Origin of the sequence: uncultured Sphingomonas sp., assembly GCF_913062585.1 — a bacterium.
Taxonomy (GTDB): Bacteria; Pseudomonadota; Alphaproteobacteria; order Sphingomonadales; family Sphingomonadaceae; genus Sphingomonas.
Genome location: NZ_CAJXWX010000022.1, coordinates 1 through 57,671 on the forward strand (window position 1 = coordinate 1; position 57,671 = coordinate 57,671).

The following is a 57,671-nucleotide window of genomic DNA, read 5'->3' on the forward strand; positions in this document are numbered from 1 at the left end:
CCCTTGCTCCTTCCTCAAACGACCGCTGCCGTGAGACAACAACGCTCAGTTAAGGGGCGAGCCATCCATAAAGGGGGACGAGATCATCGTCACCGGCACCCGTGCGACCGGCATCACCGCCGCCGAGAGCGCCGCGCCGATCAAGGTTCTGGGCGAAGAGACGCTCAGCCATGTCGGCCAGCCCAATCTCAACCAGGTGCTGACCCAGCTCGTGCCCTCCTTCGTCGCCCAGGCATTCGGCGGCGACACCGCCAATCTGACGCTGTCGGCCCGACTTCGCGGCCTGAGCCCCAACCACACGCTGGTGCTGATCAACGGCAAGCGACGGCACGGCACCTCGAACCTCGCGGTCCTGGGCGGGCCGTTCCAGGGCGCGGCGACCGCCGATCTCGACCTGATCAGCCCCTCCTCGATCAAACGGATCGAGGTGCTGGAGGATGGCGCGGCCGCCCAATATGGCTCGGACGCGATCGCGGGCGTCATCAACGTCATCCTGAAGGACGATGCCTCCGGGGGTGACGGCTATATTACCGCGGGCAAGAATTACGATGTCGGCGGCGACACGCTGGCGGGCACTTTGCACTTGGCGACCAAGGTCGGCGAGACGGGCTATTTCAACGTCACCGCCTTCCACCGCTTCCACGATTTCACGCAGGTCGGCGGCCTCGACCGGCGCGTGACCGACAGCAAGGGCAATTTGCTGACCGGGACGACCAATCCCTCGCTCAGCGCCGTCCAGCGACAACTCTTTCCGCTGATGGACAATTTTCCCTACGTCAACCGGATCAACGGCGACGCGCAATCCTGGCTGACGAACCTGCAATATAATACCGCCTTCAACTTCGGCGATGTCGAGGTCTACAGCTTCGGCACCTATTCCAAGCGGATCGCCAGCGCGCGCCAGAATGTCCGCGTACCGACCCGCGTGTCGCGTACGGTCGGGGGCGTGACGACCTATTTCGATCCCGATGGCGACAACCCGGTCAACGGCTTCACCCCGCGTGAAAAGATCCGCGAGGACGACATGGCCTTTACCGGCGGCGTGCGCGGCACCGCGAGCGGATTCGAGTACGACCTGTCGACGACCTTCGGCCAGGACAAGGCCCAGATCTTTACCATCGATTCGGCCAATGCCTCGCTTTATGCCGATACCGGCTTCACCCCGACCAGCTTCTACAACGGCGTTTTCAAGTCGACCGAGTTCACGGTGAACGCGGACGCCCGGCGCGAGATCGAGGCCGGGCTGGCGACGCCGATCAACGTCGCCTTTGGCGCGGAGTATCGCCGCAACGTCTATGAGATCGGATCGGGCGATCCCGGCTCGATCTACAAGGAGGGTGGCCAGGCCTATCCGGGCTTCCGCCCTTCCGACGCAGGCGTCCACACGCGGACCGCAAAGTCGCTCTATCTCGATCTGGCGACCAACCCGGTCGAGGCGCTGAAACTCGACATTGCCGGCCGTTACGAAAGCTATTCCGATTTCGGCGACCGTTTCATCTACAAGGCCACGGGCCGTTACGACTTCTCCGACGCCTTTGCGCTGCGCGGCACCTTCTCGACCGGCTTCCGCGCGCCGACGCTGGCCGAATCCTATTATTCCGCGACCAACGTCTCGCCGACCGCGGCCTTCGTGCAGCTGCCCGCCAATTCCGCGGCGGCAAAGCTGATCGGCTTCCAGAACCTGAAGCCCGAAAAGTCGACCAACTATTCGCTCGGCACCGTCATCCGGCCGCTGCCCGCCCTGACGATCACGCTCGACGCCTATCAGGTGAAGATCCGTGACCGCATCCTGGGCACGGGTTCGATCTTCGGCAGCGGCGGCGCGATCAATTTCGCCATCGTGCGCCAGGCGATCATCGCCAACGGCAACATACTCGATCCGACGGTCAGCCAGACCGGCATCAACATCTTCACCAACGGCGCGGACACCCGCACGCGCGGCGTCGACCTGGTGGTCAGCTACACCTCCGACTTCGGCGATGCGGGCAAGGCATTCTGGACGATCGCAGGCAATTACAACGAGACCAAGCTGCAACGCCTGATCCCCGCACCCGCCACGCTGACCAACCCCGCCAATGGACAGATCATTCCGCTGTTCAACCTGGGCGCGCAATCCAATATCGAAACCGCATCACCCCGGGTGAAGGTGATCAGCTCGGTCCGCTACAGCATCGACAAATTCTCGGCGACGCTGCGCGGCACCGTCTATGGCAAGAGTTCGGCCCAGCTGAGCCCGGATGGCGGCACCTTCTACAAGCAGGAGATCGGCACGACGTTCATCGGCGATGTCGAGCTGAACTACGACATCACACCGTCGCTCGGCCTCGCGCTGGGTGCCAACAACATATTCAACAAGAAGCCGCCGACGGTCCCGCTGGTGCCCGGCACCACCAACCAGACGCTGGTCAATGGCGGCAACGTCCTCGATGCCCCGCTGACCTTCAGCCCCTATGGCATCAATGGCGGCTATTATTACGCGCGGATCAACGTCAGCTTCTGATATGTTCCGGCGGGCGCCAACCCGGCGCCCGCCAGCCTTGCTTACCGGAGAACCATCCATGTCGTTCCGTCTGCTCGCTGCCCCCCTCGTCGCGCTGGCCCTGTGTGGCACGACCGCCGCCTTCGCGCAGGGCGCCACCGTCACCCGCCACGCCAACACGCCCCCAGGGCTGATCCTTCAGGGGGTGACGGTGAAGCCGGGCGCGACGATGCTCTATCTCTCGGGCCAGCTCGCCTCGCCGATCGACCCGGCCGCCAAGACGCCGCCCGCCCAGCTGACCATCGCCGATTTCGGCGACACCAAGACGCAGACGGTCAGCACCCTCAACAAGATCAAGGCGATCCTCGCCGCGCGCGGCTTCGCCATGTCGGACATCATCAAGATGACGGTGTTCGTCGCGGGCGACCCGAAACTCGGCGGCAAGATGGACTTTGCCGGCATGAACGAGGGGTTCAAGCAGTTCTTCGGCACGGCGGAGAACCCGAACACCGTCGCCCGCTCGACCGTGCAGGTGGCGGCGCTCGCCGGCCCCGCCTTTCTGGTCGAGATCGAGGTGACGGCGGCGAAATAAGCGCCGGGCGCGCCGGTCCCCTGCACGGGGATCGGCACCCCCCGCGACTTACCCCGCCGGTAGCGCGCGCATGATGTCGTCGATCAGTTGCTCGACGCCCTCGCCCCGCGCCAGGGCCTGGTAATTGACGATCATGCGGTGGCGTAGCGCCGGGCGCACGATCGCGGCGATGTCGTCGCAGCTGACCGCGAAACGTTCGTCCAGCAGGCAGCGCACCTTCGCGGCCAGGATCAGGCTCTGGATGCCGCGTGGCGATGCGCCCAGCGCCACGCCCCGATTGACCGAGGCGGGGGCATAGGGGCTGCCCGGCTGGGTCGCCATGACCAGCCGGATGGCATAGCTCTTGGCGATCTCGGGCACCGGCACCTGACGCACCACGTCGCGCAGGCGGCACAGCGTCGCCGCGTCCGTCACCGCGTCGATCGTGACGGGCGCGCCGCCCGTCGTCCGGTCGATGATCGCATGATATTCCGCCTCGGTCGGATAACCGACGAGCAGCTTGAAGAGAAAGCGGTCGAGCTGCGCCTCGGGCAGCGGATAGGTACCCTCCTGATCGACCGGATTCTGGGTCGCCATGACGCAGAAAGGCTCGGGCATCTTCAGCGTCCGGCGACCGACCGTCACCTGCCGCTCCTGCATCACCTCCAGCAAGGCCGACTGGGTCTTGGGCGTGGCGCGGTTGATTTCGTCGGCCAGGACCAGATTGGCGACGATCGGCCCCTGCTGGAAGGTCAGTTCATGGCCGCCCCCTTCCGCCTCGGTCAGCATGGTGGTGCCGACGATATCGGCGGGCATCATGTCGGGCGTGAACTGAATGCGCGAAAAGGGCAGGTCGACGGCGCGGCTGATCGCGTTGATCAGCATGGTCTTGCCGAGCCCAGGCACGCCTTCGAGCAGGACGTGCCCGCCCGCCATCAGCGCGGTCAGGACGCCGTCGATCACCTCCCCCTGCCCCACCATCATCCGGCCGACCTGCTCGCGGATCGCATGGAAGGTCGCCCGGAACGCCCCGGCCTGTTCGCGCGCGACCTGGGCCTGATCAATCATCTGCATGGATAAGGGGCTCGAAAGAAGGGATTGTCGGACAGGAATGGCACGCCCGGCTTGCACCAGCCTTGCATGTCAGTCGCCCTCGACCAGTTGATAGCCGACGCCGCGCACCGACAGGATCTTCACCGCATCGGTCCGGGTGGCCAGCGCCTTGCGCAGCCGCGAGATGATCGACTCGAGCGAGTTGGTATTGACGAACTTGTCATAGCCATACACCCGCGCCTCCAGCGTCTCCCGCCGGACGAGCGCGCCGTCGCGCATCATCAGCGCGGCCAGCACCAGCGCCTCCGACCGGCGCAGCGACATGGGCGCATCGTTGACGAAAAAGCCCCCGCCCTCGACATCGTGCAGGATCGGGCCGAAGCGGCGCATCTCGCGGGTCTTGTCGAGATTGTGGCGCATCGCGACGCGGATGCGCGCGACCAGCTCGCGCGGCTCGAACGGCTTGGCGATATAGTCGTGCGCACCAAGCTCCAGTCCCGTCACCTTGTCGTCGATGCCGGCCAGCGCCGACAACAGCAGGAAGCGCTGCGGCCGTTTCTGCGCCTGGGCGTAACCGATCAGGGACACGCCATCGCCATCGGGCAATAATCGGTCGAGCAGCACCAGATCGAACTCGTTGTCGAGCAGCGCATCCTGCGCCATCGCCAGCGTATCGGCCCGATCGACGACGAAACCCTGCCGCTCCAGATACACGGTCAGGGTCTCGGCCACGTCGCCGTCATCTTCCACGAGCAACAGTCTCATCGCGCCCAACCTATACGACGGCGCCGTGCGAGGCGAGGTCGGCGGCCGAACCATTCTGTCGCCGCCGACCGTTTGTCATCAGAAGGTCAGGCGCGCGGTCATCACGACCGAGCGACCCTCGATATTGTAGCGCGCCGTGTCGTAGGGCAGGTTATCGACCACCGTGAACGGCGCCGCCGCCTTGAAGATGTTGCGTCCGACCAGTTGCAGGTTCAGCCGGTTGTTCACCACCCACGACACGGACGCATCGACCGTGGTGAGCGGCGCGACCGGCGTAATGAGCTTGGGCGCCTGCTGGATCCCGGCCGCATAATAGCCCGCATAATCGTTTATATAGCTGGGCGTGTGATAGACGAAGATATTGGTGCTGACCGTGCTGTAATTCCACTGCAGCGATCCGACGATCTTATACCGGTCGACGCCCAGGATACGGCCGCGCTGGTCTATTTTCTGCGCATCGGTCAGCCCGGTCGTCTCGGCGGTCATGTTGTCGACATAGACGATCTTGGGCTGGAAGGTGCCGATGCCCGTGCTGAAGAGGTAGCTCGCCTCATAGGTCATGGATTCGTAGTTCGAACCAATGATGTTGTACCGCATGTTGTTGACCTGCGTGATCTTGCCCGCTGCATTGCGTTGATAGAATTGGGGCAGCTGCAGGATTTGGGCAGAAGGCAGATAATAGCCCAGATCGGAAATGGTCGCGAACTGGTTGCGGATACGATTGCGGTTATAGGTCGCCGCCAGGTTCAGACCCGAAAGGAAGCCATTGGGCTGCCAGGTGATGCTATAGACCTGCTGCCGGGAGGTTTCCGGGCGCAGATTGGGATTGGGGGCGTTGTAGGCCGTCGCAGTATACACCCCCGGCCTGCCCCGCACACAGTCCGTCGTACACGTATATAACGGGTCGTTCGAAATGGTCGTGAGGTAGGTTTGGGTCCCGGTCAGCGCATAGAGTTGCGTCGCCGGGGGCGCCTTGAAACCGCGCGTGAACCTTGCCCGCACGTTGATCGTCGGCGTGGGCGACCATAATACGCCCCAGGCGGGCGTGGTGCGTCCGAATTCGTTCTTGCCATAGATGATCTGGCCGCCCTGATCGACCGGCACCTTGCCGACCGTGCCGATGGGGCCGGTGCTGCTGGTGATATCGCGGCGCAATGCGATGTTGAACAGCAGTTGCTTGACGAGCGGCAGGTCATAGCCGCGACCCAGGATCGGCAGGTTGATCTCGCCGAAGAACGCCTTCCGGTCGGTGGTCGGATCATTGCCCGCGATATTGGCGATATAGGTGCTGTTGACGCTGTTGCGCGCATATTCCGCACCGACCGCATAGCTGACCGACCCGGCCGGCAACCGCAGGATTTCGCCGTTCAGCCGTGCCTCGATATTGTCGAGCGAACTGCCCAGGTCCTCGGCGACATAGGGGTAGAGGAACTGGGCGACGCTGGCCCCGCCGCCATTGGTCGTGCTCTTCCACGGATTGAAGGCGACATTGGGGTCGCTGCTGGTGAGGGCCAGACACTGCCGATCGAACGCCGCCTTATAGGCCGCCACCTGATTGGCCGGGACACGATTGTTCGCCAGCATGAAATTGTAGCAGGAATAGCCGGTGGGCGAAGCGGGATTTGCCTGGAAGTCCACCAGACTGCCGAGCTGCGTACCCGTGCCGCTCGCCGAACTCTTCGACTTGGTGTACATCAGCTGGAGCTTGGCGGCCTTGCCGAAGTCGTAACTGACGCCACCATTGACGTTCCAGTTGCGCACCGTGTTGCGGATATCGCCCGGCGACAGGGTGCCGTCGCTGATTTCGCTCTGCGGGAAATAATAGACACTGGTTGCGTAGTTGAACTGCCCGAATTCGAATGCCCGAAACGGGTTATAATATTGACCTGGCGCCAAGTTGACCTTCAGGCCGCCAAACGCCGCATTCTGCTGGATATTCTGCGACCATGTGTACAGGCCGGTTGCGAACACGCGCAGACGATCGGTGATCTTCTGATCGAAATTCAGCGTACCGCTGACAGTCCGGGTTCGCGGCCCCGCGAACTCCGGCACATAGTCACGGCTGGAGCTGAGATCCGTGGCGATCAGGTCCGACCGCTTCGGCGCGCCGGTAAAGCCCTTGGGAACCGTCAGGCCGGTCTGGACGAAGGTGTTGGTAGCGGAGTCGTAATAGCCGGGCAGAACGACCGTGCCAGGCTGTGTCCCCGCACTGAACGTCCGCTTGTCATAGGCCGAGTTGCCGCCGAAATAGGGCGCGTAATTGTTGGTAACATAGCCGGTGCGGGCGTTGACGATCGGATTGACCCGACCGAACTCCACGCTGGCGGCCACGTTGCCGCTTCCCCATGCGCGACCGGTATAGAGGCTGATGCGGGTGTCGTCTGCCCCCGAACTCGTCTGCTTGCGCGTCGCCGAGATGGTGGTGCCGACATAATTCTTCTTCAGGATGAAGTTGATGACGCCACCCATCGCATCGGCGCCGTAAATGGCCGACTGTCCGCCGGTGCTGATCTCGACCCGCTCGATCGCGCTCAGCGGAATGCCATTCAGATTGGCGAAGCCGGCCTCGAAGCCCGCGGCCCCCGCGATGCGCCGACCGTTGATGAGGATCAGCGTATTGCCCGCACCGACCCCGCCCAGATTGGCCGCCGACACGCCCAGCGCCCCGACCGGGGAGACGATCTGCTGACCGCCGGCACCCGTATTGGTCGCCAGCGGCCCCTTGCCACGATTGTTCGTGACCGTGCCGATCGTCGCGACATTCTGGGGCAGCGTGCGGATCAGATCCTCGACGCTGGTCACGCCGCGATCCTGGATCTCCTTGGCGTCGATCACGATCAGGCGGCTGGTCTTGTCGCCGTCGCGCAGGCGGCTGCCGGTGACTAGGACGTCGTCGCTGCCCTTGGTCTTGTGGATCACCGGCGTCTGATAGCGGCGGAGTTCCTTTTCGGCGGCGCGCGCCTCGGCATCGCCGGCTTTCGCGGCTGGCGCCTCGGCCTGCTCGGCGTTCTTCCGCGCCTTCTCCTCGTCGGCGGCATCGCTGTTCTGCGGGACCGGGACCACCCCGGTCTGGCTTTCCGCCTGGTTGGGCGTCTGCGTCTGCTGTGCGACGACGGGACCCGTCGCGGCGAAATAGGCAACGAGCGAACATGCCCCCAGAAAGGCTGACTTCTTCATGATCGTACCCCCCCATAGATACTATGATCGTCAGCGCTTCGCTCCCCGGTGCCTTGGTCTATCGCAGGTCATCCGGTTGCGAGGTGCGACGATGTGATGGGGGCAGGATGCGGACGGAGGCTTGCACCAACCTTGCAATAAGGGATCACTAATGTCGATTTATGCCGCAACCGCGAAATACTACGATCGCGCCGGGCATCACCGCGATGGAAAATGGCCTATGCCGCAAAGGTGACGGAGAATTCCGCACCACCGTCCGCGACGTTGCGCGCCGCCCTGGTTCCGCCGTGGAGGCGCACGATGGCCGCCACGATCGCCAGCCCCAGCCCATAGCCGCGCCGGCCCGAGACCGGCCGGGCAAAGGGCTCGAACAGGTCTTCCGGGTCCATATCGCCCAGTCCCGGACCATGATCGCGCACCGTGATCCGGCCGTCCCGCCCGACGGAAAGCCGAACCGTCGTACCGGCCGGCGCAAAGGAAATGGCGTTGTCGACCAGATTGGCGATCGCGGACTCGATCAGCGTGGCATCGCCGGGAATCTCGAAACTTTCGACCTCGCTGACGATCACCAGCGTGACGTCCGACTGCTCGGCCGGGACCGAGCGGTCCTCGATCACTTTGGTCGTGGAGGCGACCAGATCGGTAAATCCCGTCACGTCGCGCCGGTTGCCGATGCTCATCAGGGTCAGCAACTGGTTGACCAGCCGGATCAGGCGCCGGACGTCGCCCACCAGCTTGTCCTTCTGGGGGCCGTCCTCCATCAGTTCCAGTCGGGTGCGGAGTACCGCCAGCGGCGTGCGCATCTCATGCGCCGCCGCCGAAAGGAAGAAGGTCGAACGGCGCTGCTCCGCATTGACCTGCCCGATCAGATGGTTGACCGCGCGGACCAGCGGCAGGATCTCGGTCGCGACGCCCTTTTCGGGCAGGGTCGAGTCCAGTCGTTGCGGGTCGATCGACCGCGCCAGCTTGGCCACACGGCGGATCGACAGCATGTGTGCGACGAAAATCACCGCGAAGATCAGGAACACGCCACCCGCCGCGAGCAGGAAATTGCCGCTGAATGCCCAGAACCATATCTGTCGGACCGTGGGCCCCGCCCCCTGTTCGATCACGACCGGATAGCGAAGATTGCGATACTCGAAATAGCTCAGATGGTCGCACATGCGAAAGGTGGCGAAATCGTCGGTCGGCCCACGCTTGATGATCTTTTCGCTCTGGCTGCAAATCGCCGGGTCGTTGATAGACCGGTGAAGCCGTTCGAACTGATCGAAGCGGAATTGCCGGAACAGGGCCGGCGCACCATTGCCAAAGGCCCGGTCGCCGACCCGGACATAGAAGCGGAAACGGGGATTGCGTTCCTCGATCTGGCGGATGAAATCATCCTGCGCGATATCGGGCGTATCGGTCGGGTCGTCCCGGGCGGCGACCATGAATTGGTAGAGCGTGCTGCGCAGTTCGTCCTCGGTCGCTTGGAGCGGTGGCCGGGTCATGGCGGGCACCGGCAGATCGGCCAGCGGCCGGATGACGAAGGCATAGGCGCCCCAGCCCAGAAAGATCGCGGTCAGGACCAGCATCTGGGCGAACATCGACTTTCGCCAGGCCAGAATCCGCAAGAACAGCCCCACCCCGTATCGCTCCCCGCTAGGGCGTCTGCGCCTCTGCCACGCCCAGCGGCGGCAGAGCGGGCAGATCGCCGCCATTGGCACCCAGCTTCCGCTTTTCCATGATCTGCGCAAGCGCCGTATAGACCCTGTTGCGCTCCGTCGCCGTGGGCCAGAGCGCGACCGTCGCGACGACCCGTTTCATCGCGACCTCCAGATCGTCGACATTGTCGAGCGGCCCGGCCGGATAGAGCATCTGCAGGAAGGACGCGCGCAACAACGCCTCCGCCTGTGGCCAGCTTGCGCTGCGGGCATAGAGCCGGGCGAGCGCGACGCGTCCCGCGCTCGCCGTGACCGGCATGGCCCGCAGACGGGCGTCGAGCGCGCCCAGATCCTCGGGCGACAATGTCGCCCCGATCCGGTCGGCCAGCGCGACCAGCCGATGCACCGCATCGGCATCCCCCCGTCCGGCGCGAAGATCCGCCAGCAGGGCGGCCAATACCGCCGCCCCCTCGCCACGCCGCGCCGGCCCATAAGCGATGACGTCGTACAGCATCTGCTGCCGCGCCTGGTTCTCGGCTGTCATGGCGCCCGGATAGCGTTGCATCTCGGCGGTCATCGCGGGTTCGGCCAGCAGCGCGGCCCCCGTGCCCTGCCCCCTGGTCGCCGCCGACAGGGTATAGACGAGCGCACGGCGTCCACGCTCCGCATCGCCATCGGGTGCGGTCGAAAGGGAATGCCGCCACAGCCCACGAAGGATTTGCGCCGGATGCGCGTCGTCGTGCGGGACGTGCGCCAGGAGCGGGCCGAGCGTGCTGTCGTCCCCTGCGCGGACCGGCCCCGTTCCGCGTCCCTGCCGCGCCTCGACCGCGATGACCGCCGGACGCCTGGCATCATGGGCGAGATAGGCGTCATAGACCTGGCCGAATAGCGCTGCGACACCGCTGCCACGCTGGGCGCGCAACATGCGCGAACGGTTGAGCAGCTGGACCAGCCAGTCGGGATCGTCGGGATCGACCTCCGCCGCCTTCGCCACCGCCATCGCCTGATCGGGCCGATCGAGCAGGCGATCCACCATCGCCAGCATCGTCGCGGCGGCCCGGTCGTCGGGCTGCGCCGTGACATGATCCCGCAGCACGGGTGCGAGCGCGGGCCAGTCGGCCTGTTCGACATGGAGCGCCAGCAATCGTTCGCGATAAAGCGGATTGCCGGGATCCAGTGCGATCATCTTCCTGGTCAGCGCCAGTCGCTGCGCGGGCGTCGCCTGCCCGTCCGGACCGGCAAAACGCTGATACATCAGGGCCGCGACCTTCGGATCCGGGCTGGGATCGGCGAGGAACGCCTCGATCTGCCGCTCGCGCGTATCGGGGAAATAGCGGGCCAAGTCGCGGTCTAGCCACCCCACCTGTTGCCCGGCGGCGCGCATCGCCTCGCCCATCGTCGCCAGCTGAATATAGGCCTGTTGCTTGTCACCCGCATACCAGCGCTCCAGCACCAGGGGCAGTGCCTTGCTGTCGGCATAGCGTGCCGCCACGCTCTGCGTGGCACGCAGTACCACGTCGCGATTGGCGGGCAGCGCATCGAATTGCAGCATCCGGCCGACCAGCGGCGCGCCGCTGCGCGCGCGGGGATCGCGCACCGCAGCGATGTCGCGCTCCAGAACCGCCGACAGCGCCGCCTTCTGGGTCGCGCTCAGCGGACGGCGAAGCGCGGCGCTCAGCGCCAGATCGCTCAGCCCGGAATCGCCCTCGCCGTGCGTCAGCCGGGTGACGAGGCCGTCGTACAATGCGATCAGCTGGTCGGGCGAAAACCGGTCGAGCCAGTCCATGCCGCCGCCCCCACCATGCCCGTGCCGCGACACGCGCAGCATCACCATCAGGGGGCGATTGCCCCGCGTGATGGTCAGCTGGACCAGCGCATCCGCGGACAGAAGCGCCGTGCCCGCGATCTTCTCCAGCGCCAGATAGCGGTCCGGCGCCGCACGGAACAGGTCGAACAAGATCGCATCCCGCGCCTTCGACGCCTGAAGCGGGGTCAGCACCAGATCGCGCAACGCATCGGGCGACAGGCGATCCATCGCATCGGCCAGCATGGGCAGATAGGACGAACCCCGCCCGAAGGCCGGCGCCGCGCCATCTTCATGGGTTGCCGCTTCGCTGGCCAGCGCGGCGGCCAGCACGCCCCGCGCCGCCGCCATGTCGCCGCGCGACAGCGCCAGCACGAAGGACAATTCGGCATTGTCGGTGTCCGCCGCCTGCACCTGCAACGCCGCCAGCGGCCAGTCGGACGAGGATGGCAAGGCAATGTCGCCTCGCCCGGTCAGGTGACGACGCAAGGCCGCCATCCGCCGATACGCCGGATCGCCCTGAAAACGTGTCTCCAGCGCCGCGTCCCATCCCGCCAGGCGCGCATCGCCCCTGCCCGCGTCGACGATCCGATGGCCCAGATCGACGATCAGCGCGAGGCGCGGCTGGTCTTCCAGCTTGCCGCCCGTACCCCGCGCCATTTCGACCGCGAACCGCGCGTTCAGGTCGTTCAGGATCGCCTCCGCTATCGCCTTGTTATCCGGCCAGGTCAGCAGCAACCCTTCGGTCAGGGTCGGATAATAGCGCCGCACATCCAGCCCGCGCTCGTCCCCCGACGAAAGGGGCGTCAACGGTTGCCGGGCCAGCAGGTCGCGCAACCCGCGCCAATACCAGCGCGCGGCCAGCGACTCCTGCCCGGCGCGTTCCTGAAGGATGGAGGTTTTGATCAGCAGGTCGAGATTCGACTGGTCCTGCAACAAGGCGCGGGCATAGTTGGTCAGCGCGCGGTCCGGCCGTCCGGCGGCGGCATAGGCGTCGCCCTTGGCCTCGTCGACATTCACCAGCCCGCCCAGCCCGTTCATCATCGCAAAGGCGCGCTCAGCCCCCGCCTCGTCGCCCTGGGTCAACAGGGTCCGCGCCAGATCGGCATAGAGATCGGGCGGGAAGGACTTGCCCAGCGCCAGCAGGCGGCGGGTATAGACCAGCTTGCGGCGCGGATCGCCGATGATCGCCACCGATCCGCCATCGCTCGCACCGCCGCCGCTGAGCGTCGCCAGTTCGCGCAAGGCATAGCCACGCTGCTCGCCCGCGCCGGGCACCATCGCCTCGGTCGCGCGGATCTGCAGGTCCAGATCGGCATCGGCAGCCGCGACATCGGCCAACAGCGCCAGCAGGCGCGGCGTCGGGCCACCCTGCGCGATACGCTCCAGCACGCGGCGTTTCGCCCAGTCGAGAACGGTGTCCGCATCCGTCGCATCGGAGGCGCCCGCCGCCATGTCGATCAGCGAGTCGATCGCCGACAGCGCCATCGCCGGGCCGTCATGATCGACGGCATATTGCAGCAGGCCGATGGCCTCGTCCCGGCGGTTCTGGCGCTTCAACTCGGTCGCCAGCCGCGACAATGCGTCGGGATCGTCGGGCCGCGCGGCCAGTCCCTCGCGCAGCTGGCGGATCGCCTGGTCGTTCAGGTCCGCCTGCGCATAGACGGTCGCGCGAAAGGCATGGGCTCCGCCCTCGCCCGTGTCGCTCAGCTGCGCCATCAGCCGGTCGAGTTCGGCCTGACGCTGTCCGGCGGGCTCCGACCCGTCATCATGCCGCAGGCGGGTCAGGATCAGTTGCCGGATATTCGCATCGCGGTGGCCGGGGTCGATCGCGATCAGCCGGGCCAGCGTAGCGTCCAGCCGGTCATAATCGTGTACGCGACCATAAAGCCGGGCCAGCTGGTTCAGCACGGCGGCCTCCCCCTGGCCGCTGCGCGCGGCGAAGCGGCGGACCGCGTCGGCCGCCATGTCGGGCTTGTCCTGCGCCAGCCGAAGCGCGACCAGCAGGTCGATCTCGCCCGGGCGGATCGTGCCTGCCTCCAGCCGCGCCGAAATCCCCTGCGCCAGCGGCGCCAGCCGGTTCATCCGCTTGGCCAGCGCGACGATCTGCCGCTCGATGAGGTTGCGCCGCGCCGGTAGGGTCGTCTCCGTCCACAAGGCGCGCCAGCGGGTCAGCGCCTCTTCGTCATGGCCGGTATCGGCGGCAAGCTGCGCGATGCGCACGCGGATGTCATAGCCCGCTGCGCCCTTGGCCTCCAATCGACGCAGCAGCGCCAGCGCCTGGTCGGGCCGCGACAGCCGCTCATAGCCATCGGCGATATCGGCGAGCAGCAGCCCGCCATTGTCGCCCCGCTCGACCGCCTGCAATTCGGCCAGCGCGTGGGCGGTGTCGCCACGGTCCAGATAGGTCTCGAACAGGAACAGATGCGTCGCCGTCGCCACCGCCGGATCGCCCGCGCTGCCCGCCAGCATCGCGACCGCCTGGTCCTGAAGCCCCATGCCGATCATCGCCCGCGCCCCCGCCGTCAGGACATCGGCCCGCCCGCGATTGGCGGCGAACAGCTGGGCATAGGTCGCCACCGCCTTGGCCTCGTCCCCCTGGGTCAGGTAAAGGCCCGCCAACCGGGCATAGAGATCGGCCTGATGCGGATCGGCGGCGATCAGGCGGCGATATTCCGCCTCCGCCGCCGCGCGGTCGCCCGACAGGTCGAGCACGCCGGTCAGGCGACGCCGCAATTCGGGGCTTTTCGATTCCTCGATCAGCGCAATGGCGGCCTGGGGTCGCCCGAGTTCCAGCAGCACGTCGACCTTGGCGCCAGCCACCGCTTCGCCGGGCGGCAGGGCGTCGAGCGCGGTCAGGGCTCCCGCCAGCGCGCCGTCGTTGCGATACGCCTCGACCAGCAGAGCGATCGCGTAACGGCGGTCGTCCGGCGTCACCGCCGCCGTCAGGGCGGCCCTGGCCGCGTCACGCGCGCGCGCATTCTCGCCAGCCGCCAGCGCCCATTGCGCGGTCGTCAGCCGCTCGACCACGCCGCCGCCTGTCTCCGCCAGCGCCAGCGCCGCCTTGGGGCGACCGAGCAACGCCAGAATATCCGCCAGTCGCCGCGCTTCGGCGGGCGGTGCCTGCCGGGCGTAATCCAGCAACGCCTCGGGTCGGCGGACCGCCGCGATGATCGCCAGCCGAAGGCCGATCCGGCGCTTCACCGACGCATCGCGCGCGGCGTCGCGTGCCCTGGTATAAAGCGGGACCGCCTCCCCGACCCGCCCGAGCGCGTCGAGCAGCTCGGCTTTCAGCAGATCATCGCCCGTCGCCGCCGCCAGCGCTCCGGCCCGATCCCCGTTCCGCCACAGCGTGGCTGCGTCGGCTTTGGCGGACAGGATGCCGCCTTGTGCGCTTGCCAGCACCGGACCGGTCAGGCTGCTGGTCAGGGAGAGCGCCAGCACCAGCGATCGAACAGCACGACGGCGGACGGGGAAGCGGATCATCGGGTTCCTGCGATACGGCGCGCGGACGGCCAGCGGCGATAGCCGACCTCGAACAGATAGAGCCCCAGGGCGAACAGGGCGATCCACGGCCAGAGGTCGATCGCCCGCAGCCCGCCGCCGCGCGGAAGGTCGCCCGGCCCGTCGGCGGGATCGTCGCCCAGAACGTCGCCCCGAGCATCCCGGTGCCAGCCGCCCGTCCGGGCCGACAGCGTCGCCATCGGCAGGGCCATGGCGCTGGTCATTTCGGCCTGGACACGAACATCGGACGAGGCCCGATCGGCGGCTCGCGCGACCTGATCGCGATCGCGGACCTCGACCCGCGCCGCCCGGTCTTCCGGCCATGCGAGCCGGGCGACGAACAGGCCGGGTGCACGCTCCTCGACGTCGTCGATCCGGCGGATCGGTCGCCCGTCCGCATCGAGCAGGGCGATGGTCGGCCTCGCACCGCCGGTGCCGATACGCTCGACCGTGATCGTCAGCCGACCGGTATCCCGCGCGATCCGCGCCGTCAGTTCCGGCTGCGACCGGGCCGTCATCGCCAGTACCCGTGCCAGCCAGCGGCCATAATCGGCCCAGCCCCGCCAGTTCGCGGTGCCTGCGCCGAGCGGCTCGGTCATCATCGCGGTCACGCGCCCGCTGCCGACCGGCCAGCTCGACAGGATCGGATCGCCGCCATCGGTGCGCAGCAGCGTCTCCGCCTCATGGCGCGCGCGGGTGGGCACATAGCCCGAGAGCGGCGGCGGGGCGCCGAGGCGAACGCCGTCCCACCCGCCGGACCGGGCCACGCTGCGCACCCCGATCCGGCCGCTGCGATAGCCGGGATCGGGGCGGGTCTGGGGCTGGTTGAAATCGAGTTCGACCAGGTTGAACTCGTCCGGCACCGAATAGAAGCGCCCGCGCCCGACCCTGGCCCAATCGGCCATGCTCTTCTCGTCGTCGACCTGTCCGCCGACCGCGACGGTCGACAGGTTGATCCGATTCTCGGCGATATGACGGATCAGCTGCTGATACCGGTCCTCCGCCACCCCACCGTCCGAGATGACCAGGATATGCTTGTAGCGCGCGTCCAAATCCTTCAGGCCGTAAAAAGCCTCCTGCAGCGCGGGGAAGAGGACGCTCGCGCCCTGGGCCTGCATCCGCCCGATCGCCCGTTCGACATCGGGAATATCGGTCGCATGGTGCATCGGCACCGACCATTGCCGCGCGCCATAGAATTCCACGACGCCGACCCAGTCATTGGGGGTCAGCTTGCGCACCGTCTGCCGCGCGACCTGCTTGGCGAGTTCCAGCCGGTCGCCCTGCATCGAACCCGAACTGTCGATCACGATCGCCAGCGCGATGCTGGGCCGGATCTGCCGGTCCTCTGCCCGCGCGGTGACCGGCAGCGCAGCGCCCAGCGGCGCGTCTGCATAGCCGCCCGCCCCGAACGCCGCCATGCCCCCGGACACGAACAGCCCGGTGCCCTCGCGTGCCACGGCGCGGTTGATCCGCTGTTGCAGGGGCGCGGACAGGCGTGCGGCGGGCAGGTCGTCGACCATCACCAGCGGCCAGCGCGCGGGATCGAGGGTCGCGGAAGGCGAGGCGGTATCGACGACGAAACTGCTCCCCAACAGGCGCTGGAGCATCGCCGCCGCGCCCTGTTGCCGCTCGCCCAGATAGAGCATGTGGCGGGGATCCTGCACCGCCGCCAGCGTCTCGAACCCGCCCTGCCCGTCCAGCGTCACGCGCAGCGGCAGGAAACCCGCCCGCTCGGTCGGCAGGGTCAGCGCGACATGGGCCACGCCATCGACGCGGAACGGCCCACTCGCCGCCAAACGCCGGTCGCCGCTGAAGATCGCCAGTTCGTGGGGACCACCCTGGCCTTCGACGGTCACATCCGCCTGCACGGTCTCGCCCACGCGCGCGGGCGTCAGTTGTACATCGGCGACGAAGGCGGGCCGGGGCGCGGTGGGAATGGCGATGGTGTTGACCTGAATCCCCCGGCCGACCAGCGCCTCGATGCCGTCCTGCCAGTGGTCGTCGGTCGACAGGCCGCTGCCGATGAGCGTCACCGCGCCGCCCGACCCCAGCGGAATGGCGGCCACCGCATCCCGCAAGGCGTGCGACAGCGAACCATCGTTCAGCACAGCGGCCCCATTTATGGCCCCACCGAGCGCGATGATCGTAGCAGGGGCTTCGGCGGGCGCTTTCGCCATGACGCGGTCCAGCATATGCCGGGCCGCCGCCTGCCCCTCCGCGCCCAGCACCGCGCGCTGGTCGAGAATATAGACCTGATGCCCTGCCCCGTCGCGTCGCACCAGACTGGGCTGCATCATCGCGACGATCAGAGCGGCGAAGACGGTGGCTCGGAGCGCCGCCTGCCGCCAGCGCGGGCGCGCCCTCATCGGCCACCACAGCAGCGGGGGCAGCAGCAGGAACAGCCAGGCCGCGACCGGATAGAGAAAGGTGATGCTCACGCCTGCCCGGTCCTCACGCCATGACCCGCCGTTGGACCAGCCACCATTCGACACCGAGCAGGATGCCCGCGAGCAGTAGCAGCAACAGGAACGGCAGGTCCGACGGCCATGCGCCACCCAGCGGTTCGACCGCCGGGCGCGGCGCGCCATCCGCCGCCGCCAGCGTCGTCGCCCGGTCGGTCAAACCGCCTGCCGGGTCGACGGATGTCCAGCTTTCCCGACCGCCCAGCCATTGGAGGCTGCGGCTGATGAAGATCGGCATGACCGGGCTCTGCGTGAAAGGCGATGCCGGGCCGACGATTCCGGCCCATAAGCCGACCGAGCGCCGCCGGGCATCGCGCACGTCCACGCCGATCGGGCGATGAAGCGCATCGGCCAGCGCCCCGGCATCCAGCCGGGCGAGGCCGAGCGCCTCCAGCCGTCCGGACACCTCGCCCCCGTCCGCTTCGCCCTGCCCCGCGAAAGTAAAAGCCTGGGACTGCGATGCGGGGTCGGACAGGATCAGCGCGGGGCGGTCGATGCCGCGCACCGCGCCTGGGCTTCCCACCACGACCTGCGCCTGGGCGCCGGGCACCACCGCCAGCGACGGGTCCGCCGCGACGACCGCCCGGACGGCAGCGGGCGTCCCGTCGAGCAACGCGACCCGTAGCGGTCGCCGGTCGGCCAGCCGCAACCGGGCACTGTCGTCGGCCGCAAACCCATCCCCTCGCGCCAGTGCCACTCCCAGCATCCCGCCCGCCGCGTCCAGATCGCGGGCGACGAACCGCCCGCTCCCCAGCGTCTCGATCCGGGCCGGGGTGACGTCGCGCCCATCCATCGTCCAGCGCAGGTCCGATGCGGTCGGTGCCGGACCATGGGCGGCGGCGACCGTGACGAGGGCATCGGCCTTCCCGACCTGGCCCGACGCGGCCGGGGTCACGCCGAACGCCACGATCCCCCGATTGTCAGCTACGGCGTCGGCCAGATAGCCATAACGGACCGATAGTGTCGGGCTAACGCTTCCGACCGCCTCGCGCGCCGCTCCCCAGCCGCCATAATAGCGGATCGTCGCGGGTCCCCGCCCCGCCTGCCGCAGCCAGGACCCGAAGCGCGAAGGCCGCGCCTCTGCCGCGATCATGTCGAGCCGCCGGGACAGCAGCGAAGCGCTTTCGCCCGGTGCCAGCAGGCGAGTGCCGACCGCATCGCCCAGCACCACCGCGCGCCGGTCCGCCGGTGTCGCACGGACATCGGCCAGCAGCGCGCGCTTGGCCTGTGCCAGATCGCGGCCGGGCGTCATCAACGCCGAATTGTCCAGGTAGAATAGCTGCATCCGCCCGTCCGCCGCGCTCGAAGCCGCTTGCGGATGCGCGGCCGCCAGCCAGAGCAGCAGCACGATAGCCAGGATCAGCAGATAGGCGAGCCAGTAGCGGAACCGTCCTCCCAGAACCCGGGCGGGGCTGTCGCGCATCGCCTGCGCCCACAGCCCCGCCGTGGGCAGCCGCAGCACCCGGCGCTCGGTACGCAGCCGTTGCAGCAGATAGACGATCCCGGCCAGCGCGATCATGCCCGCGACGGTCACGGGCCAACCGAATTGCGTGACACTCATGGCAAGACCCGCCCGGACGCGAGGATCGGCATCAGCTGGTCGAGCACGTCGCGATCGGCGTCCATGCGGATCAGCGTGGCGCCCCGCCGCGCGGCGAAGCGCTCCAGGCCATCGGAAAAGGCGCGGTACGCGACCTGGTAACGCGCGATCAGTTCGGGCGTCACGGTCACGGCCACACCGTCATGCTCGCCATCCTCGATGACCAGATCGCCGTCGAGATCGGCAAGCAAGGCCGGGTCCGCATCCGACGTGCGGGTCATCTGCACCAGCAGCAGCCGGTGCGGCAGCCGCCCCAGCGCATCGAGCACGCCTTCCAGCCCGGCATCGTCGAAAAAGTCCGACACCAGGATCAACAGGCCGCGCCGGAGCGGCATCGCCGCCAGCCGGTCGAGCGCGGCGGCCAGGCCGGTCCGCCCCCCCGCCGCCTGATCGGCCAGCACCTGCGCCACGCGGGCGATACCCCCCTTGCCCGAGACGTTCTTCATGACGGTCGCCATATCGTCGCCGACCGTCATCAGGCTGACCGCATCCTGCTGCGCCAGCGCGACCGCCGCCAGCGCCAGCACGGTGCGCATCGCCGGTCCGATACGCGGCGGCGTCTCGACGAACATGCTGTGCGACACGTCGAGCAGGATATGGACCGGCAGGTCCTGGCGCTCCTCGAACACCCGCACGAACGCCTTGCCCAGCCGGCGATAGATGTTCCAGTCGATCGTGCGCAGATCGTCGCCCGCGACATAGGGTTTGAAATCGGCGAAATCCGATCCCTGGCCGCGCGCCGGGGTACGCTGGTCGGCCAGTCGCCCGCCCTTCTGCGCGGTCCCGATCCGCAGGGTCAGGGCATTCAGCCGCGCCAGGAAGGCGGGATCGAACAGCTCCTCGAAACCGGGTGCGGCGGCGGGGTTCATCGGCCCACCCCCGCACGACGGAAATAGGCCTCGAGCAGGCGGTCCTCCTGCGCGCTGCGCGTGCGCTGGGGCAGTTGCGCGGCCGGGCCCTGCCCCGTCCCGCGCCCGCCCGCCGCGACCACGCCCGAGGCCATGGCACGCGGCGGCGCGGTCCGCGTCGTGCTGCTGACCGCCCCTGCATTGACCGTACCGATCACGCGGTCTTCCATCGGCACCGCCAGCAGGAGCGAGGACGAGCCCCGCGCGCGCTTGGTCCCTTCCTGGCCGTCGCCGCGATTGGAGCCTTGTTGCCCGTTATTGCTGGCGCGCCCCGAACTGCCCGACCCTTGCGACTGGTCGCCCGAAGGCTGGCGATGACGCGCGCCCGACCCTTGCGGATCCTGATTTCCGCCGGGCGTGCCGGGCGGCGGCGATGCGCTGGGCGAGGACAGGGCCGCCGCGCCGCCCTGCGCGCCGCGCGGTGACGTGGCACGGGTTTCGCCAGCGGCGGAGGCGGCATTCGTCGCCTCGCCCTTTTGCAGGCCCCGCTGCCCATCGCTGGCATCGCGCGGCGAAGGCTCGCCCTGGGCGCCACCATCCATGCGACCGCCCGCCGCCATATTCTGCACACCGGCCGCCGAGGACGGCGAGGGTCCGCTGCCGCCGCCTGTCTTGGGGGGGCCGGCCGGGCCGGCGGCGCCCGTCGTCGGACCGGCCATGCCCGGTTCCCCGGCGCGCCCCGCCGACGCTCCGGCCGCCAGCCCCGCACGCGCGCCCGTACCTGCGGCAGCCCCCGCCGTGCCAGCGCCCTGCCGATCGGCAACCGCCTTGCCCCGATCGACGGCATTGCTACCCGATGGTCCCACGCCCAGAGCCGCCGCGACGCTGGCCAGATAGGGTCGCTCGCCCGAGCCCTCGCCGCCCTGCCGCGCAGGCTGGAGGACCACGGCCAGCGCCAGGATCGCCAGGGCGGCCAGCGGCCATGCCCAGCCATGGCGGAAAGCTGCCTTCGCGCCACCGACCGCCGCGACCGGGGTCGAGACCGCCCGATCGAGCCATGGCGCGGCTTCCTGCAACGCAGCCTGCCTGAAGCCATCCGATGCATCGCCGGACAAAAACTCGGCGGCGATGACCGAGCGGTCTTTCAGCGCCAGCGAACGATCGACCAGCGCCAGCGCCTCGCCGCGCGCGACGCGGTGCCGTGCCATCAGTCGCGCGAACACCAGGGCCAGCAAGGCCATCGGAACCAGAATGGCCGACAGGATCGCGAAAAGGAGCGGCACGGGCCGGAACAGCGCCACGACCAGCCACAGGACAGGCACCACGACCGAGGCCCGCGCGGCGACATGGATCGCCCGACGCCAAGCGGCATCGCGCGCCGCTGCGGTCAGTACCGCGCGTCCCCGCTCCTCCAGCCTGTCGAGCCGCTGTTCCAGCAGCCCGTGCGATCCCGCGTTCATCCGTGTCCCCGCCCCGATGCGTTCCGCCTGAGGCCAGCGTCGGGGTCTAGCGCCGCTGGCTTGCACCAACCTTGCTGCACCGGTCGGACGGCTCCGTAAAAAGCATCGCGCGATCCCATCTGCTCCGCGTCGGGCCGCTGCAAGGCTGATGCAAGCAAAACATGGTTCCTGCGCCCCTGTCGGCATAGCGCCGCCATGGAAACGCCCACGTGACATCCGGCAAACGCGCCCTTCTGTCCCTGTTGCTCGCCAGTGCGGTGATCGGCCTGCCCCGCATGGCGCTGGGACGGGAAAGCTCCACCGCCCCTGCCCAGCAGACCGCGTCCGTCCCGTTCGAGCGCTTCAGCCTGCCCAACGGCCTGACCGTGCTGGTCCATACCGACCATAGCAGCCCGTCGATCTTCGTCGGCACCTGGTACCGCACCGGCTCGCGCGACGAACCGCCGGGCAAGACGGGCTTTGCCCATCTGTTCGAGCATCTGATGTTCCAGAGCACGGCGCACCGGCCGCAGGAATATATGGCGGCGCTCAAGGCAATCGGCGGAGTCAACGCCAACGGCATCACGCGGATGGACAACACCGCCTATTTCGAAACGGTGCCGACGAACGCGCTCGATGCGATCCTGTGGATGGAGTCCGATCGCATGGGCTATCTCGACGGCGGCATCACCCAGCAACTGCTCGACGAACAGCGCCGCGTGGTGCTGAACGAAAAGCGACAGGGCGAATTGCGAGCCGAGGAAATGGCGTCGCGGCATTTCCTCGGCGCCTTCTATCCCCCCGACCATCCCTATGCCCATCCCACCATCGGATCGACGCAGGACATCGAAGGCGCGACGCTGGACGATGTGAAGGCGTGGTTCCAGAGCCATTATGGCGCGGGCAATGCCGTTCTGGTCCTGTCGGGCGATATCGACATGGCCACTGCGCGCGCGAAGGTCGCTCGCTATTTCGGTGCGATCCGCACCGGCGCGCCCATCAGCCGCTCGCTGCAATGGGCCCCGTCCTGGACCGAGACGCGCCGCGACGTCCTCTATGGCGGCTTCACCCATGCCAATGTGTCGCGCAACTGGTCCATCCCGAACGGCGCGCCACGCGATACGACCATGTTGCAGCTCGCCGCCCGCGCGATGACCGGTCCCAAGGACGCACCGCTGGTCCACGCCCTCGTCACCGAAGCGAAGGTCGCGACCGGCGTGTCCGCCATGGTCAACGAGAACGAACTGGGCAGCGTGCTGACCGTCGCGATGGACCTGCGCCCCGGTGTCTCGCCCGAAGAGGGGGACCGGGCGCTCGACGCGGCACTGGCGGATTTCGCCGCCAAGGGGCCGCCCGCGGCGCGGTTGCAGAGCATCGTCGCGGCGACCGACGACGCCGTTCTCCGCTCGCTGGACGATCCCGCCACGGTCGGCAACCGATTGGGCGAAGGAGAGGTCGCGCACGGCGACCCGACCTATTTCCTGCGACAGCGCGACTGGATCACCGGCGTCAGCCCCGCCGACGTGCGCGCGGTCGCCGCCCGGTATCTCGGCCGCCCTTATTATGAACTCGTGACTTTACCCACGCCCGCGCGGACACCCGCGCCCGACGACGTCGACCGAAGCCAAATGCCGACGCCCGGCCCGTTCAAGACGCAGATCGCCTTTCCGCCGGTCTCCACGTCCATGCTGCCCAACGGGATGAAGCTGGTGGTGGCACGGCGGCCGGGCACGGCGACGGTCGATATGAGCCTGCAATTCGCCAGCGGTGCGCTGAGCGATCCGCGCGTGTCGCCCCAGACGGCGGCATGGGCGCTGGACCTGTTGAGCGCAGGGACCGGCACGGCGCCGGGCGATGACGTCCAACAACGGCTTTCACGGTTGGGCGTTCGCATGGGGTTGAAGCAAGACCCGTGGAACGAGGCGATACGCTGGAGCGTGGCGAACGCGCGTCTGGACGAATCCTTCGCGGTCATCGCCGACATGGTCCGCCATCCGACCTATCCGCAGGCCGCCTTGGACGAGGCCAAGGCGAATGCCCTGCACGACATCGACGCGGCCGACCGCAATCCCTTTGCGAGCGGGGTCGGCCTGTTGCGGCGGGCGATCTGGGGCGATGGCGAGGCGCGCGGACATATCGCCACGCGTGACGATGTCGAAGCGGTGTCGCGTGCGTCGCTGGCGGCGTTCCATGCCAACCATATGACGCCGGGCCAGGCGACCCTCTACATCGTCGGCGACGTCTCGCCGGAGCGCGCCAAGGCCCTGGCGGACCGCTATTTCGGCGGCTGGGGCGGCCCGGCATCGCCGCCGCCTCCGCTGCCGCCGCTGGGCGCTTCGCAAGCGTCCAGCCCGCGCCTCATTCTGGTCGATGCGCCGGGTGCCCCCCAGAGCAGCATCGTCATGGGCACGGTCCTCTCCCCGTTCGACAAGGACCGCTCCGCGACCGAAAACCTGGTCGTCTCGGCCCTGGCGGATATCGGATCGGGGCGGCTCAATGCCAATCTTCGCCAGGACAAGGGGTGGAGCTATGGCTTTGGCGGCAACATTCAGGATGCGCCCAGGGGCGACCGCCTGTTCGTCGCGCAGGGCACGGTGCAGGCCGATCGCACCGCCGCCAGCCTGGCCGAGCTGCGGCGTGAATTGACCGATTTCGCAACCAGTCGACCGATCACCCAGGCCGAGTTGAACGGCCAGCGCGACAGCCTGCTTCGGGCCACCGCGCTGCGCTACTCCCGGAACGAGGCCTTTCTCGACTGGCTGGAGACCGCCGATCCCTATGCCCTGCCCTATGATCGCCCGTCGACGCTGGGCCAGCGGCTGGACGCGGTCACCCTGGCGGATGCGCAGGCGACCGCCCGCCGCCTTCTCCAGCCCGATGCCATGACCTGGGTCGTGATCGGCGATCTGCGCGTGATCGAACCACAGGTCCGTGCGCTCGGCCTGGCGCCCGTGCAGGTCTGGGACGCGCATGGCCGCCCGCTGCGCTGAGCCCGCCGCTTTGCCCCGAAGGAACACCCGATGATGCTGATCGCCGCCCTCGCCCTGATACAGGCCCAGCCCGCCGCCGCCGCCGCGCCGTCCGTGTCGAAGCAGGCACCCCTGCTTCACGATTCGCGCGGGCGCCCGGTCATGACCGTGGAGATCAACGGCAAGGGGCCTTTTCCCATGGTGATCGACACCGCTGCCCAGACCAGCCTGATGAGCCGGTCGCTGGCCGAGGAGCTGGCCCTCAAGCCGCTGGCGGGCGGCATCGCGGTCGAGGGCGCGACAGGCGCCGGGCAGAGCCGTCTCTACCCGGTCGAGCGCATCGCCAATCCGCTGATCGACGCGCGCCAGGTCGCGCTGGTCGAACTGGCCAATGGCGGCGTGACCGATGCGCGCGGGATCATCGGGATGGAGCATTTCACCGGGCGCAAGCTGGTGATCGACCGCAGCGCGCAGCGGATCGCCGCCGAGCCCTCCGCCGCTGCCGGCCCCGGCTTCATCACGATCGCGGGCCACGCCGATGATAGGGGCTTTGTCGAGATTCCCCTGACGCTGGACGGCGTGCGTATCCCCGCGCTGATCGACACGGGCGCAGGGGTGACGATCGCCAACGCCGCCGCCTTCCGCCTGCTCGGCTGGGCGGAGAACGACCCGCGCCTGTCCGATGGCGGCGAGATCCGGGGCGCCTCCGCCACGGGTCGCAAAATTCGGATCGCACGGATCGGCAAATTGTCGATCGGCCAGATCGCCCTGTCGAACGTCCCGGTCATGATTTCCGGCGACGACGATCCCCGGCCGTCGATCATTCTGGGCGACGACCTGCTGAACCTGTTCCCCGGCTATGGCGTCGATTTTCCCAGGGCCGAACTCCAGATCAAGGTGCCGCAGGGCGCCCGCTGACGCGCATCACGCCTCCAGCGCCCGCAACACGTCGCGCAGCCTGCCGTGCTGCGCGTCGAGCAGCGCATCGGCCTGGGCCAGGGGAAGCCCCCTGGCGACGAGGACGGCGCGGCGGATATCGTTCTGCGCCACCTCCAGCGCATAGATCGCCACCTCGGCCTCCACGCCCGCCAGCTCCTGGACCATGCGGCGGCCGCGTTGCAGGAGTTTCGCGTTGGACACGCGCATCGCCACCATGCGCCCGCGATAGACGAAGCCCAGGCGCAGCATCAGCGCGGTGGACAACAGGTTCAGCACCGCCTTTTGCGCGGTGCCCGCCTTCATCCGGGTCGATCCCGCCAGCACTTCGCTGCCCGTATCGGCCAGCACATGATGCTCGGCCCGTGCGATCAGGGGCGTGCCCGCATTGTTGGCGATCCCGATGGTCAGCGCGCCCAGCGTTCGGGCATGTTCGATCGCCGCCACGGTGTAGGGCGTCGAACCGCTGGCCGCCACGCCGATGACGACATCGCACGGCGCGATCGCGCAGCCCTCGATATCGGCGCGCGCCGCGTCGGGATCGTCCTCCGCGCCCTCAAAGGCCTGGGTCAGCGCCCCGAAGCCGCCCGCCATCAGGAAGACCAGGCGCTTCGTCGGCCAGCCGAAGGTGGGGTTCAGCTCGGTGCCGTCCTGCACGGCCAGCCTGCCCGAGGTGCCCGCGCCGACATAGATCAGGCGCCCGTCCTGGCCCAGCCGCGCCGCGGCCGCCTCCGCCGCCCGGGCGATCGCCGCGGTCTGCGACTGGATCGCGGCGATGGCGGCCATCTGCCCCTCCAGCATCGCCTGGACGGCCGATTCCGTCGGCCATTGGTCGAGGTCCAGATACCGGGCGTCGAGCGTTTCGGTTTTCATCATGGCATGGATTCCGATGGGAGCGTCGATGCGGCGCGGCCTGCACCTCGCGGCGCGGCGCAGACCAGGAACGCCAGGGCGGTTCCCAGGCAAAGCTGGAAGGGAAAGGAAAGCCCGGTCAGCGGCAGCGGCAGGCCGATGGCCCGCGCGATCGCCGGTTGCAGAAGGACGATCGTCAGAAAGCCGCTCAGCAGTGCGGCGATGGCCGAACCGGTCGTGCCGCGCGTGGTGAACAGGGCGGTGAAATACACGCCCAGCAGGCCCGCATAGCTGAACACCATCACTTGCAGCGCGAACTCCAGCAGGCCCATCGTGCTGTGCCGCTGCCAATAGAAGGACAGGACCGCCATCAGGAACATGGCGAACCCGATGATCCCCATGCCCGCCCGCCCGGCCTGCACGAAATGATGCTCCGCGACCGGCCCCCGCCGATCGCGCCAGGGGCGATAGAAATCCTGCACCAGCACCGACGACATGGCGTTGAGCGCGGAATTGGTGGTCGCCACCGCAGCCGCGCAGATGCCGATCGTCACCAGGCCGCGCAGGCCGCCCGGCAACTGGGTCAGGATATAGTGCATGAAGATGCTGATCTTCTGCCCCTCGAACTTGTTGGCCGCGACGGCCCCGGCCCCGCCCATCAGGTCGGGGCGGTCATAAAAGACGTACAGCAACAGGCCGATGACGATGAACATCCCCACGGTCGGCACCGTCGCCAGCACCGAGAGGTACAGGCTGCGCGCGCCCGTCTTCGCGTCCTTGCACGACAACAGGCGCTGGGTGGTGTCCTGGTCCATGCCCGCATTGGCGATGTAGAGCAGCGCAAGGCCGGTGACGATCGCCAGCATCGAAAACGGCCGCGACGGGTCGAGCGAGAAGTCGAACAGCCGCAGCTTGTCGACGCCCTCCGGCGTATGCGCCAGCGCCTGGACGATCCGGGCATTCGAGGCCGGAATCGACAGCCGCAGGAACACCAGCGCCGCGACCGCCGAGCCGATATAGACGATGAACTGGATCAGGTCGTTCCACAGCACCGACTTCAGGCCGCCGACAAAGGTGAACGCCACGCTCGCCACCACCAGCGCGGCGGCGGCGATCATGATGCCTTGCACCCCGACGCCGCCCGTCACGACCATCGCCAGCGCGATGGCGGCGAGATAGACGCGCGCGCCCCCGGCAAAGACCCGCCCGACCAGGAACATGCCCCCCGCCCAGCGCGTCGCCCGCTCGCTGAAGCGCAGGGTCAGCAGTTCGTAGGCGGTGGTGGCGCGGATCGCATAGAAGCGCGGGATCAGCACATGAGCGACGAAGATCGCGCCGATCAGGCCGCCGCCGATATTGCCGCTGAGATAGGTCAGGTCGCCATGATAGCCATAGTCCGGCCCGCCCAGGAACGTCGCCGCCGACTGGGTGGCGGACAGGACCGACAGCGCCGCCAGCCAGGCCGGGACGTTGCCGCCCGCCAGGAAATATTCGCGCGTCGATGCGGTCTGGCGCGGCGTCAACAGCCATCCGCCCGCGACCAGCAGCAGCAGATAGGCCGCGATGACGAGCCAGTCGGCCATGGAAAAGAGCAGCATCATCGGGGCATCAGCCGATGCACGACCCGCCGAACCGCATCACGCCCCGATCCATCTGGTATCATCATTGGTCCTATCCCCAGGTTCGCGAGCATCAGCAGATCGGATCCCAGGAGCAGGTGATCAGACTGGCATCGTCGTGGCGCTTCACGCGGTTGTGACGCCGCAGCGAATCCGGCTGGCGTTCGAGATCCCGCAACTGCGCCAGCCAGGCGGCGCCCTCCTCCGGCGTCGCGATCGTCAGCAGGTCGGCGGGCGTCGCCGTCCCGAACAGTTCGACGAGCCGCAGGAAACCGTCGCTGGCGATGGCGAAGCGCTGGCCGGGACGGAGCGGCACGCTCGCCTGCCAGACATGGTCGGCGGCAGCGGGCTCGGCACCCAGAACCCAATAGCCGCCGTCGCGATTCTTGAGATGGCGATTGGCGCTCAGCCCCGGCAACAGGCGACGCTTGAGCGCCTCGGCGTCGATGTCGGGCTCCTCTTCGCGGATCGCCTTCACCGCGGCCAACGTCCGCGACTCTACGGCGTCGAGCGCGTAGGTTCCGAAAAGCCGCGCGTCCCCGGTCTCGTCCACCGCCGCCACGCGGCAGTCGGCCAGCGCGGTGATCTCGGCGACATCGCCGCGCAGGCGAACCATGGCAAAGGCCGCCGAGGGCAGTTCATGTGCGCCATCGGCGGCGCGGACCTGCGCATCCGCGAGCGCGGCGGCACAGCGCGTCATGACATCGCGCAGCATCTCGATCGTGGACCGTTCCGGATCGTCGGCAAGGGCTTCGGCGATCAGCCGGTTCGCGGTCTGCGCCAGCCATGCCGCGTCGCTGGGCGCGTCCAGCAAGGCGGAGCCGACGCCGGTGGCGCCGTCGATCACCCAGGCCGCGTCGCCGAAATGGCCGACGGCATCCTCATTCACCATGCCCCCGGCATCGGAGAGCGCGACGTCGATCCTCAGCATCCCATGGTCCCTCATGCGATGCGATACGCTATCCCCGTGCCGACGTGCAGGCAAACCAATAGCAGGCCACTTGTACCGTTCGGCATAGTCGTATTTACTCCGGTTATGACGTCCGCCGGTTCGCCATGGTGACGACCGACACCGCAACGCTGCTCGCCCGGCTGCGCGCGACGGTCGGTGGCCGCCACGTCCTGACCACGCCGCGCGCCACGGCACGGTTTCGCAAAGGCTATCGCACCGGCGAGGGACCGGCGATCGCGGTGGTCCGGCCAGGCAGCCTGGTCGAGATGTGGCGTGTCGCACAGGCCTGTGTCGCCGCCGATGTCTCGATCCTGCTACAGGCGTCCAATACCGGCCTGACCGGCGGATCGACGCCCGATGGCGACGATTATCCCGGCGGCCTGGTCATCATCAGCACGACGCGATTGTCGCGGCTGAACGTGATCCGCGGGGGCGAACAGGTGGTGTGCCTGCCCGGCGCGACGCTGTACGCGCTGGAACAGGCACTGCGGCCTTATGGGCGAGAACCGCATTCGGTGATCGGGTCATCCTGTTTCGGTGCGTCGGTCGTCGGCGGCATCTGCAACAATTCGGGCGGTTCGCTCGTCCGGCGCGGGCCAGCCTATACCCAGCTGGCCCTGTTTGCGGCGGTCGCGCCCGATGGCCGCCTGACCCTGGTCAATCACCTGGGCATCGCGCTGGGCGACGCGCCGGAGACGATCCTGTCGCGCCTGGACCGCGGCGATTTCAGCGACGCCGATATCGACGATGCCGCCGACCGATGGGCGCATGACCATCGCTATGCCGAGCATGTCCGGGCGATCGACAGCCATGTCCCCGCCCGCTTCAACGCCGACCCGCGCTGCCTGTTCGAGGCGGCGGGGAGCGCGGGCAAGCTGATCGTCTTCGCCGTGCGCCTCGACACCTTCGCGCGCGAAGAGGGCACCGCCACCTTCTACATCGGCACCAACGCGCCCGAGCGGCTTACCGAATTGCGCCGCACGATGCTGCGCGATTTCGACCGGCTGCCGATCGCGGGCGAATATATGCACCGGACCGCCTTCGACGTGGCGGATATTTACGGACGCGACACCTTCGTCGCGATCGAGCGGCTCGGCACCGACCGCCTGCCGGCCCTCTTTGCCGCCAAGGCCCGTTTCGACGCACTCGCCGATCGCCTGTCCCGAGGGCTGAGCGACCGCCTGCTCCAGGCGGTCGGGCGGGTCCTGCCGGATCCGCTGCCCGGCTGGATGCGCGACTATCGCGACCGCTTTGCGCATCACCTGATGCTGAAAGTCTCGGGCGACCAGATCGACGAGACCCGCGCCCTGCTCGCCCGGCTGTTTCCCGGCGACGCGGCGGGCGACCATCTCGAATGCAGCCCGGCGGACAGCGCCAAGGCATTCCTCCACCGGTTCGTCGCGGCGGGCGCGGCGGTGCGTTACCGGGCGGTCCACGCCGATAAGGTCGCCGATATCGTCGCACTCGACGTCGCGCTGCCCCGCAACGCGGACATATGGACCGAGACGTTGCCGCCGGCACTGGAAGCCCAGGTCATCCACGCGCTCTATTACGGCCATTTCTTCTGCCACGTCTTCCACCAGGATTATATCGTGCGGAAAGGCACCGATCCCGTGGCGTTCGAACATGCGCTATGGGCGCTGCTCGACGCGCGCGGGGCGCAATATCCGGCTGAGCATAATGTCGGCCATCTCTATATCGCGCCGCCCGCACTGGCGGATTTCTACCGCCGGATCGACCCGCGGAACCAGCTCAACCCCGGGATCGGCCACACGCCCCGCGCCCGGCATTGGAGTAGCGCGAACGATTAGGACGGATCGACATTCATGCGGAGCTTGCCAGCTTTGCTGGCTAGCGCAGCTTGGATGAGGGGTCGAGCGAGCCTTCAGGCTCGCGCGCTCGCAGATGCGAGCGCCCACCCCTCACCCAGCTCCGACTAAGCCTTTGCTTCGCAAAGCCTAAGTCTGCGCAACCCTCTCCCCTCAGAGAGGGGCGAGGGGAGGAAAGGCGTAGCGGAATGTAGATCCACTCTGACCTCCGACCGGAAGGCCATGGCCAACCGTTATGGCAATCCGCCATGGTGGAATGGGTGGCCACCGGTCGACATGCTATGGCGGAGCGATGGAGCGCATGAAAATCCGAGCCGTGCGAACCCGCATCGCCCCGTGTCTCGCGTGGCTCGCCATCTGCTCGGGCCCCGTTTCCGCCGCGCCTGCCGCCTGCCCGGTCCTGCGCGCCAGCCCCACACGCGCCGATGACCCGCGCTTCGCCCCGATCGACGCGGCGGTGCGCGGCGGTGTCGGTACGCTCTATCCCGGTGCCGTGCTGCTCGTCACCCATCGCGGGCGGATCGTCCATGAAGCGGCGTTCGGCCATGCCCAGACGCTGACCACGGCAACGGACGGCACGCAGCGCCCGCTCGCCACGCCGCGCGCAATGCGGGTCGACACGCCGTTCGACATGGCCTCGATCACCAAGATCGAGGCGACCACGGCCGCGATTCTCCATCTCGTCGGTACCGGCCGGCTGTCGCTGGACGACCGGCTGGGGACGTTGCTCCGGGCGTTTGCGGGGACCGACAAGGCCGACATCACCATCCGTCAGCTGCTGACCCACCGGGCGGGCCTGTGGGAGTGGCAGCCGACCTGGCTGCATCGCGATCCTTCGGGCCAGCCACTGGCCTATCTGGCGGCGCTGCCGCTCCGCTATCCGGTGGGCGCGCGTTTCGCCTATTCGGACCTGGGCTTCATGCTGCTGGGTGCCGTGGTCGAGCGGGTCACGGGCGTGCCGCTGGACCGCTATGTCCGCGAACAACTCTACCGCCCGATGGGCATGACCGATACCGGTTTCCTACCCTCGCCGATGGTCCGCCCGAAGGCAGCCGCCACGTCGCAGGGCGACGCCTATCAGCGGCGCATGGCGGAGACCGGCAAGCCCTATCCCGCCGCCCCCTTCCCGCCGGCCCAGCCCTTTGCCGGATACCGGACCCAGATGCTGGTCGGCGAGGCGAACGATGCCAATGCGGCGCTCGGCTGGCACGGGGTGGCGGGACATGCCGGGCTGTTCTCCACCGCGACCGACCTGGCCCGCTATGCGCAGGCGCTGCTGGGCGGCGGCTGCTACGGTCGCTGGCGGCTCGCGCCCGCCCGGACGATCGCCGCCTTCGAGCAGACGCCCTTCGATGCCGACCAGGCGCTGGGTTTCCACAAAACGCAGCTCGCCGGGATCGCGGCCCCCTTTTACGGGCATTCGGGGTTCACCGGCACCTGGTTCGCCTTCTCCCCCCAGCTGGACATGACCGTCGTCCTGCTGACCAACCGCGTCCACCGGCCGGACGGCGAAGCCTATCCCGCGCTCGACGCCCTGCGCGAGACGGTGTTGCGGGAGGCGGTGGCGGCGTTGCGCGACGATCGGACAAAGGAAAAGACATGGCGCTGAACCTGGGCGTGATCGAAGGATTTTTCGGCAAGCCCTGGAGCTGGCCGGACCGAACGACCGTGCTGCGGACGCTGGCAGGCGCGGGCTATCGCTTCTATCATTACGGGCCGAAGGCCGATCCGTTCCTGCGCCGCCGCTGGCGCGAGCCGCATCCGCCCGAACAGGTCGCCGCCCTCACCGCCTTCGCCGCCGAGTGCAAGCGGCTGGGCGTCCGCTTCGGCGTGGCGCTCACCCCGGTGGGGAGCACCCATCCCTTCAGCGACGAATCGCGCGCCGCCCTGAAGCAGAAGCTGCGGCAGCTCGACGCGCTAGGCATCGACGACCTCGCCATCCTGTTCGACGACCTGCCCGCCGAACTCCCTGATCTGGCCCGGAGCCAGGCCGAACTGGTCGATTTCTGCGCGCACAACAGCCACGCGACCCAGGTCTTCTTCTGCCCCAGCTTCTATTCGGACGATCCCATTCTCGAGCGCGCCTGGGGCAAGCGGCCGCCCGCCTATCTGAGCGAGCTGGGCCGCTATCTCGACCGTAGCGTGCGCGTCTATTGGACCGGCGAGGAAGTGATCTCACGTGAGATCGGCGTCGCGCATCTGGAACGGGTGCAGCAGGAACTTGGCCGCAAAGTGTGCCTGTGGGACAATTATCCGGTCAATGACGGCGTGCGCATGTCGCAATATCTGCACCTGCGCGCCTTTACCGGCCGCCCCGCCGCGATCCGCGACCATGTCAGCGGCCATGCGATCAACCCGGCGTCGCAACCGCTCCTGTCCTGCATCCCCGCGCTGACGCTGGCCGCCAGCTATCGCGAGGGGGAGCGTTATGCCTATGGCCAGGCATTCCTGGCGGCCGCGACCCAGGTGCTGGGCGCCGACTTCGCGACCATATTGCGCCGCGACATCCTGCCGCTTCAGGATACCGGGCTCGACAATCTCGGCCCCCGTTTCTCCGAGCTGCGCGAGCGCTATGGCGCGATCGACCATCCCGCCGCGCGCGAGATCACCGACTGGCTGGACGGCCGCTTCCGCACCACGCTGGAAGAGGTGCAGACGCAATGACGCAGTTCTTTCTGGGCGTGGATGCGGGCGGCAGCACCAGCCGTTGCCGTCTGGTCGACGGCACGGGCCGGGTGCTGGCCGGTGCCCAGGCCGGTCCCGCCAATGCCGGACTGGGGCTGGACGCGCTCCATGCGACGCTCCGCCAGCTGACGGAGGACACGGTGCACGCGGCCGGGCTGGACGCGGCGCAGTTGGCGAGCGTCCGGGCGGCGATGGGCATTGCGGGCATCTCCCGGCCCGGCGTGCGGGCGGCGCTGGAGGGCTTTGCCTTTCCCTTCGCCTCGACGCTATTCGATACCGATGCCGTCATCGCCAATCTGGGGGCCCATGGCGGCGGCGATGGGGCCGTGCTGATCATCGGCACCGGCAGCATCGCGCAGGTCCGGGTGGGCGGGCAGAGTTTCCGGATCGGCGGCTATGGCTTTCCCATTTCGGACGAGGGCAGCGGCGCGGCGCTGGGCCTGAGCGCGATGCGCCACGCGCTGCGGGCGCTGGACGGTCGGACCCGCGCGACGCCGCTCAGCACCGCCGTCACCGAGCGGTTCGACCATGACACGGCCCGCGCCATCGCCTGGATGGATCAGGCGACCCCGCGCGATTATGGCAGCTTCGCCCCGCTGGTGATGGACTATGCCGAAGCCGACGATACAATCGCCCGCTCGATCGTCGAGGATGCGGCCGGTCATATCGAGCGGTTCATCGAGACGATCTATGAACGCGGCGCACCCCGCTGCGCGCTGCTGGGCGGCCTGTCGGCGAAGATGCGGCCCTGGCTGCGTGCGCGCACCGTCGCCCGGCTTAGCGAACCGCTGGGCGATGCGCTCGACGGCGCGCTTTATCTCGCGGGCCTGCCCGCCCGGACAGCGGAGACCTTGCCATGATCGAGCGACGCCGATTCCTCGCCGCCACGGGACTTGCCGCGCTGAGCCCGGTCGCCGGACCATTGGTCAAGGCGCTCCCGGCTCAGCCGCCCGCTCCGCCCCTGCTCGCCTCCAACTCGCTGGCGCTCCTGCGGGGCTGATCGAAGGAGGGGCGCTCAATTCGCAGCGGCGATGGCGACCAGCGCCGCGTCGATCGCCGGGGTCGCGCTGGCGTCACCCGGCATGTCGTTGGCATAGGCCGCGAAGGTCAGCGTCCGACCGCTCGCTGCGATCATCGTTCCCGCCAGCGCATTGGCGGCGTTGAGCGTACCGGTCTTCGCCGTCAGCCGCCCCGCCAGCGGGGTGCCGACGAACCGTCGCGCCAGCGTGCCGTCGGTGGCAGCCACGGGAAAAGTCGCGCGCCAGCCCGCGCCCCAGGGCTGGGTCTCGGCCCAGCGGAGCAGCGCCACCGTCGTGCGCGGAGTCACCCGGTTATAGTTGGACATGCCCGCGCCATCGGCAAAATCATAGGTCACGCGGGCAATGCCGGCGCGGGCCAGCACCGCATCGACGACGGCATGGCCATCGGCGACCGAGCCGCTCGCCCCCAGTCGCCGCAGCAGCAGCTCTGCGTGGAGATTCTGGCTCGTCTTGTTGGTCTGGTGCAGATCCTCGGCGAGGGGCGGCGGCGTCAGGCTGGCCAGCACCGGCACGGGTGCCGCCGTCGCGACCGGAACGCCGCCACGGCGCACGGGATCGTCCGCCTCGCTGAGCGGCCGGTGACGCACGGTGATCCGCCCCCTCACCGTCACACCCGCCGCCCGCAGCAACTGCGTGAACCGCCAGGCCGCCCTGTGCGCCGGATCGTCGACGCCGAGCTTCAGGACGACCGGCGTCGCCCCGACCGCGAGGCTGCCGGTCAGGCGCAGCAGATCGCTACCCGGCATACGCTCGACCGACAGCGTCTTGGCGCTCCCCGCCTCGCCGGTCGTTGCGGCATTGCCGATCCGGTAATAGCCATCGCCGACCACCCGTGGCGGCGCACCCGGCGTCGCGGGCGTCACGGTCAGCGTCGCGACATTGTCGTCCAGCGTCAGCGCCGAGATGCCGGTGCCATAGGCGCCGTCCATATTGTTCCAGCTCATCCCCTGCGGCCATCGCTCGTCGGGAAAGGCGGTGTCGTCGCCGACCACATCGCCCACGACCCCCGTCCGCCGGGCGACCGCCGCCGCCAGCTCGCCCAGGCAATCGACGCGGCAATCGGGGGCGGAGGACAGGCGGGCATCGCCATGCCCGGCCAGGATCACCGTCGGCGTCCCCTGCCCCTCCAGCCGCACCGTCGCCCCACCCCGCATATCCGGGCTCGCCACGTCCAGCGTCGCGAAGGCGGCGGCGGTGGTGAACAGCTTGGTGTTGGACGCGGGGATGAAGCGCTCGTCGGGGCGCAGCGCGACGATCTCGCGCCCCTCCGGATCGACCACCACCAGCCCGATGCGGGTGCCCGGCGGTGCCTTGGCCAGCGCCTCCGCGACGGCGGGCGGCAGCGGGGCCTCGACCGGCGCGCCCGCCAGCAATAGCGGCAGCAACAGGCTCCCCATCATCGGCGTTCGATCTCTTCGCTCAGCAGGGTCAGGAACTCGGCGGCCAGCATCGAGGGCGGCCGGTCAAGCAGGTGGATGGCATGGACGTCGAAGGTGATCGACGGGCGAAGCGGCCGCATCGCCAGCCCCGGCACCATCGACGCCGCGGCCGTGAAATTGTCGACGATCGCCAGTCCCACGCCTGCACGGACCAGCGCGGCGGCAATGTAGAAGGTGCGCGCCACCACGATCTCGTCAAGCACCAGGTCGTGCCGGTCGATCTCTTCGGACAGCAGCTTGCCGATCGGGCCGCTGCCCTTCAGCGAGATCAGCGGCCGCCCGACCAGTTGCGACAATTCCAGCCGTGGCGGCGCATCGGGCATGTCGCGTTCGCGGTAGAGCACGACCATCTCGCCCTCGCCCAGCCAGTCATGGGTCAGCGCGACGCCGCGCGGCGGCTCGCTGGCGATGGCGATGTCGCTTTCGCGCTCATAGAGTTTGCGCAGCAGATCGTCGTGATGCACCGTCTGCAGGTCGAAGCGGACATCGGGGCGCTTCGCCAGGAACCGCGACACCGCATCGGGCAGCACGCCGAGCGCAAGGCTAGGCAAGGCGGAGATGCGCAACGTCGTGCCTGTGCCCAGCCGCAGGTTGCGCCCCGCCTCGCGCAGCGCGCGCACCCGCTCCTGAATATCGGCGACGTCGGCGAACAGCGCATGGGCGTCCTCGGTCGGCAGCAGCCGGCCGTTCGAGCGCTGGAACAGCTCGAACCCCAACAGGCTCTCGGCATGGCGGAGCGTCTTGGACACCGAAGGCTGCGACACGTTGAGCGCCCGGGCCGCGGCGGAGACCGAACCGTTCACATAGACGGCGTGGAAAATCTCGATATGGCGGAGGTTCATCGATACAGCCTAACGCCCCCGCCCCTATTCCACCACCGCCCCGCGAAAGCGCGCCGCATCCAGCTCGCCCTCGCCGCGCGCGACCAGCGTGGCGACCACAAGATTGGCGGAGGCGGACGGCACGGTACGCGTCATGTCGAGCAACCGGTCGAAGGGCAGGACCAGCCCAACGACCAGCGCGGTCTGCTCAGCCCCCACCCCTACCGCCGACAGCATCGCCGCCAGCATGAACAGCGAGGCCGACGGGACCGGCGCCGTGCCGAAGGCCGCCAGCGCGCCGGTCAGCAGCATCGTGACGAGCATCGTCGCATCGGGCACGATGCCCAGCGCCTGCAACGCGAACTGGCCGAGCAGCCCGACATACATGGCCGTGCCGTCCTTGCCGATCGACGCGCCCAGCGGCAGCACGGTCGATGCGACACCGCGCGACACGCCCAGATTGTCCTGCGCCACCCGGAGCGCGACCGGCAGCGTCGCCGAGGACGAGGCCGTCGAAAAGGCGACGACCAGCGCATCGACAATGCCGCGAAAGAACCGCACTACCGGCAATCGTGCGACCAGCCCGACCAGCGCGGCATGGACGACCAGCATCTGCACCAGCGACGCCAGCACGACCGCCAGCGCCAGCCAGCCGACATGGACGAACACCGCCGCGCCATTGACCGCCACCGCCTGGGCGATCAGCGCCAGCACGCCGAACGGCGTCACCTCCATCACGGCGCGCACGATATGCAGCAGCACCGCCGACAGTCCCTGGAGCAGGGCGACGACCGGCCGCCCCGGCTCGCCAGCCATCACGCTGCCGGTGCCGAGCAGCACGGCGACGAAGATGATGGCGAGCATGTCGCCGCGCCCCAGCGCCTCGACGATGTTGACCGGCACGATCGACAATAGCTGGTCGGCGGGCGTCACCGGCGGCCCCAGCGGATGGGGCACCACGCCCGCCAGCTTCATCGCCGCGCCGGGGTGCAAGGCCAGGCCCATCGCCATGCCGATCGACACGGCGACCAGCGTGGTCGCGGCGAACAACCCCACCGTGCGCAGACCGATCGACCCCAGCCGCCGCGGATCGCCCAGCGTCGCGATCCCGCCCGCGATGGTGACCAGCACCACCGGCACCACCAGCATCTTGATGAGGCGGACGAACAGCTCGCCGACCAGCCGGATCGCCCCGGCCCCCTCGGGCCAGAACAGCCCGAGCGCGATGCCCAGCACCAACCCGCCGACCACCCGCTGCCACAACGGAATGGCGAACCAGCCCCGGATCAGGCGCAAGCGGGCGTTCCCCAAAAGCCGGGACCGGGCGCGGTCAGGATGCCGCCATCGTCCCGCGCGCCGCCGGGGCGATCGGCCGCCAGCCATAGCGGGCCGTCCAGATCGACAAAGTCCGCGCCCCCCGCCACCAGCATCGCGGGCGCGATCCCCAGCGACGAACACACCATGCACCCCACCATCACGCCGAACCCCCGCGCCCTTGCCTCTGCCGCCAGCGCCAATGCTTCGGTCAAGCCGCCCGTCTTGTCGAGCTTGACGTTGACATGGCTATAGCGTCCGGCCAGCCGGTCGAGATCGGTGCGGGTGTGCATTGCCTCGTCGGCGCAGATCGGGATCGTGCCTGCCAGATCGGCCAGCCCCTCATCCTCGCCAGCGGGCACCGGCTGTTCCAGCAGATCGACGCGCTGGGCCAGCAGCATGGGCAAGCGGTCGGCGATGTCCGCCACCCGCCAGCTTTCATTGGGGTCGACGATCAGCCGGGGCGTGGGCGCGACCGCACGGACCGCCGCGATCTGTTCGGCCGCGCCCTCGCGATCCACCTTGATCTTGAGCAGCGGCACCTGCGCCACCGTGCGGGCGACCTCCGCCATGGCCTGTGGCGTGTCGATACCGATGGTGATCGCGGAAGCCAGCGCCGCCACCGGCGGGACGCCCGCCAACGCCGCGACGCTGGTCCCGGCCAGCCGCGCCTCCAGGTCCCAGAGCGCGCAATCCACCGCGTTGCGCGCGGCCCCCGCCGGCATCGCGCGGGCGATGTCCGCTCGCGTCGCGCCGCCCTCGATCAGGTCGCGGACCGCCTCGATCGCCGCGATCCCCGCCGCGATCGTCTCGCCATAGCGGGGATAGGGCACGCCCTCGCCCCATCCTTGCGCGTCGCCCTCGCGGATCGTCACCGTCACCACATCGGCGGTCGTCTTCACCCCGCGTGCGATGCGGAACGGCGTCCTTAGCGGGAAAGGGTCGTGACGAACGGCGAGGATGCGTCGCATGGCGTCTCCAGCAGAAAGTCGATGATCGCCTCGGCCCCGAAGCGATAGGGATCGGTGCAGGGCAGGCCCAGCGCATCCTCGGTCTCGGCACACAGACGCCGGGCAGCGGCCTCGTCGAGCTTGACGGTGTTCAGCGCCACGCCGACCGCGCGGACGTCCGGGCTGGTCAGCCGGGCAACGCGCAGATTGGCGTCCAGGCACTCGGCCAGGCCCGGCACCGGGAAATGCGGCAGGCCGCGCATATGCGGGCGCAGCGGATCGTGGCACATCACCAGCGCGGTCGGCTGCGCGCCGTGGAGCAGTCCGGTCGACACCCCGGCAAAGGCGGGATGGAACAGCGACCCCTGCCCCTCGACCAAGTCCCAGCCCTCGTCCGTGCGCGCCGGGGCCAGCGTCTCGATCGCACCCGCGATGAAGTCGGCGACCACCGCGTCGAGCGGCACGCCCTCGCCGGCGATCAGGATGCCGGTCTGGCCCGTCGCCCGGAAATCGGCGACCAGCCCCCGCGCGCGCAGCGCATCGCGCAGGCAGAGCGTGGCGTACATCTTGCCGACCGAACAATCGGTGCCGACGGTCAGCAGCCGCTTGCCCGCACGCCGCCGACCATTGCCGACCGGCAGCGTCTCGGGCGCGTCGCGCACGTCGAACAGGGTGACGCCCGCCTCCGCCGCCGCCGCGACCAGTTCGGGCACGTCGCGCAGCCGCTCGTGCAGTCCACAGGCGATGTTCAGCCCGGCGCGGATCGCGGCCAGCGCATCGCCGATCATCCAGTCGGGGAAACGCCCCCCCGGATTGGCGATGCCCAGCACCACCGTCCGCGCCCCGGCGGCGCGCGCCGCAGCCGCATCCATACGGGGCAGGCCCAGCGTGAACGGACAGTCGTCGTGCCGCCACTCGCCCACACAATCGTCGCCGCGAAAGGCGGCAAGGCCGCGCGATGTCTTCAGGCCGATCTCGTCATCGGAATGGCCGAGATAGAGGAGGTAGGGTGCGGGAATGGTCATGATGCGGAGATGATAGGAGCAATGCCATACGGGCCGCCAATCGCGCTCCTATCGCCGCCTATAACGTCCGGCTATTGGCCGCAGCCGCCGGGCCGGGGCCGCAGCAGCGCCCGTCCCGCCGCCACGCCGGTCGCCGCCCCGTCGGACAGGGCCCGTCGCCCGTTGACGAACAGCGCCGTCACGCCGACGCTGGGCACGCGCGGATGCATATAGTCGGCACGCGGTGCATAGCTTTGGGGATCGAGCACCACGACATCCGCATAATAGCCACGCCGCAGATACCCACGCTGCGCGATGCGATACATGTCGGCCGTCGCGCCGGTCGAACGGCGGATGAATTGCGGCAGGGTGATTACCTTCCGATCGACGACATAGGTGCGATAGAGCTGCGGGAAGGTCCCATATTGGCGAGGATGGCCATCCGATCCGTCCGACGACGTCACGACCCAGGGCTGCTTCATGATCAGGTCGACGTCGCGATCGGCCATGTTGAAGCTCGCCACGCTGCTGCCCGCCGGGCCGGTGCCGGTGGCATTGGGCGTGCGCAGGATGCGGATCGCCGCGTCGATCGGCGAGAGCCCCCACTGCGCCGCCATCGCGGCCAGTGTCTTGCCGCTCCAAGGCTGGCCCTGCGCGGTGAGCAACAACGAATCCGCCCCGCCCCGCCGACGCAGATTTTCCGCCATCTCGGTCTTCAACCGCGCCAGCGTCGTCGGATCGTCGAACCGCGCGAGCAGCTTGCGATAGCCACCGTCCATCGCCCAGCCGGGCACCAGCGCGGCATCGACGCTCGAACCCGAGGCCAGCCAGGGATATTGATCGGCGGTGACGGCCTGGCCCTTGCGCCGCGCCGCCTCGATCGTGGCGATCAGCGCGGGTGCCTGACCCTGCACATCGACGCCTAGCGCCTTCAGATGCGCAAAATGGACCGGCGTCCCCGCAATGCGCCCGATCTCGATCGCTTCGCGGGTCGAGGCGAGCAGGCCGATCGAGTAATTCGCCTCGTCGCGCTGGTGCGTGTCGTACATCCCACCGCGTTTGCCCGCCTCGCTGGCGACCGCCGCCACTTCGTCCGTCTTCGCGAAACTCTGCGGCGCATAGAATAGTCCGGTGGACAGGCCATAGGCGCCCTCGCACATGGCACGGGCCGCGAGGCGCTTCTCCTCCGCCAGTTCGGCGGGCGTCGGCGCGCGGGCATCCTGTCCCAGCACCTGTTTGCGGATCGCCCCGAAGCCGACGAACGGCACGACATTGGTGCCGATCCCGCTGGCCTCCAGCGCGCGTGCGTCCTTGGCCACCTCGAAACTGCCATAGCCGTCGACGCCGATCACCACGGTCGAGACGCCCTGCGCCAGCCAGGGCAGATTGAGCCGCGCCTTGGGATCGGCCGAGCGGATATAGCTGTCCGGATGGGTATGCGCGTCGATCAGGCCGGGCGCGACGATCAGGCCGCGCGCGTCGACCTCCTCCCGCGCCGCCGTACCGCGCGGCGCGCCGACATAGACGATGCGATCGCCCGCCAGTTCGACATCGCCGACAAAGGGTGGCGTTTCGCCCCCCGTATAGATGGTGCCGCCCCGGATCAGGACATCGACGCGCGGTGCGCTCGCCGACGTGGCGACGCACCAGACAAGGGCCATCAGGGCAAGGCGCTTCATTTCGGGCTCCTCTCGGGTTGCAGGCGGGTGACGGTTGCGGCGACCGCATCGACGGCGGCCCGGCTGAACGGCATGGGCAGCATCCGGCCCGCGCTCCACGGGCCGACCTGGTCTTGGCGGTGCGGCGAGCGCGGGTCGTTCGACTCGCCCGGCAGGTTAAGCATAAGCGACCGATCCCAATCGCCGACGTCGATCACCTCGAGATAGCTCGCGCCGCCGCCGACCCGCCAGTCCGGCCCGTTGCCCAGCCAGCGCGCCATCACGGTAAAGCCATCGCCGCCGGAACCCCCGACCTCGATCGGGGGGAAGGCCGCGGCGATCGCCGGGATCCGGGCCAGGGGATGCGCGATCCGGACCCGGTGGAGTGCATCCCATCGCCATGTCGCGGGATCGGGGCCCAGCAGCGTGGTCGCATCCGTCCAGCCGGTGGCGAGCGCCTCGTCGATCAGGTCGGGCCGGTCGGCGGCGACACGCAGCAATTCGGGCGGCTCGATCGACGATATCAGGCTGCGCGCGTTTTCGGGGACCAGCGCGGCGACCATCCGTGCGTTCAACGCGCGCAGCACGATCTCGTACAAGGCCGCCGCCCCGCTCGCACCGTCGATCCGCGCATCCCAGCGGGCGAGCATCGCGACCGCCGCCGTCGCTCCGGGCGAAGGCTGGCGCGGCAACATCGCCTGGAAACGCCGGGCCAGCGATGACAGCGTATCGTGCTGCAAGGCCACGCTGTCCGCCAGGCTGTGCCGGGTCTGTTTCGACAACACTTCGGCGATGCGATCATAGCGGGCGGGATCGCGGAAGGAGAAGGCCGGGCTCCGCTCGATGGGCCAGCCGGGCGGCAGGTTGTTCTGGTTGGCGGAGGCGAACCAGCCTGCGGGGGGATCGAACACGCCGGGCAAGGCACGGAAGTCGCGCACCCCCACCCAATCGTAACGACCATCGCCCGGCACCGGCAGCAGGCCGTCGCCGCGCTTGCGCTCCGGCCAGAAGCCGATGGCCTGCCACGCATGATGCCCGTCGACATCGGCATAATGGAAATTGGTGGGCGACGGGTGAAGCTTGAACGCCTCGCGCAGCCCTGCCCAATCCTGTGCAAGGTTGATCGCGACCATCGAAAAGGCGCCCGATCCACCCGGCTGCATCCCCACCGAGGCGATGGCGGTCGCGCGCGAACGGGCCGGATCGTGCGACACCACCGGCCCCTGCACCGCATGGCGCAGCACCGCCCGGTGCGGCGGCGCATCCTTCACCGGAATCTCGACCACCTGCCGCGCGAACCGCTTCCAGCCGCCGTCATGGCGGTAGCGTTCGGGATCGTTCGGATGCAGTTCCAGGACGAACAGGTCTTCCTGGTCGATATGGAAATTGGTGCGGCCGAAGGCGAAGCGGTCGGTATGCCCCTGCATGATACCCGCCAGCCCCGGCGCGCCGCCGCCGATCACGTCCAGGCCGGGCGCGGTGAGATGGGCGACGTGGCGCGGGCCGAAGCCGCCAATGCCCAGATGCGGATCATTGGCCAGGATCGGACGACCGGTCACGGTACGGCTGCCCGCCACCGTCCAGGCGTTCGACCCGGCATTGGTGGCGCTCAACATCTCGTCCCGCTCGCGGGTCGGTGTTTCGCGTCCGAACGGCAAGGGGCCCATCTGCAGCACCCCCATGTCCGCCTCGCCGACCTGGGCGGGGTCCAGCCCCTCCGGCACGGTCATGGCGACCACGGGGCGCAGCGGGGCCACCAACCGGTCGAGATCGAGCCGCCCCAGCGCCGCCAGCATCGCACGGCGGATCTCGTCATCGACATTGCCGACCGCGCCGCCGCGCGCCAAAACCAGATCGCGCAATTCCCAGCGCAGCGGCATCACGCCCAGGATGCGATATTCCGGCGGTAGCAGAGTCGGATCGCGCTCCACCTCGGCGATCCGGGCGTTGATCCCGGCGACATAACCCCGCACGCAGTCCCGCACCGGCGACGGGATACGGGCCAGCTCCGCATCGAGATCGCCGCGATAATGGAACAGTCGCGCCTTGGCGTCGTAGGGCGCGAACGCCGCGCCATAGGCCTCGGCCATCCGCCCCATCTCCCGCCGATGGGCGAAGTCGATCTGGAACAGCCGGTCGCGCGCGACGACATAGCCCTGGCCGAAAAAGGCATCCGCCTTGGTCTGCGCCCGGATATGCGGAACGCCCCAGCCATCGTCGACGATCTCGATCGGTCGCGACAGGCCGGGCACCGCCGCATAGGCGGTCGTGGCGACCGGCCGGGCGATCCCGCGCCAGGGCGCGAGCGCGCCCAATGCCGTGGCGCCGAGCAGGAATGTACGGCGAGAGACCATGGTTTCCCCCTTTTCGAACCATCCCGTGGGTCCGCCTACCCCGTCGCGCATCCTGCAAAACCGGAGGATGCCCATGCCGACAGGGCGGCCGGTCCCGAAGCATAAGGCGGCAAGACCGGTGTGCAATGCCGCCATAATCCAAGGCTATGGCCCACCGAACGATCGGTAGTCGCACGACCCTTGACCTGGGTCGCGTCTCGCCTGCACCATCCCGGATGCACGGATCAGCGACAAGATCATGACCGGCCGCAGGGAGATCACGCTCCAAAGATCGTGAATAGGGGGATTGCAGATGACCGACGGATCTTGGCGCCGCCTGATGAGGGCCGGTACGGGCCTGACAGCCTTGTCGATGGCGCTTGCCGCTCCGGCCTTTGCCCAGACGACCGAGCAGCCCGGCGCGACGCCGGCTCCGCAGGATATCAACGGCACGCAGATCGACCCGGACGACATCACCGTCACCGGCACGCGGATCATCCGCAACGGATTCCAGTCGCCGACGCCGCTGACCGTGGCGACGCAGGAGGATATCCTCAACACCTCGCCGACCAACAACATCGCCGATTTCGTCAACCAGCTGCCCGCGCTGGCAGGGTCCACCCGCCCCTCCAATTCGCGGCTGGCGATCAGCTCGGGCCTGGCGGGCATCAACGCGCTCAATCTGCGCGGGCTGGGCGAGATCCGTACGCTGGTGCTGCTCGACGGACGGCGGACGGTGTCGTCCAGCGTCACCGGCCTGGTCGACGTCAACACCTTTCCCCAGGCGCTGGTGAAGAGCGTCGAGATCGTCACCGGCGGCGCCTCCGCCGCCTATGGCTCGGACGCGGTCGCCGGTGTCGTCAACTTCGTGCTCGACAAGAAATATCAGGGCATCAAGATCCTGGCCGACAACGGGATCACCGAACGCGGCGACGGCGCCAATTATTCGTTCAGCGCCGCCGTCGGCACGGCCTTCGGCAGCGACGATCGCGGCCACCTGCTGCTGAGCGGCGAATGGGCGCATCGCGACGGCATCTTCCAGGTCGATCGCGACTGGAATGCGCGCGGCGTGGTGCGGATCACCAATCCCAACTACACCAACACCAATGGCCAGGCGCAGTATCTGATCCGCCAGCCGGTCGGCGTCTCCAACACCACCCCCGGCGGCATCATCCTGAATTCCAGCGGCGGTGTCGCCAACCGGCTGCGCGGCATCTATTTCGGGCAAGGCGGCGCGGCGAACCAGTATCAATATGGCGCGCTCAGCTTCCCGGCGCTGGGCGGGGCGACCGCCCCCTCGCTGACCCAGGGCGGCGACTGGCGCGTCAACGATCAGGGCCGCAATATCGGCCTGGATGCCGATGACGACCGGCGTGGCGCGTTCGGCCGGGTCAGCTACGAGGTCGCCACCGGCGTGACCTTGTTCGCCGAGGCATCCTATAACTGGCAGAAGACGCTGTTCAACGCCGGGCCGCAATCGACGACCGGCATCACGCTGACGGCGGCCAACCCGTACCTCCAGGCCGCACTGGCCAATGCCGTGTCCGCCGGGCTCATCACCCCCGCCGAGCGCTCCGCCGTCACCTCGGTCACGGTCGGCAGCACCGCCGTCGACCTGCCCTATCGCAAGAACAACAGCAGCCGCGACGTGCAGCGTTACGCGATCGGCGGCGAGGGCGAGTTCCAGGCGTTCGGCCACAAGGCGTTCTGGAACGTCTATGGCCAATATGGCGAGACGAACGCGCACGAACAGCTGCGCGACATCATGAACACCGCCGCCATGGCCAATGCCACCGACGCGGTCGCCGCGCCGGCGGGCAATGCGCTGGGCGTGGCGGCCGGCACGATCGTGTGCCGATCCTCGCTGACCGCGCCGACCAATGGCTGCGTGCCGCTCAACCGGCTGGGCATCGGCGTCGCCAATCCGGCCGCGATCGACTATGTCCTGGGCGATCCCTATCGCGACCAGAAGCTGAAGCAGACGGTCGCGGGCGCCAACCTGTCGCTGACCCCCTTCGCCACCTGGGCGGGTGACGTCAGCGTCGCGGTCGGCGGCGAATATCGCCGGGAGTCGGTGTCGGGCTTCGTGCCCAGCCAGTTCCAGACCGGCTGGTCGGTCGGCAATTTCCTGCCCACCTTTGGCAGCTATCACGTCAAGGAAGCCTATCTCGAAACGGTGGTGCCGCTGGGCCTGGGCCTGGAGTTCAACGGCGCGGTTCGCGGGACCGACTATTCCACCTCGGGCTATGTCACCACCTGGAAGCTGGGCGCGACGTGGCAGCCCATTCCCGACATCCGTTTCCGCGCCACCCGTTCGCGCGACATCCGCGCGCCCAATCTCAGCGAGCTGTACGCGTCGGGTACGTCGCGGACCAACACGCTGACCGATCCGGCGACCGGGCGGACCACCGTCACCTTCCGCGAACTCACGACCGGCAACCCCAATCTACGCCCCGAAAAGGCGGATTCGATCTCGATCGGCGTCGTGCTCCAGCCGCGCTTCCTGCCGGGCTTCTCGGCCTCGGTCGACGGCTTCGACATCAAGCTGCGGGACGCGATCGGGCAGTTCTTCGCGCAGGACATCATCAATCGCTGCTATGAGGGGCGCAAGGACTTCTGCGCCGCCTATGGCCCCGATCCGTCGGGCGACCGCGAGCTGTTCTTCCGCGCCAGCCCGTTCAACTTCGCCCGGCAATGGGTGCGCGGCATCGACTTCGACGCCAGCTACCGCCTGCCGCTGACCGAAATCTTCCCACAGGCCCCGGGTGCGGTCACGCTCCACGGGCTGGCGACGCGCTATATCCACAATATCACCGACAGCGGCGTGCCCAACGTGGTGCCGATCGACATTGTCGGCCAGCTGAGCGGCACCAGCCCGCCCAAGTGGATCTATCGCTTCAACCTGGCCTATGAGAATGACCGCTTCTCGATCACCGGCACCGCACGCGGGGTGAGCAGCGGGACCTATGGCAACAGCTATATCGTCTGCGACGGCAACTGCCCCACCGGGCGCCCCGCCGCGACCGTTTCGCAATTCCCGACGATCGACAACAACTCGATCGCAGGCGCGATGTATCTCGACCTGAACCTGACCACCAAGATCGAGACGCGGGGCGGCGGCCGGGCCGAGCTGTTCGTGAACATCACGAACCTGCTGGATCGCGATCCGATCCTGTTGCCGGAAACCGGGCTGGCGGCGAACAGCACCTATTCGGATCTGCTCGGCCGCGCCTTCCGGGTCGGCGTCCGGTTCCAAACCCGCTGAGCCTGGGCAGCGGCACGGCCAGAACCCATTCCGCCAAGGGGTAACGCCGTGCCGCTGCGGGCCTCCGTGACCATCGCCGACGACGAATGGGGCGTGCCGCATATCCGCGCCGCCTCCATTCCCGATGCCTATTTCGGGCAAGGCTATGTCGTCGCCCGCGACCGGCTGTTCCAGATCGACCTCCAGCTGCGGCGCGATCTCGGACGACTGGCGGAGGCGTTCGGCGCGCGGTTCGTGCCCCACGACCATGCCGCGCGCCTGCTGCTCTATCGCGGCGACGTCGATGCCGAGCTGGCCGGGCTGCCTACCGATGTCGTCGCCTGCGCCCGTGCCTATGTCGACGGGATCAACGCCCGCATCGCCGAGCTGGAGGGGGATCCGGCCCTGTTGCCGCCCGAATATGGCCTGTTGTCGCTGCGACCGCTGCGATGGGACATCGCCGATCTGGTGCACATCCGCAGCGGCGATATGGGCAGCGTGTCCGACGAGGTTCGCCGCGCACGGCTCGCGGCGATCGGCCTGCTCGACCTCGACGCATTGATGGCGCCGCTGGCCGGGGACTGGACGCCACAAGTGCCCGAGGGCCTCGACCTGGCGGCGATCTCCGAGGCCGATCTGGGTATCCTGGGCAAGACCGAAGGGCCCCTGCCGTGGAGCGATACGGCGCTCGCCGGTTACGATCCGGTCGAGGATCGCCTCGACCGCGACGCGCATGGCAGCAATGCCTGGACGATCGCGCCCGCGCGGTCGGCCACCGGTCGCCCGATCCTGGCCAATGATCCGCACTTGGGGATTGGCGGCTTCTCGCCGCGTCACCTCGCGCACCTCTCCGCGCCGGGTTTCGACGTGATCGGCGCGGGCAGCCCCGGTATGCCCGGCATCATGCAGGGCCATACCGACCATTATGCGTTCGGGCGGACCAATTCGCATATCGATCAGGAGGATCTGTACGTCCTGGCGCTGAAGCCCGACGATCCCGAATGCTATCGCCATCGGGGGCAGTGGAAGCGGTTCGCACAAGTGACCGAGACGATCCGCGTGAAGGACGGCGACGACGTGGTGGTGACGCTCCGCCATGCCGAACAGGGGCCGGTGCTGTTTCACGATTCGTCCCACGGGCGCGCGACGGCGATGGCATCGGTGTCACTGCGGCCCGGCGCGAACATGACCTTCGCCATCATCGCGCTCAACCTCGCGAAGAACTGGGACGAGCTGGCCCAGGCGGCACGGCTGCACGTCGCGCCGACCAACCTCCATTATGCCGATGTCGACGGTCATATCGGCTGGCGGTTGCTGGGCCATGTGCCGGTCCGCCCGCAGAGCGACGGGCTGATGCCCGTGCCCGGCGACGGACGGTTCGACTGGCAGGGCATTCTTCCCGCGGAGCAGATGCCGAAGCTTCTCGATCCGGCACAGGGCTGGTTCGCCTCGGCCAACCAGTTCAACCTGCCGCCGGACTGGTCGTCGGCCAAGGGCCTGACGAGCTTCACCTGGAACGCGCCCTATCGCTACGACCGGATCGTGCAGGTGCTCGGCGAAGCGGACAGCCACGGCATCGCCGACAGCGTGGCGTTGCAGCATGACGACTTGTCCCTGCCCGCCCGGGCGCTGCTGCCACTGCTGCCGAAGGGGCTCGACGGCGTGGCGGAACAGGCGGCGGCGATGCTGCGGGACTGGGACGCCCGGCTAGGCGCCGACAGCGCCCCCGCCGCCCTGTTCGAGATGCTGTGGACCGAACTCGGCAAGGCCTGCCTCGCCGCGATCGTGCCCGATGCGGTGCGCGAGCTGGTGACGTCGATCGACCCGCGACCGATGCTCGCGCTGCTCACTCATCCCGATACGCGGCTCGGCCCCGATCCCGACGCGGCGCGCGATGCGCTGCTGGCGGCCGCGCTCGGCCGCGCCTGGGAGAGAGCGTCGGAGACGTTCGGCGCCGATCCGGCGACCTGGCGCTGGGGCGACGTCCACCGCGTCGTCCTTCGCCATCCCTTGTCGGGCCGGCCCGCGATCGACGCCGCGTTGCCCGCCATCGAGAGTGGCCGGTCCGGGGGTGACGCCTTCACGGTGATGGCGCGCGGCTATGTCGCGGCCCGCGACTATCATGTCAGCCATGGTGCGAGTTTCCTGATAGTCTGCGATGTCGGCGATTGGGATGCCAGCTGCGTGCTGACCCTGCCCGGCCAGTCGATCGACCCGCGTTCGCCTTATTATCGCGACGGCTATGCCGCGTGGCTGGCCGGTCGGGCGCGCCCCTTTCCCTTTGGCAGGGCGGCGGTCGATGCGCATATTCGCCAGGTGACGGAGCTTCATCCATGACGATCGACCGGCGGCGCTTCGTGCAGGGAATGACGGCGGCGGCCCTATTCGCCCCATCGGTCGCGGCACGGCCGCCCCGCTTCGCCGGCGCCTTTGACGAGATCCAATCCTGGGTCGGCAGGGCCTTTCCGGGCGCCGTCGTCGCGATCGGCGTGAAGGGCCGATTGGTGGCGCTGCGCAGCTTCGGGCGGATGTCGTCCACGCCCGATGCGCCGCCCATGCCGCGCGACGCGATCTTCGATCTCGCCTCGCTGACCAAGGTCGTCGGCACGACGACCGCGGCCGAGCTGCTCTATGACCGGGGGCTGCTGGACCTCGACCGCCCGGTGGTCGCCTATCTCCCCGCCTTTGCCGCTGCGCCCGGCCATGACCGGATCACCGTGCGCCACCTGCTCAGTCACAGCTCGGGCCTGTTCACCACCGATCTGCTCTGGCAGCACAGCCGCAACCGGCAGGAGTTGCTCGCCCTGATCGACCATATGCCGGTCGCCTGGGCGCCCGGCTCGCACTATCAATATCGCGACGAGAATTTGATCCTGATGGGCGAGATCGTCGAACGCCTGTCGGGCAAGCCCTTGGACCGCTTCCTGCAAGACAAGGCATTCGGGCCGCTCGGGATGAAGGATACCGGCTTCAACCCGCCTGCCCGGCGAAGGGACAGGATCGCGCCGACCGAGCAGGACGATGTGTTCCGGCACCGGCTGATCCGGGGCGAGGTGCACGACGAAAATGCCTATGTGCTGGGCGGGGTCGCCGGCCATGCCGGGCTCTTCTCGACCGCGCGCGACCTCGCCAAACTGGCCGAACTCTATCTTCGCGACGGCAGGGGCCTGTTGAAGCCTTCGACCATCGCCGCCTTCACCACCCGCCAGGCCGAGCCGCCGGGCACCTCGCGCGCGCTGGGATGGGACATGCCCGATCCGTCGGGCAGCTTTGCCGGCCCGCGCGCCGCGCCCGATGCGCTGATCCATACCGGCTTTACCGGCACGTCTCTCTATATCGACCGGAAGCGGGATGCCTTCATCGTCCTGCTGACCAATCGCGTGAACCCCACGCGCGACAACAAGCGTATCTTTGAAGCGCGGATCGCCATCCACACGGCGATCCTGACAGAAATGGATCGCCAGCACCGCTGATCGGAAATCGCGGCTCGCCCCAAAGGCTGCAAAATCTGCAATCGCGTTTGCCGAGTTTCATCGGAAGCGAACGGCGTCGCGCGCGTTCTCTCCCCAGCCCCGGCCAACCGGCCTGCCGCGCATAGGGACCTGACGCACATGACCAAGACGATCGCCGACCTGTTGAACGACACCCTGATCGAGGCGGGCGTCCAGCGCATCTGGGGTGTCACCGGCGACAGCCTGAACGCCTTTAACGACAGTATGCGCCGCTCTGGCAAGCTCGCCTGGATGCATGTCCGCAACGAGGAGGCGGGCGCCTTCGCGGCCGGGGCGGAGGCGGCGGCGACCGGCGAACTGGCGGTGTGCGCGGGCAGTTGCGGGCCGGGCAACCTGCACCTCATCAACGGTCTGTACGATTGCCACCGCAACCACGTGCCGGTCCTGGCGATCGCGGCGCATATCCCGTCGAGCGAGATCGGCCTGAATTATTTCCAGGAAACGCACCCGACCGAGCTGTTCCGCGAGTGCAGCCATTTCTGCGAGATGGTGCAGGATGCCCGTCAGATGCCCGAACTGCTCCACCGCGCGATCCGCACCGCCATCGGCCAGCGGGGGGTCGCGGTGCTGGTCATCCCCGGCGACGTCGCGCTCCAGCAAGCGCCCGAGACGCGCAGCGTCCCCTTCCCCGCCCTCGCCGCGCCCCGGTTGCTCCCCGACGAGGCGGCGCTCCGGCAGGTCGCCGATCTGGTGAACGGGTCGAAGGCGGTGACGCTGCTCTGCGGATCGGGCACGGCGGGCGCGCATGACGAAGTCGTCGCGCTCGCCGCGGCGCTGAAGGCGCCGATCGTCCATGCCTATCGCGGCAAGGAATGGATCGAATATGACAATCCCTACGATGTCGGGATGACCGGGCTGATCGGCTTTTCGTCGGGCTATCACGCCATGATGGAATGCGACACGCTGCTGATGCTGGGCACCGATTTTCCCTATCGCAATTTCTACCCGGAAAAGGCGAAGGTGGTGCAGGTCGATCGTGACCCCGGCGCGCTGGGGCGGCGCGTGCCGCTCGACCTGGGCGTGGTGGCCGATGTGAAGGCGTTCGCCGATGCGCTGCGTCCGCTGATCGGCGCGGATCGCGACCAGGCCTTTCTGGATAAGGCCCGCGCGCATTACCGCGATGCGCGCAAAGGCCTGGACGACCTCGCCACCCCGCGCGACGGCGACGCGCCGCTGCATCCGCAATATGTCGCGGCGATGGTCGACCGGATCGCCGATGAGGACACGGTCTTCACCGCCGATGTCGGCACCCCTGCCGTCTGGGCGGCACGCTATCTGACGATGAACGGCAAGCGGCGACTGATCGGGTCGTTCAACCATGGCTCGATGGCCAACGCCCTGCCCCAGGCCTTGGGCGTGCAGGGCGCGTTTCCGGGACGGCAGGTCGTGTCGCTGTCGGGGGATGGCGGGCTGGCCATGCTGATGGGCGACATGCTGACCGCGGTGCAGATGCGCCTGCCGATCAAGATCGTCGTCTTCAACAACTCGACCCTCGGCTTTGTCGAGTTGGAGCAGAAGGCGGCGGGTTATGTCGACACCAATGTCTCGCTGACCAATCCGGACTTTGCCGCGATCGCGCGCGAGATCGGCTATTTCGGGGTCCGTGTCACCCGGTCGGACGCGCTGGAGGCGGCCCTGCGCGAGGCCTTTGCGCATGACGGCCCCGCGCTGGTCGATGTCGTGACCGAGGGCCTGGAACTGATCGTGCCGCCCAAGATCCAGGCCGAGCAGGCCAAGGGCTTTAGCCTGTACGCGGCCCGCGCCGTGCTCAGTGGCCGGGGGAACGAGGTCATCGCGCTTGCCAAGGCCAATCTCTTCCGGTGACGATGACGGCAAGGGGCGCGCCGCCCGCCTGGATAGGGTCGGCGGCGTTCGTCGCGCGGTGCACGGGGTCGGCCATGCTGGCCTCGCTGCTGGCCGCGGCCGTCGGCCTGGGCCATCCCATCTGGGCGGTCGTGTCGGCGCTGGTGGTGTCGCAGGACAGCGCGACCGACACGCGACGCGCTTTTGTATGGCGCGTGATGGCGACAGCGATCGGGCTGGTGGTGGCGATCGGCGTGGCCAGCGCGGTCCACGACCCCAGCCCGGGCCATCCGCTGCAACTGGTCGTCGCCATCGCCATCTGCGCGACGGTCGCCCGGATCCGGCCCGAGCTGCGCGTGTGCATGTGGACCGCCCCGATCGTGCTGATGACCGCCCTGCCCGATCGCGGCATCGTTCATACCGCCATCGAGCGCGGCAGCGAGGTGCTGCTCGGCGCGGCGGTCGCGACGGTGCTGCACGGCTTGGTGGATTGGAGCTTGCGCAAGCGCCGGGGATTCCGGCGAACGGCTTTTTAATGTCGGAGTTATCCGTTAAGACCATGCGATCGGCGTCAGCGGGACGACCGGAACGATAAGGCGCCGCCGCCCCGTCCGCGCGGGAGATGACGGCCCGATGGGAGGATGGACATGCTGAGCCGACGTACATTCCTGGCCGGGGCGACGACTGCCGTGGCGACGCCCTCTCTCCTCGCCGCGCGGCCTGCGCCCACCATCGTCAACCCGGTCGTCCGCCAGCGCGCCGATGCGCAGGTGTTCCGACACACCGATGGCTGGTATTACATGACCGGATCGGTGCCCGAATATGACCGGCTGGTCCTGCGTCGGTCCAGGACGCTCGCCGGGCTCTCGACCGCGCCCGAAAAGGTCCTTTGGCGACACCTGAAGAGCGGTCCCATGTCGGGCTTCATCTGGGCGCCCGAACTGCACCTCGTCGACGACCGATGGACCATGTATTTCGCGGCGGGGCCCAGCGGCGGTGGCGAGGACGTGTTTCGCATCCGCACCTATGCGGTCATGTGCGACGGCCCGGACCCGATGACGGGCAACTGGTCGGTGCTGGGCCAGCTTCAGACCGAGTGGGATACGTTCACGCTCGATTCCACCAGCTTCGTGCACCAGGGCCGGCGCTACCTCGTCTGGGCACAGCGCGAGCCGGGGATCGAGACCAATTCCAACCTGTATCTCGCCCCGCTCAAGACGGCGCTGACGCTGGCGGCCAAGCCCGTTCGCCTGTCGGTGCCGACGCTTCCCTGGGAAATCCAGGGTTACAAGGTCAACGAGGCACCCGCCCTGCTCGCCCGCAACGGCAAGCTGTTCATGACCTATTCGGCGAGCGCCACCGATGCACGTTACTGCATGGGCATGTTGACCTGCGACGCGAAGGCCGACCTGATGAACGCGGCCAACTGGTCGAAATCGCCGGTGCCGGTCTTCAAGACCTCGGAGGCGCACAAGGTCTATGGGCCCGGCCACAACAGCTTCACCGTCGACGAACGCGGGCGCGACGTGCTCGTTTATCACGCGCGCGACTATGCCGCGATCAAGGGCGATCCGCTGTTCGATCCCAATCGCGACACCCGGATGCAATATTTCCGCTATCGCCCCGACGGCACGCCCGATTTCGGCGAGCCGGTGGCCAATGGCCCGCTGCGCATGGGGTGAGCCCGCTCTACCAATTCCTCCCCTGTAAGGGGAGGTGGCAAGCCGAAAGGCCTGACGGAGGGGTGTCGCCCTATCCAGAGCGGGACACCCCTCCGACGCGCGATGCGCGCCACCTCCCCTTCCAGGGGAGGAATGGACTGCCTCCCGTCCATTGACGCTTGGGTGCGCGGACCGGCTCCGCTAAGAACGGGCATGGATTTCGATCAACTGCTCATCCGCTTCTTCGGCACCGAGGATATCGGCGACCTGTCGCCCGACCAGCTTTCCGCCGGGATCGACCGGTTGCGGGTCCAGTTCGGGCTGGAGCGCGACAGCGGCCGTCGCTTTGCGCTCTGGTGCCTGGCGTACATGCTGGGCGTCGCCCCCGACCTGGACGACGCGTTCGAGGACGAAGCCGACAAGGAAGCGGCGCGCGACTTCATGGACACGATCGACCGCGAAATGGACGAGGACGAAGAGTGATCGGCTAACCCCACCCTCACCCTTCCCACCCGCTATCGCGGCTGGGCCCCTTCCCTCTCCCAATGGGAGAGGGAGGGAGGTGCGCAGCACCAGATAGGGCGAGGGTAGAGCCCATGAAAAAGGGGCCGTACCTCACGGCACGGCCCCCTTTCCTTTGGATGTCCGCCCGGATCAGATGTCCATGCGACCGGCGTTCATCACCTTGTCCCACGCCTTCACGAAGTCGCGGACGAACGGCGCGTTCGAGTCCGAGCAGGCATAGGCCTCCGCCAACGCGCGCAGTTCGGAATGGCCACCGAAGATCAGGTCGACACGCGTCGCCGTCTTGGTGTGCTCCTTGGTGCGGCGATCGCGACCGTGGAACAGATTCTCGTCCGCGCTCGGCTCCCACTCGGTGTTCATGTCGAGCAGGTTGACAAAGAAGTCGTTCGACAGCGTGCCGACCCGATCGGTGAACACCCCCTCGGTCACGCCCGGCGCGTTGCCGCCCAGGACGCGCAGGCCACCGACCAGCACCGTCATCTCCGGCCCGCTGAGGTTCAGCAGCTGGGCACGGTCGACCAGCGCTTCCTCGGGCGCCATGAACTGGATGCCCTGGCGATAGTTGCGGAAACCATCGGCCATGGGCTCGAGCACCGTGAAGGACTCGACGTCGGTCTGGTCCTCACGCGCATCCATCCGGCCCGGGGTGAAGGGCACCGTCACCTCGACGCCGCCATCCTTCGCCGCCTTCTCGACCGCCGCGCAACCGCCCAGCACGATCAGGTCGGCGATCGACACCTTCTTGCCGCCCGTCGCCGAGCCGTTGAACTCGGCCTGGATCGCCTCCAGCGTGGTCAGCACTTCGGCCAACTGCGCCGGGTTGTTGACCTCCCAGTCCTTCTGCGGCGCCAGGCGGACACGCGCACCGTTCGAGCCGCCACGCTTGTCCGACCGGCGATAGGTCGAGGCCGAAGCCCAGGCCGCACCGACCAGCGCCGGGACCGACACACCCGAGGCGAGGATCTTGTCCTTCAGCGACGCGATGTCCGCCTCATCGACGACCGGATGATCGAGCGGATCGACCCGGTCCTGCCAGATCAGCGGCTCCTGCGGCACGAGCGGGCCCAGATAGCCCTCGACCGGCCCCATGTCGCGGTGGGTCAGCTTGAACCAGGCACGCGCGAAGGTCTCGGCGAAATATTCCGGGTCCTTGTAGAAGCGCTCGGAAATCTTGCGATATTCCGGGTCCTTGATCATCGCCAGGTCGGAGGTCAGCATACGCGGATGCTGCTTCTTCGACGGGTCGTGCGCGTGCGGCACGTCGGCGGGGGCGGACTTGGCCTCCCACTGCCAGGCGCCGCCCGGGCTCTTCACCAGCTCGAACTGGTCCTCATATTCGAACAGGTTCTTGAAATAGTTGTTCGACCAGCGAGTCGGCGTCTGGCTCCAGGTGACTTCCAGGCCAGAGGTGATCGCGTCACCGGCCATGCCCGACGCGTGCTTGGAGCGCCAGCCCAGGCCCTGATCCTCGATCACCGCGCCTTCGGGCTCAGCGCCGACGAAGGACGGATCGCCCGCACCGTGCGTCTTGCCGAAGGTGTGGCCGCCAGCGTTCAGCGCGACGGTTTCCTCGTCGTTCATCGCCATGCGCGCGAAGGTCGCGCGGATGTCGCGGGCCGAGGCGACCGGATCCGGCGTGCCGTTCGGGCCTTCCGGATTGACGTAGATGAGGCCCATCTGCACCGCGCCCAGCGCCGGGTGCAACTGTCGCTCGCCCGAGTAACGCTCGTCGCCCAGCCAGCTGCCCTCGGGGCCCCAGTACAGCTCTTCCGGCTCCCAGGTGTCGGCACGGCCGCCCGCGAAACCGAAGGTCTTGAAACCCATTGATTCCAGCGCGACATTGCCGGTCAGGACGTACAGGTCCGCCCAGCTGATCTGCGCGCCGTACTTCTGCTTGATCGGCCAGAGCAGGCGACGCGCCTTGTCGAGATTGGCGTTATCCGGCCAGCTGTTGAGCGGCGCGAAGCGCTGCTGCCCGCCACCAGCACCGCCGCGACCGTCGGTGACACGATAGGTGCCCGCCGAGTGCCACGCCATGCGGATGAACAGGCCGCCATAATGACCGAAATCGGCGGGCCACCAATCCTGGCTGTCGGTCATCAGCGCGTGCAGATCGGCGATCAGCGCGTCGAGATCGAGCTTGGCGAACTCCTCGGCATAGTTGAAATTCTCGCCCAGCGGGTTCGAGCGCGGGTTATGCTGGTTCAGCCCTTCCAGGCGGAGCCGCTCGGGCCACCAGTCCTTGTTGCCGGGACCGCCACGGCCGCCACCGCGCTTGCCGGGTCCATTGCCACCGCCGCCATGCGCGACCGGGCAACCGCCCGCGCTCTGGCCCTGATTGTCTTCGACCTGGGACGCCATATTCCACTCCTCGGTTCAACCCGTGGGGCAGCGCAAAGCATCGTGCGCCGCCCGTCTGTCGACCATAAGGGGCCAGATTTCCCGGAGAGTAAAACCGACTATCTTCGTCAGTCTGATTGAGTGGAGCGAACAGCGGCGGAGGGCGTGGCCACCGGCGCTTCGGGCAGGACCCGGATCTCGAAACCGGGTCGCGACGGCCCGGCATAGCGCGCCAGGGCGGCGCGAACCTGGTCGATCGTGACGGCCTCGCGGGTGGCGATACCCTGGCGGATCAGGGTCATGATGCGCGGATCGTCGAAATCATTGCCCAGCACGCTCGTCCAATAGGCGTTGTTGCTGCGCGCGCGCTTGGCATTGCCTAGGATCGTCGCTTTCGCCCGCGCGAACTCGTCGGGTTTCGGCCCGTTCGTCGCCAGATCGGTCATGATCGCCGACAGCGCCTTCTCGAAATCCTCGATCCGGTTCACGCCCAGCTGCGCCCCCACCTGCAGGATGCCGTAATGCGGCATTTCGACATAACCGGGGTGGCTGGCAAAGGGCGAATAGCTGCCGCCCTGCGTCTCGCGGAACCCTTCGATCAGGCGGGTTTCGATAATCTGGCTGGCGACGTCCAGCGCGCGAACCTCCGTGATGTCGTCGAGCAGGCCCAGGGTCGGCCAGGCGCGCACGACCATGGCCTGCCCTGCGTCACCCTTGTGGAACAGTGTGATGGGCGATGCCGCCGGGATCGTCGCCCGCACATCGCTGCGCTCGGGATCGGGGCGAATGTCCTTGCGCGGAGGCAGCGTGCCGAAGCTGCGCGCGACCGCGTCAACGACG

At 68.3% G+C, this 57,671-nt stretch carries 36 protein-coding genes and 1 pseudogene (1 of these 37 running past the window's edge); 16 read left to right on the top strand and 21 right to left on the bottom strand.

Features of this window, described 5'->3' with window-relative positions; translation table 11 throughout:
• Window positions 1-112: 112 nt before the first annotated feature.
• Window positions 113-2,500, top strand: a complete 2,388-nt coding sequence (locus QZ546_RS13715; RefSeq protein WP_294238681.1) for a TonB-dependent siderophore receptor — start codon at window positions 113-115, stop codon at window positions 2,498-2,500.
• A gap of 58 nt (window positions 2,501-2,558) precedes the next feature.
• Window positions 2,559-3,071: a RidA family protein gene (locus QZ546_RS13720; RefSeq protein WP_294238579.1), complete on the top strand. Its 513-nt coding sequence runs from the start codon at window positions 2,559-2,561 to the stop codon at window positions 3,069-3,071.
• A 48-nt stretch (window positions 3,072-3,119) separates the two neighbouring features.
• Here the strand turns inward: QZ546_RS13720 and QZ546_RS13725 are convergent, their stop codons facing one another.
• The 9 genes from QZ546_RS13725 to QZ546_RS13765 all read right to left on the bottom strand — a co-directional run bounded on the left by QZ546_RS13725 (window position 3,120) and on the right by QZ546_RS13765 (window position 21,366).
• On the bottom strand, window positions 3,120-4,124 hold the full coding sequence (locus tag QZ546_RS13725) for a MoxR family ATPase (protein WP_294238582.1): 1,005 nt from the start codon (window positions 4,122-4,124) through the stop codon (window positions 3,120-3,122).
• Window positions 4,125-4,193: 69 nt separating this feature from the next.
• The gene (locus QZ546_RS13730) at window positions 4,194-4,868 is read right to left on the bottom strand and encodes a response regulator transcription factor (RefSeq protein ID WP_294238585.1); all 675 of its coding nucleotides are present in this window, start codon (window positions 4,866-4,868) and stop codon (window positions 4,194-4,196) included.
• Between the two features lie 78 nt (window positions 4,869-4,946).
• Window positions 4,947-8,045, bottom strand: coding sequence for a TonB-dependent siderophore receptor (locus QZ546_RS13735; RefSeq protein ID WP_294238587.1), 3,099 nt, complete (start codon window positions 8,043-8,045; stop codon window positions 4,947-4,949).
• 218 nt (window positions 8,046-8,263) lie between these two features.
• Complete coding sequence (locus tag QZ546_RS13740; RefSeq protein WP_294238590.1) at window positions 8,264-9,631, bottom strand: HAMP domain-containing sensor histidine kinase; 1,368 nt, start codon at window positions 9,629-9,631, stop codon at window positions 8,264-8,266.
• A 55-nt stretch (window positions 9,632-9,686) separates the two neighbouring features.
• On the bottom strand, window positions 9,687-14,978 hold the full coding sequence (locus QZ546_RS13745) for a tetratricopeptide repeat protein (RefSeq protein WP_294238593.1): 5,292 nt from the start codon (window positions 14,976-14,978) through the stop codon (window positions 9,687-9,689).
• A complete protein-coding gene (locus QZ546_RS13750) occupies window positions 14,975-17,434 on the bottom strand; it encodes a vWA domain-containing protein (RefSeq protein WP_294238595.1) in 2,460 nt (819 codons plus the stop codon). The genes QZ546_RS13745 and QZ546_RS13750 overlap by 4 nt, the downstream gene beginning before the upstream one ends.
• Before the next feature lie 13 nt (window positions 17,435-17,447).
• A complete protein-coding gene (locus QZ546_RS13755; RefSeq protein ID WP_294238597.1) occupies window positions 17,448-19,019 on the bottom strand; it encodes a hypothetical protein in 1,572 nt (523 codons plus the stop codon).
• Window positions 19,016-19,927, bottom strand: coding sequence for a DUF58 domain-containing protein (locus QZ546_RS13760; protein ID WP_294238600.1), 912 nt, complete (start codon window positions 19,925-19,927; stop codon window positions 19,016-19,018). The genes QZ546_RS13755 and QZ546_RS13760 overlap by 4 nt, the downstream gene beginning before the upstream one ends.
• Complete coding sequence (locus QZ546_RS13765) at window positions 19,924-21,366, bottom strand: hypothetical protein (protein WP_294238602.1); 1,443 nt, start codon at window positions 21,364-21,366, stop codon at window positions 19,924-19,926. Before QZ546_RS13765 ends, QZ546_RS13760 begins: the two co-directional genes overlap by 4 nt.
• A gap of 209 nt (window positions 21,367-21,575) precedes the next feature.
• Here QZ546_RS13765 and QZ546_RS13770 point away from each other — a divergent pair, with 209 nt between their 5' ends.
• Together QZ546_RS13770 and QZ546_RS13775 are read left to right on the top strand one after the other, a co-directional pair.
• Window positions 21,576-24,335, top strand: coding sequence for a pitrilysin family protein (locus QZ546_RS13770; RefSeq protein ID WP_294238604.1), 2,760 nt, complete (start codon window positions 21,576-21,578; stop codon window positions 24,333-24,335).
• 30 nt (window positions 24,336-24,365) lie between these two features.
• Window positions 24,366-25,232, top strand: coding sequence for an aspartyl protease family protein (locus QZ546_RS13775; protein WP_294238606.1), 867 nt, complete (start codon window positions 24,366-24,368; stop codon window positions 25,230-25,232).
• 6 nt (window positions 25,233-25,238) lie between these two features.
• On the opposite strand, the gene QZ546_RS13780 is transcribed toward QZ546_RS13775, so the two are convergent.
• From QZ546_RS13780 to QZ546_RS13790, 3 genes are all read right to left on the bottom strand, one after another.
• Window positions 25,239-26,123, bottom strand: a complete 885-nt coding sequence (locus QZ546_RS13780) for an N-acetylmuramic acid 6-phosphate etherase (protein ID WP_294238683.1) — start codon at window positions 26,121-26,123, stop codon at window positions 25,239-25,241.
• On the bottom strand, window positions 26,123-27,703 hold the full coding sequence (locus QZ546_RS13785; protein WP_294238608.1) for a sodium:solute symporter: 1,581 nt from the start codon (window positions 27,701-27,703) through the stop codon (window positions 26,123-26,125). Before QZ546_RS13785 ends, QZ546_RS13780 begins: the two co-directional genes overlap by 1 nt.
• Before the next feature lie 91 nt (window positions 27,704-27,794).
• Entirely contained in the window at window positions 27,795-28,652 is an 858-nt protein-coding gene (locus QZ546_RS13790) for a protein phosphatase 2C domain-containing protein (RefSeq protein WP_294238610.1), read from the bottom strand.
• A gap of 125 nt (window positions 28,653-28,777) precedes the next feature.
• Here QZ546_RS13790 and dld point away from each other — a divergent pair, with 125 nt between their 5' ends.
• The 5 genes from dld (at window position 28,778) to QZ546_RS13815 (ending at window position 34,187) form a co-directional block, all read left to right on the top strand.
• Window positions 28,778-30,484 carry a D-lactate dehydrogenase gene (dld, locus tag QZ546_RS13795; RefSeq protein WP_294238613.1) on the top strand — a complete coding sequence of 569 codons (1,707 nt, stop codon included), beginning with the start codon at window positions 28,778-28,780 and terminating at the stop codon, window positions 30,482-30,484.
• A 319-nt stretch (window positions 30,485-30,803) separates the two neighbouring features.
• A complete protein-coding gene (locus QZ546_RS13800; RefSeq protein WP_294238615.1) occupies window positions 30,804-32,111 on the top strand; it encodes a serine hydrolase in 1,308 nt (435 codons plus the stop codon).
• Window positions 32,102-33,166: a beta-N-acetylglucosaminidase domain-containing protein gene (locus tag QZ546_RS13805; RefSeq protein WP_294238618.1), complete on the top strand. Its 1,065-nt coding sequence runs from the start codon at window positions 32,102-32,104 to the stop codon at window positions 33,164-33,166. The genes QZ546_RS13800 and QZ546_RS13805 overlap by 10 nt, the downstream gene beginning before the upstream one ends.
• Window positions 33,163-34,047 (top strand): BadF/BadG/BcrA/BcrD ATPase family protein, encoded by an 885-nt coding sequence (locus QZ546_RS13810; RefSeq protein WP_294238621.1) that lies wholly within the window; start codon window positions 33,163-33,165, stop codon window positions 34,045-34,047. The genes QZ546_RS13805 and QZ546_RS13810 overlap by 4 nt, the downstream gene beginning before the upstream one ends.
• On the top strand, window positions 34,044-34,187 hold the full coding sequence (locus tag QZ546_RS13815; protein ID WP_294238623.1) for a hypothetical protein: 144 nt from the start codon (window positions 34,044-34,046) through the stop codon (window positions 34,185-34,187). Before QZ546_RS13810 ends, QZ546_RS13815 begins: the two co-directional genes overlap by 4 nt.
• A 15-nt stretch (window positions 34,188-34,202) precedes the next feature.
• On the opposite strand, the gene dacB is transcribed toward QZ546_RS13815, so the two are convergent.
• The 7 genes from dacB to QZ546_RS13850 all read right to left on the bottom strand — a co-directional run bounded on the left by dacB (window position 34,203) and on the right by QZ546_RS13850 (window position 43,767).
• Window positions 34,203-35,627, bottom strand: a complete 1,425-nt coding sequence (gene dacB / locus QZ546_RS13820; protein WP_294238626.1) for a D-alanyl-D-alanine carboxypeptidase/D-alanyl-D-alanine-endopeptidase — start codon at window positions 35,625-35,627, stop codon at window positions 34,203-34,205.
• The gene (locus tag QZ546_RS13825) at window positions 35,624-36,508 is read right to left on the bottom strand and encodes a LysR family transcriptional regulator (protein ID WP_294238629.1); all 885 of its coding nucleotides are present in this window, start codon (window positions 36,506-36,508) and stop codon (window positions 35,624-35,626) included. The genes dacB and QZ546_RS13825 overlap by 4 nt, the downstream gene beginning before the upstream one ends.
• Before the next feature lie 24 nt (window positions 36,509-36,532).
• Window positions 36,533-37,783, bottom strand: coding sequence for a dicarboxylate/amino acid:cation symporter (locus QZ546_RS13830; RefSeq protein WP_294238631.1), 1,251 nt, complete (start codon window positions 37,781-37,783; stop codon window positions 36,533-36,535).
• Entirely contained in the window at window positions 37,774-38,772 is a 999-nt protein-coding gene (gene dgcA, locus QZ546_RS13835) for an N-acetyl-D-Glu racemase DgcA (RefSeq protein ID WP_294238633.1), read from the bottom strand. Before dgcA ends, QZ546_RS13830 begins: the two co-directional genes overlap by 10 nt.
• Complete coding sequence (gene dgcN, locus QZ546_RS13840) at window positions 38,730-39,776, bottom strand: N-acetyltransferase DgcN (RefSeq protein ID WP_294238636.1); 1,047 nt, start codon at window positions 39,774-39,776, stop codon at window positions 38,730-38,732. Before dgcN ends, dgcA begins: the two co-directional genes overlap by 43 nt.
• 71 nt (window positions 39,777-39,847) lie before the next feature.
• Window positions 39,848-41,434 (bottom strand): amidohydrolase family protein, encoded by a 1,587-nt coding sequence (locus tag QZ546_RS13845; protein ID WP_294238637.1) that lies wholly within the window; start codon window positions 41,432-41,434, stop codon window positions 39,848-39,850.
• Window positions 41,431-43,767 (bottom strand): penicillin acylase family protein, encoded by a 2,337-nt coding sequence (locus QZ546_RS13850; protein WP_294238639.1) that lies wholly within the window; start codon window positions 43,765-43,767, stop codon window positions 41,431-41,433. Before QZ546_RS13850 ends, QZ546_RS13845 begins: the two co-directional genes overlap by 4 nt.
• 292 nt (window positions 43,768-44,059) lie before the next feature.
• Here QZ546_RS13850 and QZ546_RS13855 point away from each other — a divergent pair, with 292 nt between their 5' ends.
• From QZ546_RS13855 to QZ546_RS13885, 7 genes and pseudogenes are all read left to right on the top strand, one after another.
• Window positions 44,060-47,011 (top strand): TonB-dependent siderophore receptor, encoded by a 2,952-nt coding sequence (locus tag QZ546_RS13855; protein WP_294238642.1) that lies wholly within the window; start codon window positions 44,060-44,062, stop codon window positions 47,009-47,011.
• A 66-nt stretch (window positions 47,012-47,077) separates the two neighbouring features.
• On the top strand, window positions 47,078-49,327 hold the full coding sequence (locus tag QZ546_RS13860) for a penicillin acylase family protein (RefSeq protein ID WP_294238644.1): 2,250 nt from the start codon (window positions 47,078-47,080) through the stop codon (window positions 49,325-49,327).
• Window positions 49,324-50,463, top strand: coding sequence for a serine hydrolase (locus QZ546_RS13865; protein ID WP_294238647.1), 1,140 nt, complete (start codon window positions 49,324-49,326; stop codon window positions 50,461-50,463). The genes QZ546_RS13860 and QZ546_RS13865 overlap by 4 nt, the downstream gene beginning before the upstream one ends.
• 138 nt (window positions 50,464-50,601) lie before the next feature.
• Window positions 50,602-52,326 carry a ubiquinone-dependent pyruvate dehydrogenase gene (gene poxB, locus QZ546_RS13870; RefSeq protein WP_294238650.1) on the top strand — a complete coding sequence of 575 codons (1,725 nt, stop codon included), beginning with the start codon at window positions 50,602-50,604 and terminating at the stop codon, window positions 52,324-52,326.
• Between the two features lie 2 nt (window positions 52,327-52,328).
• On the top strand, window positions 52,329-52,841 hold the full coding sequence (locus tag QZ546_RS13875; protein WP_294238686.1) for an FUSC family protein: 513 nt from the start codon (window positions 52,329-52,331) through the stop codon (window positions 52,839-52,841).
• Between the two features lie 105 nt (window positions 52,842-52,946).
• Window positions 52,947-53,975, top strand: a pseudogene (locus QZ546_RS13880) (family 43 glycosylhydrolase); the annotation flags it as partial.
• Between the two features lie 204 nt (window positions 53,976-54,179).
• Window positions 54,180-54,449, top strand: a complete 270-nt coding sequence (locus QZ546_RS13885; protein ID WP_294238653.1) for a hypothetical protein — start codon at window positions 54,180-54,182, stop codon at window positions 54,447-54,449.
• Window positions 54,450-54,620: 171 nt separating this feature from the next.
• On the opposite strand, the gene katG is transcribed toward QZ546_RS13885, so the two are convergent.
• Entirely contained in the window at window positions 54,621-56,852 is a 2,232-nt protein-coding gene (gene katG, locus QZ546_RS13890) for a catalase/peroxidase HPI (RefSeq protein WP_294238656.1), read from the bottom strand.
• A 107-nt stretch (window positions 56,853-56,959) separates the two neighbouring features.
• A protein-coding gene (locus tag QZ546_RS13895; RefSeq protein WP_294238662.1) for a pitrilysin family protein crosses the window boundary here: on the bottom strand, window positions 56,960-57,671 show its 3' end. 2,186 nt of this gene lie beyond the right edge of the window; only the last 712 of its 2,898 coding nucleotides appear in the window; the start codon falls outside the window, past its right edge — the gene reads right to left on this strand; the stop codon is at window positions 56,960-56,962.

Coding starts and splice junctions, on each gene's coding strand:
- QZ546_RS13800 (WP_294238615.1), top strand. CDS start 30,804: ATGAAAATCCGAGCCGTGCGAACCCGCATCGCCCCGTGTCTCGCGTGG.
- QZ546_RS13765 (WP_294238602.1), bottom strand. CDS start 21,366: ATGAACGCGGGATCGCACGGGCTGCTGGAACAGCGGCTCGACAGGCTG.
- dgcN (WP_294238636.1), bottom strand. CDS start 39,776: ATGACCATTCCCGCACCCTACCTCCTCTATCTCGGCCATTCCGATGAC.
- dld (WP_294238613.1), top strand. CDS start 28,778: ATGGTGACGACCGACACCGCAACGCTGCTCGCCCGGCTGCGCGCGACG.
- QZ546_RS13845 (WP_294238637.1), bottom strand. CDS start 41,434: ATGAAGCGCCTTGCCCTGATGGCCCTTGTCTGGTGCGTCGCCACGTCG.
- QZ546_RS13725 (WP_294238582.1), bottom strand. CDS start 4,124: ATGCAGATGATTGATCAGGCCCAGGTCGCGCGCGAACAGGCCGGGGCG.
- dgcA (WP_294238633.1), bottom strand. CDS start 38,772: ATGCGACGCATCCTCGCCGTTCGTCACGACCCTTTCCCGCTAAGGACG.
- QZ546_RS13885 (WP_294238653.1), top strand. CDS start 54,180: ATGGATTTCGATCAACTGCTCATCCGCTTCTTCGGCACCGAGGATATC.
- QZ546_RS13805 (WP_294238618.1), top strand. CDS start 32,102: ATGGCGCTGAACCTGGGCGTGATCGAAGGATTTTTCGGCAAGCCCTGG.
- QZ546_RS13755 (WP_294238597.1), bottom strand. CDS start 19,019: ATGAGTGTCACGCAATTCGGTTGGCCCGTGACCGTCGCGGGCATGATC.
- QZ546_RS13730 (WP_294238585.1), bottom strand. CDS start 4,868: ATGAGACTGTTGCTCGTGGAAGATGACGGCGACGTGGCCGAGACCCTG.
- QZ546_RS13810 (WP_294238621.1), top strand. CDS start 33,163: ATGACGCAGTTCTTTCTGGGCGTGGATGCGGGCGGCAGCACCAGCCGT.
- QZ546_RS13875 (WP_294238686.1), top strand. CDS start 52,329: ATGACGGCAAGGGGCGCGCCGCCCGCCTGGATAGGGTCGGCGGCGTTC.
- QZ546_RS13780 (WP_294238683.1), bottom strand. CDS start 26,123: ATGAAAACCGAAACGCTCGACGCCCGGTATCTGGACCTCGACCAATGG.
- QZ546_RS13785 (WP_294238608.1), bottom strand. CDS start 27,703: ATGATGCTGCTCTTTTCCATGGCCGACTGGCTCGTCATCGCGGCCTAT.
- QZ546_RS13865 (WP_294238647.1), top strand. CDS start 49,324: ATGACGATCGACCGGCGGCGCTTCGTGCAGGGAATGACGGCGGCGGCC.
- QZ546_RS13855 (WP_294238642.1), top strand. CDS start 44,060: ATGACCGACGGATCTTGGCGCCGCCTGATGAGGGCCGGTACGGGCCTG.
- QZ546_RS13850 (WP_294238639.1), bottom strand. CDS start 43,767: ATGGTCTCTCGCCGTACATTCCTGCTCGGCGCCACGGCATTGGGCGCG.
- QZ546_RS13815 (WP_294238623.1), top strand. CDS start 34,044: ATGATCGAGCGACGCCGATTCCTCGCCGCCACGGGACTTGCCGCGCTG.
- QZ546_RS13745 (WP_294238593.1), bottom strand. CDS start 14,978: ATGATCCGCTTCCCCGTCCGCCGTCGTGCTGTTCGATCGCTGGTGCTG.
- QZ546_RS13735 (WP_294238587.1), bottom strand. CDS start 8,045: ATGAAGAAGTCAGCCTTTCTGGGGGCATGTTCGCTCGTTGCCTATTTC.
- QZ546_RS13775 (WP_294238606.1), top strand. CDS start 24,366: ATGATGCTGATCGCCGCCCTCGCCCTGATACAGGCCCAGCCCGCCGCC.
- katG (WP_294238656.1), bottom strand. CDS start 56,852: ATGGCGTCCCAGGTCGAAGACAATCAGGGCCAGAGCGCGGGCGGTTGC.
- QZ546_RS13760 (WP_294238600.1), bottom strand. CDS start 19,927: ATGAACCCCGCCGCCGCACCCGGTTTCGAGGAGCTGTTCGATCCCGCC.
- poxB (WP_294238650.1), top strand. CDS start 50,602: ATGACCAAGACGATCGCCGACCTGTTGAACGACACCCTGATCGAGGCG.
- QZ546_RS13825 (WP_294238629.1), bottom strand. CDS start 36,508: ATGAACCTCCGCCATATCGAGATTTTCCACGCCGTCTATGTGAACGGT.
- QZ546_RS13790 (WP_294238610.1), bottom strand. CDS start 28,652: ATGCTGAGGATCGACGTCGCGCTCTCCGATGCCGGGGGCATGGTGAAT.
- QZ546_RS13740 (WP_294238590.1), bottom strand. CDS start 9,631: ATGTTCGCCCAGATGCTGGTCCTGACCGCGATCTTTCTGGGCTGGGGC.
- dacB (WP_294238626.1), bottom strand. CDS start 35,627: ATGATGGGGAGCCTGTTGCTGCCGCTATTGCTGGCGGGCGCGCCGGTC.
- QZ546_RS13720 (WP_294238579.1), top strand. CDS start 2,559: ATGTCGTTCCGTCTGCTCGCTGCCCCCCTCGTCGCGCTGGCCCTGTGT.